Raw genomic sequence first — 57,671 nt, 5'->3', positions numbered from 1 at the left:
ATATGACAACATACATTTTATAGCTAATTTTGCTATATAGTTTGTGGAAATATGTACTACAAGAAGTAATAAGACCAATACTTGTACTCAAGCAAGCTAATAGAACGATGATAGCCAAAATAATTTGACCAGTTCCCCCAAAGAGGAAGTCCGCACTAGCTGTTAACACCGGTGCACCTGTATCAAACAAGCCAAATCGCTCTACGCTTGTAGCGCCGATGTTCGCAATGAATATATACACAATGCCGAGTAATGCTACCGCAATAGCACCAACCTCCATCACAGTTTTCGTAATAACATCGCGAGATGTGGCACCTGTAAGGCGTACAAAATCAATTACGAGAATAGCGAATACCACAGAAGCTAAAGCATCCATTGTATTATAGCCATCGAGGAAGCCTTGCAATACGGCTGTACCATTAGTCGCGTAAGCTGGTTGAGGCACCGCGTATGCCCCAATCGGTGTAACAAAAGATTTGATAATCAATAGCAAAATTACAAGTAATAATGCAGGTGTCAAAATATTGCCAATACGATTAACAAGCTTTTGAGGACTAATCGATAGCCACAAAGAAACGCCAAAGAATATAGCAAGGAACAGTGGTTGCATATCCAAAGTCATGCCTTGTAAAAATGGCTTGATCGCAATTTCATACGCAACGGTACCCGTTCTTGGTGTCGCAAACATAGGACCAATACTTAAATATAAGGCCACTGTATAAATAAGACCATATATAGGATGCGCACGACCTGCTAGTTCCTCAACGTCTTTACATCCGGAATAGCCCATGGCCATAACGCCAAGTAACGGTAATCCTACGCCAGTTAATACAAAACCAGCTAATGCCCATCCTACATTAGACCCTGCGTGTTGACCTAATGCGGCCGGGAAAATAAGATTTCCCGCACCAAAGAATAGGGCGAATAACATCATGCCTATGGCTAAATAGGCGCGCAGTGATAGATTTTCTTTTCCATCCATAAGGTTATCTCCCTTCGTACTACACTATCATATTAGATAACATTATATATGATATGGCACTCCGGTTCAACAGTAAAATCGAATTATATCGAACTTTCATTACACCTTACGAATATTAACTTGTACGTCATAGAATGTACTCCCCCACGCTTCATCAGTCGGTCTAGATGCAGTTACAGCATTGATTCCTACCTTAGCGTCACTGGACTGAGATTGCCACCATACACCAAGGGTCACAAGTGTACCTCGTTGTACCGTATCATCTAGATATACTTTAATACGAACAGCCCCTCGATTATTATAAATTTCCACAGCATCACTATTATTAATGTTATATAATGCAGCATCATCTGGATGCATTCGTAGCTTCATCAATTCAGAATCATCAAATTCTAGTTCGCAAAAACTAGAATCTAATATACGTATATCATTACCGATAATCAACCAGAATGGTTCATCATCACCATAAGGTTCTGTATAGGTAATCAACGGAATGGATTCTCGAGGATTTAAGATTTCGATTTTGCCTGACGGCGTTTTAAAATCCATCTTATAATTGTCTGGCAATGCTACTTCAACCAAGTCGCCACGTAAAATGGCATCTTGTTCGTCTTGTGAAAGTTTAGACGAATTGCGAACCATATGCTCAATTAGTTCTCGTTCTGTCATGGCAAAGAAAGAATCATCTAAACCCATACGCTGAGCAAGTTCAGAAATAACTTGCCAATTAGATTTCGATTCACCAACCGGAGGAATAGCTTGGTAACTGGCCGCAATTGTATAGTGTCCGTAAGAGTTAAAAATATCATCGGATTCAGCAGAACTCGTGGCTGGTAAGATAATATCTGCATATGCACATGTATCTGTAAAGAAGCGTTCATGCACAACAGTAAATAAATCATTTCTCATAAGACCTTGTCTAACGAGATTTTGATTTGGTGCTGTTATAGCTGGATTTGATGAAAAGATATATAGACTATGAACAGGCACCCCGCCACTAGTATCCTCTAATCCATGCTCTAGAAGCGCTTTTGGATTTGTCAACAAATCCCCTAATAATATCATCGGCATCATCCGTTTAGACGGCGTTGGTGTATTAGGTTGTTGCATGAATGATTTATTAAAATATTGGCTACTACTAGAACTAGATAATAAGCCGCCACCTAAATGTTGCCATGCACCTACCACGGCAGGGAGTGCATTGATACACCGGCAACTCATTGCTCCATTACCATAGCGGGATACACCACTACCGAGACGGATAAATGGAGCCTTTGCTTTTGCATAGGCATGAGCTAGTTCTTCTATGATTTCAACCGGTACACCACATATAGAGGAAACATATTCTGGAGTAAATGTAGGCAATACATCTCGTACTAGCTCATCATAACCTTGCACATATGCTTGAATAAATGTAGTATCCTCAAGACCATCCCGATGTATGATATGAATCATACCAAGTGCTAATGCACCATCAGAACCGGGTTTTACATACACATGATGTGTGCCTTGATCATAAGTATATGTTTTATGGGTATCTATAATCCATACAAAAGCGCCGTTTCGTTTTGCCACATTCACATCGTGTAATATATGTACATCTGTAGCCGTCGCATTAAGGCTCCATAATATAATCAAATCACTATGTTGTGCTTCTTGTGGTTTGATAGCTACTGTGTCTCCATAAACAGACTTAAATGCTGCTTGTTTCGCAGGAGAACAAATCCCTCTGTCTTGACTAGTAGCGCCAATACAACGGAAGAAATAGTCCGCTGCAGGACTATTTACAGCCCCCATGGTCCCCGCATAGGAATAACGAAGAATACTTTCACTACCATAGGTATTAATAGTATGGTTAAAATTTTCTACAATTCGCTCTAAGGCCTCATCCCATGAAATGGGTGTAAATTGATCTGGACCAATACCTTTTTTACCAATTCGGCGTAATGGTGTCATTAAACGTTTAGGCGAATGAATAACACGCTCATAATGAGCCATCTTAGGACATAATATGCCCCGTGTGAAAGCGTGCTCTTTATTACCGCGAACCTTTGTCACTTTATTGTCATCTACTGTAAGTATAAGTCCACAAGCATCAGGACAATCATAGGGACATACACTTTTATATTCTTTCATATAAGCACCTCGCTTATCATCGTATTTATAGCAGTAATTTTATATGTATATTTATAGTATCATACATACATCACTATATCTGTAACAAAATTAACGAATATCGATATTTTTCAAACTTCGTATCAATGAATACATTGTATATCAATGCATATAACAAAATCACTTATCAAAATAAGTGTGTGACATTATAACTTTTATTAATGTGTACCATGTAGATACACAATAAATATCGATACTTTTCAGTATTTATTTATAGTTTCTCCCCTACAATACAAACAGATAAGCAACGCATAAAAGTACCATTTTTTACGTTCAGGAATGTATCTATTACCAAAAGTCATAATTTATAATTTCAAGGTATTATCGATTATTTCAGTGCTTTTTGTTAACCTGTGTGATAAATTTTACGTAAGTTATGCAAATTATGTAATGCATTAAGTTATGTAAAACTATTCAATAACTCAACTTTGTGTGCTATACTGACATTGTCATTTGAGAGGATATAGAACTCACCGGACATCATATCACATTCATTGATATAACGGAGTGGAGTCAACTATATCAGGTACATATTTTCTGAAAAGAGGTTTTAACAATGGCAGACGCAAAAAACACTGTTCTTTTCCCTTATGAAACATTGAAAAAATTGAGCATGGATGCTTTCCAAAAATTCGGTTTCTCCGAAAAAGAAGCTGACATCATTCAAGACGTACTTTTGACTTCCGACTTGTTCGGTATTCAAAGCCATGGTATGCAACGTATGGTTCGTTACCACAAAGGTATCACTAATGGCTTGATCAAAATCGACGCAAAACCAGAAATCGTAAAAGAAACTCCAATCTCCGCAGTTATCGACGGTCATGATGGCATGGGCCAATTGTTGGGTCACAAAGCTATGGAAATGGCTATCGAAAAAGCTAAAAAATCCGGTGTTGGTATCGTATCCGTACGTAACTCCAACCACTATGGTATCGCTGGTTACTATGCTAAAATGGCATCCGACCAAGGCTTAATCGGTTTCTCTTGTACAAACTCCGAAGCAATCATGGTTCCTGTATATGCTCGTAAAGCTATGCTTGGTTCCAATCCTATCGCTTGGACTGTACCAGCTGATCCTGTTGACTTCTTCTTCGATTGCTCCACTACAGTAGTAACTCGTGGTAAACTTGAAATGTACAACAAAATGGGCAAAGCTACTCCAGATGGTTGGGCTGTTAACAAAGACGGCGTTCCTTCCACTGACGCAGCTGAAGTATTGGGCAACATTTCCCGTCATGAAGGCGGCGGTATCCTTCCTTTAGGTGGTGCTACAGAAGTTCTTGGCGGCCACAAAGGTTATGGTAACGGCATGATTGCTGAATTGTTCTCCTCCATCCTTTCCCAAGGTGGTACTTCCAATAAATGTATGGTTGGCGGCAAATCCAATATCTGCCACGGCTTCATGGCTATCAACCCTGAATTCTTCGGTGACCCAGCTGAAATCAAAAAACACTTCTCTCAATTCTTACAAGAATTACGTGAAGCTCCTAAAGCTCAAGGTCAAGACCGCATCTACACTCATGGCGAAAAAGAACATGAATCTGTTGCTAAAGTTAAAGCTGAAGGCATCCCTGTACTTAACGGTACAATGCTTGAAGTTCAAGATCTTTGCAATGAATTAGGTTTAGACTTCAAATCCTACTTCGGCGATTATGTACCAGAAGCTCCTGCTACAATGTTCAAAGGTAACTACTAATATCTAATTAGTGTTGGCCCTAACACGGACATGTAGTTAGTACAGAGGGGGACATAAACACTGTTTATGTCCCCTCTCTTATATTTTTTTAACCTCATAAGCTATGAGGTTAAAAAATTTTAAGAGATATATCACTTTTTCTGATAAGTATATCTGTTATTTTATTGTAATCTTTTATTATTACTGAACTTTTACAACTTAATCCAATAGCGAATTACTCATCAATTAAATTGATTATTGCTACATCGTCCTGTTAAGCATATATTTTTATTTTTCTTGAAAGGATGATTTTAGAAATGAGTGCTCTCACCGTTCTATTAGCGCTATCTCCAATCATTTGGTTGATCGTAGCGTTATCCATCTTGAAATTACCTGCATGGCAAGCAACAAGTGTTGCTGCAATCGGTTCTTTCATCATCGCTATTACAGCATTCCAATCCGACCCATTTATTATGGTCACTGGTGCCCTTGAAGGTGCCGCATTGGCAATTTGGCCTATCCTATTAGTTATTACAGCAGCTATCTTCGTTTACAACTTGGTAGTACATACGAAAGCTATGGAAACTATTAAAACCATGCTTTCCTCTGTAACATCTGATACTCGTGTACTTGCATTATTACTTGCATGGGGCTTCGGTGCTTTCATGGAAGGTATGGCTGGCTTCGGTACTGCCGTTGCAATTCCTGCAGCTATGATGGTTGCCGTAGGTTTTGACCCACTAAAATCTATCATCGCATGTCTCGTTGCAAACTCCGTACCAACAACATTCGGCTCCATTGGTATCCCAACAACTACATTGGCTTCCTTAACAAGCCTTGATCCAAGCCATTTAGGTACATTCATTTCCGTACAATTATTCTTGCTTAACCTTATCGCTCCTTTCTTCGTAGTTATGATTATCGGTGGCGGTATCAAAGCATTAAAAGGCGTATTCCTTGTAACATTACTTTCTGGTTTAGCATTAGCTATTCCTGAAACTGTAATCAATGCTGTAATGGGTCCTGAATTATCCGTAATTTCTGCATCCATCGTAATCATGGCAGTGATCATCGGTTGTGCAAAAATTATGCCTCCTAATGATCCTCAATACGCAGTTAAACAAACTGGCGAAGTTCCTAAAGTTTCTGGTGGCGAAGGCCTTGTGGCTGCAATGCCATTCATCTTAATCTTCGTATTATTATTATTAACCTCTAAATTGTTCCCAGCAATCAATGGTCCTCTTGCATCCATTAAAACATCTGTACCTATTTACCAAGGTGCTGGTGCAAAACCTTACACATTCGTATGGATTGCAACTCCTGGTATCATGATTTTCATCGCTGGTATCGTTGGTGGTTTCATCCAAAAAGCAAAAGCTGGTGAAATCTTCGGTACATTAGGTTCCACGGTTAAAAACTTGAAGTTCACATACCTTACAATCATCACAGTTGTTATGACTGCTAAATTGATGACATACTCCGGTATGACTGCAGATATTGCGAAAGCAATGGTTGCTGGTACAGGTTCCTTATACCCTCTATTCGCTCCTATCGTAGGTGCATTGGGTGCGTTCTTAACAGGTTCCGGTACAAACTCCAACGTATTGTTTGGACCACTTCAAATCGCTGCAGCTCAAGGTTTAAATCCTACAAACTTCGAAGATCTTGGCTTCTGGTTAGCAGCTGTTAACTCCGGTGCAGCTGGTATCGGCAAAATGTTGTCCCCACAATCCATTGCAATTTCTATTGGTGCCGTAGGTCCTGCTTTGAAAGCATACTTAGAAAACCACAAAGAAATCAATGCAGAAGAAGCTCACAACTTAGAACATGAAATCGAAGCAAGTGTTATCATGAACAGCGCGTTCAAATACTTCATCATCTTCATCATCATGCATGGTTGTATCTCCTTCTTCGGTCAACATTTCATCCATGAAATTCACCACATCTTCTTCTAAGAATTGGTAATATAAAAGAACAGCTCATTCGTGAGCTGTTCTTTTTATTTCAAATACTAATAAGCAATACCCTTGTTACTCATACATAAACCTATAGCTTTTTCTTATTAATCATGTTACAATACCCTTGTTAAATAGATAAAATTAAATGCAGTCTGCGAAGTGCGATTCGCAGACTTTTATTTTTCCCTTTTTTAATATAGGAGATTTTATGGAGTCTACAAAGAAAATATCTTTATTCATTGTCGTATTTCTAGGACTTCTTACGGCCATCACACCACTTGGTACTGATTTATATCTACCAGCATTACCAATCATGCCTCATGAACTTAATACAAATGCGTCCCTCATTCAGATGACAATTGGTATTATGACTTTTGGTATCGCTATCGGTCAATTGATTGGCGGTCCGCTTAGTGACTCATTGGGGCGAAAAAAACCACTCATCATTGGCAATATCCTCTGTGTAATCGCTAGTATACTCTGTGCTATTGCGCCCAATATTGAGATTTTACTAGTTGCACGATTTTTACAAGGTTTAACAGGTTCTATCGGAGTTGTTATTGCTAAGGCCATCTCCCGGGATTTTGCATCTGGTAAGGAATTAATGCGACTCATGTCTCTACTCATGCTCGTCAACGGATTAGCTCCTGTTATTGCACCGCTTATAGGTGGTCAGCTTTTATTATTTTCTACATGGCGCTTTATTTTTATTGTCCTCGCCGTTTTCTCTGCAGTGTTACTTATGGGCTCTTTCATTTTTACTGAAAGCCTACCATCAGAAAAGCGTATTTCCGGTGGTATAGCAACAGCGTTTAAAAACTACGGTGCTCTACTAAAAGATAATTCTTTCTTAGGCCAGACTCTAGTTCAGCTATTCGCCTTTGGTGGTTTCTTTGCCTATATTTCGGGTTCATCCTTTGTATATCAAAATATATTCAATTTATCTGCCCAAGAGTTTAGTTATATGTTCGGGATTAATAGTTGCGGTATTATCCTCGCTAGCGTAATCAGTGCCAAAGTAAGTAATGTTGTAAAAATAAAAACCATTTTACATACTAGTCTATTACAATTAACGATTGGTTCTATCCTATTCCTTTGTGCAATGTATTTTAATTGGTCCTTTATTATAACTAGTGTCATCCTGTTCTTTACAGTTTGTACCGTATCTGTATTTGGATCAACAGGGTTCTCTATGGCAATGGCGAAATATGGACACAAAGCAGGTAGCGCCTCTGCTATTTTAGGATTTGCAGGCATGTTTTCAGCCGGGTTCGTATCGCCATTAGTTGGCATTGGTGGAAGTCATACTGGTATCCCTATGGGGATTGTTATGGTTGTATGTGCTGTATTAGCATTAGTATGCTTCTATACAATGATTAAAGAAGATTCATCAATTTCATAAAAAAGCGTCCCTCATATGTCCCCTCTTTTCTGGTTGTTCAGTAAAGAGGGGCCATATCACTAGGGACGCTTTTTTTATATTCAGTAATTATATAATTGATTATTACATTATCATTCAAACATTGTTGCTAACAACAATTTCAATCGATTTGCTTGGTTTACCGCACTTGAACCTGGATCATAGTCGATGGCTGCAATGCGCACATCAGGATATGCTTCGGATAATGTTTTTACCATGCCTTTACCACTAACGTGGTTAGGTAAGCAGCCAAATGGTTGCAAGCAAACTACTTGTTTCGCACCTTTTTCGATAAGATCAATCATATCACCTGTAAGGAACCAACCTTCACCGCATTGATTACCAAGGTCAATATAATGAGCCGCTTCTTTTGCAACCTTCGTCATCCGTTGCAATGGATCAAAATGCTTAGATGCTGCAACAGCTTTTGCATATGGCAAGCGGTATAATTCTAATGCTTCGCGAGCCAAGGATCCAAAGAATCCGGAAAGCCATGTACCATCTAAGTGTTTAGCACGATATGTACTATCCATAGCACAGTACAAGAAAAAGTCTAGTAGACCAGAGGTTACAACCTCGCCACCTTCCTTCTCTATAAGTTCATTAATATGGTTGTTCGCACTTGGATGGAATTTAACGTAGATTTCACCTACCACGCCAACACGAGGTTTCGGCTTAGATTTATCGACTGGTAAATTGTCAAAGTCTTCAATGATGTTCTTAATATATTTACTATATTGGAATATATTAGCTTTTGTAATACGTTCCCGTAATTTTTTAACCCAATAATCGCACAATGCATCTGCAGATCCTGGATTAATTTCATAAGGGCGCGTAGCCAATACACATTGCATCAACGCATCGCCGTATACTACGGCTTGAATCATGCGATGTAAGAAGGATTTAGTCAATTTAAAGCCTGGTTGACGTTCCATATCACTCGCATTAAGTGACAAGATTGGAACTTGTTTCATACCTGCATCGATGAGGGCTTTACGCAAATAACCAATATAGTTGGTAGCACGACAACCGCCACCGGTTTGAGAGATAATAACAGCTGTCTTATTAACATCATATTTACCAGACAATAAGGCGCTCATCAATTGGCCTACAACGATGATAGCAGGATAACATGCATCATTATTGATATATTTTAGACCTATCTCTACATCTTCACGCGTAGGTGCTGGTAACATGTCAAAGTCATAACCTTCAGACTTAAGCACTGGCTCCAATAGTTGGAAATGAAGAGGTGACATTTGAGGCACCAAAATCTTATAGGTCTTACGCATTTCTTCAGTAAAGACAACACGTTCATAATCATATGCTGGTGTATCATCAATAACGGTCTCTATAGGAGCTTCTGGATTATGGTGTTTACGCATACTCCGTTCCATAACGGATTGCAAGGAACGTAAGCGAATAGTGACAGCGCCTAAGTTTGTACCTTCATCAATTTTAAGCAATGTATGAATCTTATGCTTTGCAGATAAGATATCCTTTACTTGGTCTGCCACAATGGAATCAAGACCACAACCGAAAGAGTTCAACTCAACAATTTGGAAGCCTTCCGTACGACTTACAAATTCGGCTGCATGATATAGACGACTATGGTATGACCATTGATCTACAACGCGAAGATGTTTAATATCCTTACCTAATGGTGCTACACCATCTTCGGTAAGAACCGCCATACCAAGAGAGGTAATGAGCTCAGGGATACCATGATTAATACCGGAGTCTAAGTGATATGGACGACCAGCCAATACGATGGTAGGCACTTGTTCTGCTACGAGACGAGATACAGTTTTCTTTGTCATCTCGCGATAGTCAGCCTTACATTTTTCTTGTTCGGCCCAAGCGGTCTCAACGGCATTAGAAATTTCAGATTTAGAGAATGGTAACTCTTTTAAGGCTTTCACCAAAGCAGGCACCAATGATTTCTTATCTGCTAGTGGTAAGAATGGCGCATAAAATGGCGTTTTTCCCATCACATCTTGCATATTGTTTCGAATCAATTCTGGGTAAGAAATAACCATAGGGCAATGATAATTATTGTCATGGCTAAATTCCTTTGGACCATGTTGAATACATGGGTACCAGATTAAATCAACTTGGGCTTGGGCAAGATCACGAATATGACCATGAACGGCCTTAGCAGGATAACACGCTGTATCAGATGGGATGGTATCAATCGCCTTATTATATTGATCCTTTGTCGTATAATCGGACAATACCACTTCGCAACCTAATTGATTGAAGAATGTAAACCAGAATGGGAAATCTTCGTACATATTGAGGACGCGAGGAATACCTATACGCAATTTACCTTCAAACTCAGGAATATTTTTCTTGAGGAAGTAATCAAAATAACGGCGTAATTTTACGTCTACCATATTGGGAACAGGCTTATGTTTCTCTTGAATCATATCACCGGCACCACGATCGCAACGATTACCCGTTACATAGGTACGGCCATCGGAGAATGCATTGATGGTAAGCATACAATTATTAGAGCACAATCCGCAATTACGCATGGATGTAGATACTTGCAAGGATTTCAAACCGTCACTATCAAGCAATGTGCTATGTTGATTTTGTAACTCTTCTGCCGCTTCAGAAGCGAGCAATGCCATACCATAAGCACCCATCAAGCCGGATACATCAGGGCGAATTACTTCGACGCCCATTAATTTTTCAAAGGCACGAAGCACCGCTTCATTATAGAATGTACCGCCTTGTACGACGATGTGGTCACCTAATTCCTTAGGATCTTTTACCTTAAGCACCTTATACAATGCATTCTTGATAACAGAATATGCAAGGCCAGCGGCGATATCTGGTACAGTAGCCCCTTCTTTTTGCGCCTGTTTTACCTTGGAATTCATAAATACGGTACAGCGAGACCCCAAGTCGATTGGCATAGGTGCCAATAAACCTTCCTTGGCAAATTGCTCAATCGGCAAACGCAAGGATGTAGCAAAGGTATCAATAAAGGAACCACAACCAGAGGAGCAGGCTTCATTCAATACGATGTCTTCAATGTATCCATCGCGCACCTTTGTACATTTCATATCTTGACCGCCAATATCCAAGATGAAGGATACATCAGGGCAGAAGAATTGAGCAGCACGATAATGGGCAATTGTTTCTACTTCCCCAATATCGATACCAAGAGCTCGTTTCAAGAAGGCTTCGCCATATCCAGTTACACCAGAATGAGCGATGTAAGCCCCTTTTGGCAATAAGCTATAGATTTTCTCTATTAGTTCTTGGGATTTTTCTAATGGTTTCCCATGATTTGGGCCATAGTGAGAGAAGATGATTTCATTCTTGCTATTGATCAAGACGACTTTCAACGTCGTAGAACCCGCATCGATACCGAGGTAACATGGACCTTCAGCATCTTTAATATCACCCTTCGGTGTTACCGCCTTAGCATGACGTGCACGGAATTCTTCTAGTTCCGCTTCATTTCTAAATAGCGGATCCACACGATCGGTTGCTTCCATTGGTACACCAATAAGCGCACCGATTTCCTTCGTCAATTCACCTACTTTAATATCACGACATTCATCATTCATGAGAGCTGCGCCTAGGGCAATAAACAACTCACCATTTTCAGGGATGATACGATGTGCTTCATCGAGTTCTAAGGTGTCACAGAAGCATTGACGTAATTCGGATAAGAATGTCAATGGACCACCGAGGAAGGCTACATTCCCTTCAATTTTATGACCACATGCAAGGCCTGCAATCGTTTGGTTAACGATGGCTTGAAATACGGACTTTGCAATATTTTCATGAGATGCGCCTTGATTTAGCAATGCTTGTACGTCTGTTTTCGCAAATACGCCACAACGAGCGGCAATTGGGTAAATAGTATCCGCATTCATCGCCAATTGATTAAGGCCGGATGCATCCGTTTGCAATAATGTTGCCATTTGATCTATGAAAGCACCTGTACCACCGGCACAAGAACCATTCATGCGATGTTCTGCAGTACGACCTAGATACGTAACCTTAGCATCTTCACCACCAAGTTCGATAATAACATCAGTTTGTGGGTACAACGCTTTTATCGCCTTTGTTTCGGCAATTACTTCTTGTACAAAAGGTATACGCACCTTATCAGCCATCGCCATACCGCCAGAACCTGTAATTGCTACATGTACTTTTGCTTCTTCATAGCCCACTTGAGCCTCTTGTAGCAATGTATGAACAGTATCCAAAATATTGGCGTAATGTCGGATATATTTTTTATACAAATAATTATCTTGTTCGTCCAACAAAACGACCTTGACCGTTGTAGAGCCAACATCGATCCCCATACGTAAGGATTTTTGCATATATACCTCTCTTGAAAAAAATGAAGAATTGGTACGCTCGCACCATTTTTCTTCATACATTTAAGTAAAAGTTAAATAATAAAGCTTTTAACTACACATCTAAAAAATTAAATATTAAATATATTATACAACAAACAGAGATTAATTCTAGGTTTTGCCATATTCCAATGTGGTATATAGAACATGACTATTCCTAATAAAATATATATAACTCTATATGTCGTGTATTTTTTATTATACCACTTTAAAGTGAAAAATATTGTACGTAAAGATACATTCTAAAATTAATATGGTTAGTTATTACTTATTTATATATCTAAATATATCGAATTGCCTTTTTATTTATAAATAATTTTAGTCTATAATGTTATAATAACTATTAATGAGTCATATATTTCATTAACTGTAATTGATTTATCCATTAGTATGGATCATGTAGGAGACCTATGGAACTGACAGACATTCAAATTCCTAGCGATTTGCGCGACTGTTCTCTCACAGAACTCGAGGTCATCGCACAACATATACGTAATTTAATTATCCATAGAACATCACACATTGGCGGTCACATTGGTTCATCTTTAGGAGCCACTGATATTATTGTTGCCTTGCATCATGTGTTCAGCCCTGATGATGCTCAATTTATATTTGATATTTCCCATCAAAGTTATGCTCATAAAATTTTAACAGGCCGTTACGAAGGCTTTAAAAATAAGGACAAATTTCACACCGTATCCGGTTATAGCAATCCTGATGAAAGCACCTACGACGCATTTCACTTAGGCCATGCTTCCACAAGCCTCAGTTTAGCTTGTGGCCTCATGATTGGCCGCGATTTACAGCATAGAACACACCCAATTATAGCTATGATTGGTGATGGTGCGTTATCCGGCGGAGAAGCTTATGAAGCATTGAATCACTTGTCCACAATGTCATCTCAATGTTTAATTATCATCAACGACAACGACCAATCTATTGCAGAAAATCACGGCGGTTTGTATAGCCATCTTCAACAATTACGCGAAACTAATGGTGAAAGCCCTAATAATATCTTTAAAGCTCTAGGATTTTCGTATCGTTATGTCGACGATGGCAATTCGTTGCCAACTGTAATTAAGGCTTTAAAAGAATGTAAAGCAGAGACAACACCGATAGTGCTCCACATCCATACGACAAAGGGCTATGGTTACAACAAGGCTATTACCAATCCTGAAAGCTTTCATAATCCATCCGGATTTGATATTGACACAGGGGAAACAAAAAAACGCTATACCAACAGCTATGAATCTATCGTTGCAAAACAACTCATTGATACACTGGAGCAAAACAAAGCTGCATGTATCGTTACGGCTGCTACGCCTGGCGGTTTCTGTTTAACCAAAGATATACGTGAAAAATTAGGTGCTCAATACATCGACGTAGGCATTGCAGAGGAACATGCTACAACATTACTTGCTGGCATTGCCCACAACGGTGGCACGCCGATTTTACCGATTTACAGTACATTTTTACAACGCGCCTATGATCAAATTATTAATGACCTATGTATTAATAATAGCAATGCACTGATCCTTGTATATCGCGCTTCCATTTATGGTAATAAGGATATGACTCACCTTGGATTCAACGATATTACTATGCTCAGCAACATGCCCAATCTCATGTACCTAGCACCTACAACAGTAGAGGAATTAGAATCTTCCATTCGTTATGGAGTAGAACATCATACTCATCCTATCGCCATCCGTATTCCTGTAGGATCACCGATTTACGAAACTAGTCAATCCAATACAACAGAATGTCCTGTAACGTCGTGTAACATAACCCAATCAGGTAATACGATTGCCATCATAGGTGTCGGTAATTTCTACCATAAGGCGGTCGAACTTAGCCACGCAATACATGATGCCATTCATATCTCTCCGACGCTTGTCAAACCACTTTGTATTTCTAGTTTAGACACTGATACATTGAATGAATTAACAAAAGACCACAATATCGTCATCACCTTAGAGGACGGCGAACTCGAAGGAGGCTATGGTCAAAAAATTGCTAGCTATTATGGAAAAACGTCCATGAACGTCTTAAACTATGGCATTTCCAAACAATTCTACGACCGATACAACCCAGAAGATGTATTACAACAAAATCACCTAGATTTTGAACACATTTTAGATGATATACAAAACATACAACATTAATTCAATACATATATGTCAAAAAGGGGCTGTAACAAAACAGCCCCTTTTCGTATCTATAGAATTTGTCATGAGAAGGTATTGTATCAGATACATATATTATTAACGATCAATTAGAACGCTGGGATGATAGCTCCCTTATAGAGTTGACGTTGTTTGCTCGATAGAAATAGTTACAGGCGCTGATAATTTAGCCTCTAACCAAGCTTTTATTCGTTCCAAATCTGCATCAGATATAGTGGATGTAGTATGGATTATCACCATATAGCGACTCGCTTTAGGCTGTTCTAGATTATCTATTAAAGGCATGCCTTCCACTTTGCTTACAAACGGGAATAACGCCTTTGCTTCAGCTTCTGTCGTTTTCATAGTATTTATAGTTTCACTTACTAATTGATAAGTCGGCTGGTATAGATTGCTCAAGTTTTTATATGTTTCAAGATTCTCTGAAGATTTATTCAAGTTCGTCTTATCCATAGTAGATTTTTTCTCATCTACGCTATTAACAAATCGTAATGTATAATTCTGCAAGTACTCATCCTTATGTAACTTGTCATCCAACTGGGCTTGCTCCTCTGAAGTCACAGGAGCTCCTATAACTACTATGTTTACTAGCTTATTCGTTTGATCCAATGAATAATCAATCACTTGTCGACGTCCCTCTTGATTAATATCATTCTTAATAAACTGCTCCATATGATTTGACTCAGAATACTTGATGGTCATATCATAGCCTGCATAAATACTTGGTATAGCCATAATAAGACCAATCACTAGAAATATTAGTTGGTTACGACGATTAACCTCTTCTGCTTGTTTATGGAATGGTAAACTATATACACCCTTTAAAACAATAAAAGATGCAAAGAAGATGAAAAATGCATTTATAAAGAATAAATAGCTAGCCCCAAAGAAATAGTTCCAATTTCCATTAGCCAGTCCATATCCTGCCGTACATAGTGGTGGCATAAGTGCAGTCGCAATCGCAACACCTGGTATAACATTATCTAAGGTCTTACGCGTTTGCCCAATAATCCCAGCTAACCCACCAAATATAGCAATGAACACATCAAAAATATTCGGTTCTGTACGCGCTAATAATTCAGATGTAGCCGTCTGAACGGGAGAAATATAAAAATATAAAGCAGATGCCAAAACAGCAATCGTAATCTGTAAGGACAATCTTAAAATACCACTCTTCACAACTGTAAAATTAAGCGTAGCGAAGCCAAAACCAATTGCTAAAATAGGTCCCATCAACGGCGATATAAGCATAGCACCAATAACAACTGCCGTACTATTCATATTCAACCCAATAGAGGCAATAAACATGGAAAGGATCAGGATAACCAAGGCAGGTCCCTTAATCTTAGCACCACCTATCAACCTTTTAGCGATAGTTGCATCATCAGCTCGCTCAAAATGTATATCAAAGTATTTATTTATTTTCATTCTTTCTCCTTATAATTTCATCAAATCTGCAAAGGTCCCAACGTTTACAAACATATGCTGTGTCGTTTTCAACATTTGAACCATTAAGATAGCTCCTGTCCCTTCCCCCATCGACATGTGGGCTTGAATAGGAACCATGTCTTGTGTAATATCTACCTCTGCTAAAGCTAACTCTGTGCCTTTTTCTCGAGAGTTATGAGATGGCAATGTATAATCCTTAACACAATCATTCATATGTACCGCACAAGCTGCTGATACAGCTGTAATAAAGCCATCAATGACGAAGGGCTTTTTAAACTCAACACAAGCGAGCATAGCCCCAAGAATAGCAGCAATATCAAAGCCCCCTACATGGGCTACGATTTTACGAACTCTTTCAACTTCACTGTCAGAAACGATACTAGCCTTATGCTTATCTAATACAGCGCGCACAAAATCAATTTTTCGTTTCATCAAATCTGGTTTATTCGGCCAAGAACCGGGGCCTACTGTTTCAGTAGGATCAGCCCCAGTTAAGGCAGACAACACACAGGCAGAGGTCGTCGTATTACCGAGTCCCATTTCACCAAAGGAAAAAAGATTTATCCCTTGCTTTACATAATGTTCAACTCGTCCATAGCCAGCTTGAAAGGCACTATTAAATTCATCCTCACTCATAGCAGGATGGTTTAATATATTCTTTGTCCCCTTTGCGACCTTGCGATCCACTCCGATGCCATCATCTGAGGCAATTCCTACATCCACAACTTCATAAGGAATATTGTTAAAGTTACAAAACTGTGTAGCCGACGAACGACCTAAGAGCATATTACGCGACTGCTTTTGCGTTACCTCATAGTTATAGCCTACATAACCTTCCATATTGCACCCATTATCGGCGGAAAATATGATGTGCTGAGGTCTAATTTCACTATCGATACGGCCCCAAGCCGTACAAATTTTACGAAAATAGGTTTCCCATAAACCAAGGCCACCAGGTATTAGGCACTTAGGTTGGAGGAATTTATTCAATTCTTTATCAAATGAAGTTATTTCGTTATCTTTCATTTTATATAGTATTACCTTGTCGATATAAATCTAAGAAATTTTTGAGGACTCGACCTGTTAATCCCCATATCATATATTGCTTATAGGGATAAAAATAAACAGAATAGTTCTGCCGAATTTTCCAATCTATTTGATACCCTTCTAATAAATGGAACGGAAAATCTCGTAATGGTTTAGTTCCGATATCTAAGTGCCCTATCGTTGGTTCCATATTCAATAAATACGAAAGTGGTACCGTAAAAATTTCACCGACCTCATCAATATTAGGGCGAAATTCATCCGTATGTAAACGTACCGCCACTGCATGTAATTTAACACCAATGGCAGATACTAAACAATCTAATGCACCTAACAATTCAATTTGCTCTGTATCTATTCCTAATTCTTCCGAGCATTCTCGAATAGCCGCAGCAGCTCCAGTTTTATCGGTGCTTTCACAATGTCCACCAGGAAAGCTAATTTCACCAGGCTGTCTACGTAAGGTCTGACTACGCACCGTAAATAGGACGTGATCCTCACCATCAATTTCAAGCAATGGCACTGCTACCGCTGCCGTTATAACATCAATATCTGTAGTCACTTGCGGTTCTCGCCCATTTAAATATACGCTTAATTGTCTATCCATAGCCATCCCCCTTTTCTTAATTATACCAATAATTGTTTTCCAGAAAATAGTAAACGTGGCACATTATTATATTTTCTATTTGAAAGCAAAATAGGTTGCCTCACATATAAGAGGCAACCTATTTATATATGCTTTTATAACGTACAATCTACGCACCTTGGAATTGAGGCATGTCATCATGAGAGTCAGGATCGTCTAATGTACCTTTCAAATCATTATCAACCATAGCACATACAGATGCATCGGACCAAACGTTTTCGGCCGTTTCAATCATGTCGATAATTGTATAGATTGGTAAGATAATACCAAGTAAACCGATTGGCGCGCCAATGGAGCTCATCAAGGATAATGTTAAGAAATAGCAACCCATTGGAACCCCTGCATTACCGATGGCTGCAAGAACAGCGATGAAGAGCCAAGCCACCATAGTACCAGCTGTTAGTTCAATACCTGCATTTTGCATTACAAATAAGGATGTTACAAGGATAAAAGCTGCGCAACCATTCATATTAATAGTTGTACAAATTGGTAACACGAAACGCGCTACAGAAGGGTGGGCTTTCAAATTGTCTTCTGCAGATGCCAATGTAACAGGCAATGTAGCAGCAGAAGATTTCGTGAACAATGCAACAGCTACGGCTGGAGACATTTTGCGGAATACATCGATAGGGTTTAAACCACGGAATAACAAGAACAATGGAATTACAATAAAGAATTGAATCAAGTTGCCGCCGATTACAACAGCTGTATATTTACCTAATGCACCAACGATGACCCCTGCTTCGATTTGTGCAGATAATTGACCTGCAAAAGCAAGGATACCGATTGGTAAAACGTAAAGTAAACCTCTAATCAATGTGAATAGTAATTCTTGTAAACCAAATAACACCTTCAATACTGCTTCACGACCTTCTGTACGAGGCATGAAAGCAAAAGCTAAACCAACAGAAGCAGAAATGAACATAACGGACAATACGTTACCTTCTAAATACGGTTTCAAGATATTGTTAGGAATAACGGATAAGAAATGATCATAATATGTTACGTGACCTAATTTTTCAGGTACTTGCGCTGCACCGGCACCGATTACATCAAGTGGTAAGTTACCTGGCGCAATCCAAAGGAATAAACCAAGACCAACAGCGGCTGCACAAATTGTTGTTAACAATGTATAGGTGACAGCATGACCAAAGATACGGCCTGTATCCTTCTTAGCACCCAACATGGACAATGTGGTAATAACCGCTAGTGATACAGTAGGTATTGCAATAAATTGGAATAAATGTGTAAATACTGCAGCAATGAAATTAAATAAATCATTAAGAACTGGAATATGTTGCCATCCTAAGATAGCGCCAATGATGAGCGCACCCATCCATAATATAAATTGACGTAATTTACCTTGACCACGACTTTTCAAGGTAATCTCTTGCGCTAAGGCATCAACATTTTTGTTATTTTGATCTGCCATAAAAACACCTCTCAACTAATAAAACTACTAGAGACTAATAAAGAAATCCCAGCCCTTGGGGCTGGGATAATTGTCACATCCGAGTCTCTTTATAAAACCCATTGTAAAGATATGTTTTAAAATTGTCAAACCAAATAATTTGATATACAGATTAATATATTCAATTAATGCGTCACTATAAAATCATAGAAGACAACACGAGTACGATCAGGGCTAAACAAAAAATAAATCACATACGAATCAAGTCCACTCTCTCGGTGCATAACATAAACCGTATAGCCATAGGTAGGAACTTGTTCAAGTTGATAATATCCACCTGCTAATTGACGACCATATAGAAGCCACACAAATAAGTTCCACTTTGTATAATCTTCAATTAAAAGGTCATAAGTGCTTTGTATATCCCCTTTTGAAAAAATAGAGTCTGCCACAGACTTATATGTGCCCTCCTTAAATAACTCCGATGTAATAACTACGCCAGGTGCTGAGGATTCGGCAACAGTTTTCTCAAATTCTTTTACAACTTCTCGGTTACCTTCAAAAACAATAGTGGTTGTGAAATCATAAAAACTTTCTATTGTTCCCCTTGAAGATATAGGATGCAATCCTTTCGGCACTATATCAGGGTCTCTAAAATGATCTGGTAATACTGTTGCATTTACTGGCCATCTTTGTTTCCATCGTGATACATCATTAACTTCACTTCCAAAAAGAATCTCATATATAAACATAGACATTAATAATAAAGGTACTGCTACAACCAATGTACACCAAGCATATAAAATGTGTTTCTTCGGTAATGTTAAATGATAAAAGTAGTAATAAAACTGTATTCTTATTGATAGTACTAAGATTACACCTACAATTACAAACCATAGTCCTGGCAATTGAACATGTGCATTTCCCCAAGAAAAAAAGGCAAAGAATACGATTGATAGAATAATATGTTTACCACAAGGAGGGCCTATTAGCATTTGTAAAAGTTTAATAAACCGATTCACAATATATAATCCTTACTTAGACTGATAAAACACAGCTCGTGTCCCATCATTACTAATCAAAAGTTCCACAAAATGAGGTCTTTTAGTATTCCCATCGTCTACAAAGACATATAGTCTATGATTTTTAGTAGAATTATAGGTGTCGTTCACCACTCTTTTCGTTTCTTTTCGAGGTGCAAACCGTAACCACTCTATAAAACTCCGTTTTGGTAAATTTAGAGGTTCCTCCTCAACGCTCTCTATAATGCGATAGCTATTAGGGTGAGATATAAAACGCTTTTTCTCCCCAGTGTCTAAATCACGCAATACACCATCCGCATCAATTTGCGCTTGATACACAGTGTGTTCCTTAGCAATCTCCTCATACTGTGCAATAACTGTAGGATTTCCTTCTAATACAGTATATCTTGTAGGATATGCATTTGCCCACGCTAAGCTATCGCCAGATGCAGAGGCCTTTGAAATACCTTCAGGAAGGTTCTTAGGACGCTTTAGACCTTCCGGCAATCCGTCATCATTTGGCCAACCTCGTTGCCAGTCCATAGTACTAAACTCAAATCCATCGGTTTGTTCAAGAGTCGTTTGAGTATCGTACTTAAGCCAATCCGCAACAAGTCCAGCTAAACATAAATTAAATATAATAAATACGCAGCAAATCAATTTAATATGTGTTTTTTCAGATAAAGCATGTTTCTTATACCAGTCATATTGTAGTACTAAAAGCAATACTATTGCTACGCCAAATACCATATATGTTATAGGTGCTATATTAAATAGCATTGCCACAATAAATAGCATAATTATATATGCAGTTAATAGGCCATAAAATATGCGAACCAAAACTCTCTCCCTATATTTCTATGACTACAACATTTTCTTATATAGCACTTCTATATCGTTACGACTTACTTCAGCCACTGTATTAGCAATATTTCCTGTAGCCACTACGTATACATTATCGACAAGCCACGGAATATCCTTTTTAGTAAATCCTAATTCTGTAAGGTTTGTAGTAAGGTCTAGGTCATGTACGATTAGGCGTAATGCTTCGCCTAACTCAGAACCATCACCATGGTTGAATATACGTGCCAATGAGTTGAATTTTTCAGGGTTAGCACTCCATGTGTATTCCACTACAACAGGTTCAATAACTGCAAGACCAACACCATGGGTAATATCTTTAAGGCCACTAGCAGGGTGTTCCATACCATGACCAAGTGTGACGCCTGCTGTATTGATAACCATACCGCCAATAGTGCTAGCCAATGTAACGGACTCCCATGCTTTTGTTAATTGTTTTTTGTTAAGTACAGCTTCTTGACCATTCACAATCGCTTTCACATGTTTATATAGAGGTACAAGATATTGTGCTAGTAATATTACTGCATAATGAGCTAGTGCATCGGTGAAAGGTTGCGCAGTTTTAGATGTGTACGCCTCGATGTTATGGCACAATGCATCGAAACCAACAGATGCCAACACATGAGGAGGCATAGTCCCCATTACAGCAGGGTCCACGATAGATACCTTAGGCACGATGGCATTACAGCGTAAAGATTTCTTATCCCCTGTTTCAGGGTTCGTGAGGACACCAAAGCCATTTCCTTCAGAACCTGTGCCACAAGTGGTTGGAATCACAATAAGCGGTAACGCATTATCACTCGTTTTACGGTTAAAGATATAATCATTAATGTCGCCGTCATTCACAGCCATAAAAGCAATGCCCTTTGCACTATCCATAATGGACCCACCGCCGATGGCAATAACCATATCGCAGCTTTCAGATTTAGCTAAATTAGCACCATCTAAGGCAGTCGTAGTCAACGGATTGGCATCCACTTGATCAAACAATACATGACCGATATGAGCTGCATCAAGCTTTGCTACCACTCGGTCATATAAACCAGATTTTTTAGCACTAGTACGACCAGTTACAATAAGTGCTTTCTTACCATACGGTGCAATAAAACCAGCAACATTATCTACTTTATTCCAACCGAATTGGATGTTTACAGGTAAAAAATAAGAGAATTCCATGTGATAACCTCTTTTCTTTGAAAACTAGTTCTTAGTGTTATTGTAAAGGATATTTAAAAGCATGTAAAACCTCATAGGGCTTTCACCAGAAAACAGGTATACTAATAATAAGAGGGGGTATTTATATTTATAGAGGGAGAGAACATCTATGAAATTTGCCATTAAACATGTATGGTCTTCGCTGCGGGACCTAGCAACGCAGTCGCCTATATTACTGGCATTAATTGCCATATTTTCATGTACACCGTTGTATATTGAACAAGATTGGTTTGCCGAAATCGACATTAAGCTATACTCACTGTATTTCTTTATCGTTATATTACAAAGCTATATAACAAGGACTCGAAAGTTTTCCATTTTATACACCTTAGTAAGTATCGGAATCAGTATTGGCCTTTATATGATTCACGAAAGCTACGGCTATGTGCGGGGTATTGAACTGGCTACGGAAAATATATCGTACCTATGGCTGTACTCCATGATTGCCTTGTATTTCACATCGCCTGGCGAACACTACATCGGTGAAATCATTAACCGCATCAAACGGATTGGCATCACCCTTGTTACGTCTACTCTGTATAACATTGTTATCATCATGAGTTTATGGTTCTTCTTCATCATCGTGGACCAACCATTCAACTTTGAAGAAACCATTTTTAAGGTACTCGCATCCATTAATATATTCATTTGTCTATCTATGGTATGTTCTTACAAAGAGGATCCCGCAGGTCCTCCAGCACCAAACTCATTTTTTACTGTTGTATTCGGCATCATCTTGCCTAAGGCGTCCATTATTACAGGCATTCTAGCTAATATCTATTTGGTCTTGATCCTGTTAGGGCTTCGAGAGGATACGCGTTTCTTCTACACCTATTATCCGTATGTAGCCATTTTCTACCTATTCTACTTGGCTAGCTTTAGATCTAGTGAAAGTAGCAGAACACAGCAAATCCTATGCTTCTTGTTCATTACACTAACTACACTGTGCTTAGTTCTTATCGGTAAACGTGTGATTAATGAACCAGTTCTCTGGCTCAATACGATTTACGTGAGTGCATTCAATTTAATCTTCTTAGTACATAATGTATATTCTCTTTTGAAGGGTTTAAAACCATCTGTACACACAACCGTTATGGCTCTTGCCTTAGGTACTGTTCTCTTGACGCCATTCATAGGCTATACAACGTATCGTGAATTTGTGACCTATACTAAAGTTGATGGCGAATGGCATGCAAGCCTACCAATAGCTGCTACCTTTGACACTAACTTCACGGACTATGGCACACCATATGTCCCTGTAGATGATTTAAAACTGCCAGAAACCAACCCAACAAACGGCAGACGCATCGAGTATATTAATTTTGATGCTATAACTGCACCAAAGGTTATTTCAATTGCAGGATACGATAAATACATTGAAAACATCGAGTTAATTGTATACGAACAAGATCTTAAAGAATACCAAGTAGAATCTGCCAACTTCGACTCCATCTCCTTCAAGTTCCTCAACAACGGCCTTGATTTAGAGGTGTCTCTACCAAATGGAGTAACAGAGGTGCATCATATTTATGATAAGTTCCTTACAGTCGACAAAACAGCTGTCGATCCCGTCATTATAGAAGGCAATGGATATAAGCTATTGATTACGTCGTACTTCATAAACCAATTCGATACGCGTAAACTTAAATTTAATGTACTTTATAATTAAGCATATAATACAATATAGTAATAATTACAACATCATATATAATATGACAAAAGCAGTACCCCACAGGGGTACTGCTTTTATTCATCGCTCTAACTTGGCTAGAATATCTTGGGCAAAATCTTGGGCCGCTTTAAAATCGTCTTCATTTGGGTGTACTGCAGCTTGTTTGTGACGTGCATCGCGATCAGCAGATTGACCGTGGCTATGCCCTTTCGGGAACATCTTATACATCATTTCAATGACCTTAGGGTCTACCTTGCCTTGGCAGATAAAGGTTCCTACAGGCTCTACGCCATCGGGTAAACAATTTGCTGCATTGATTAAACTTTCCTTTGCATGTGCCATTTGCGGTGGTACGCCAGCTGTAGCAAACAGAGCAATATGAGGGTTATGTAATGTGCCTAGTACATCACGGGCCTCCTTATTAGCTGTCCCCTTATCAACCCAAAATCCTGCAAACACCAGATCATAGGATGCCATATCTGAGGGTAGTTCCGACATAGATACACATGGTGTGTCCGCTGGCAATACTCTGGCAATGGTCTCTGCCACTTGTTTTGTATTTCCCGTAAGGGACGAATATATAACGATAGATTTCATAGCTAACCTCCTATTGTAAAGCTATATTTATTATAAATCATATAGTATCTATCTATAATAAAATTAATCACAAACTACATCGATAAATTTAATCTAACCACATTGATAAATTTAAAAAAGTCAATATTGAATATATAGATTTTTTTCGCTATAATCATTACATAATGTATTTAATAAATAAGAAAACTACCATATATTGTAGTTTTCTTATTTTTCTGATTAGAACTAGTTTAAAAGAGTACATCTGATTTACGCTAGCTCTATAGATGATTTTACATAGATTTACAATGTAAGGGGAACCATAATGGAGATTATGATCAAGAAACGGGATGGCCATTTTGAACCGCTATCCGTTGAAAAAACGAAACGCATGATTGCCTTCGCATGTTTGGGGTTAGATTCTTGTGATCCACTAGAATTGGAAATGGATGCGAAGTTACAATTCGTTGATGGCATGACAACTAAAGAAATTCAAAAAACTTTAGTACAAACAGCTATCGAAAAGGTTATCTCTAAAAAAGACGACGGTTTCGGCAACCAAGTTAATAAAATGAACCAAGATTGGCAGTTTGTAGCAGCTCGCCTCTTCTTGTTCGATCTCTATAAAGAAGCAGCTATCACTCGTCGTTATAAAGCATTCGGTTATGGCAACTTCCCAAATCTTGTACATATGCTTGTAGAAGAGAAAAAATACGCGGACTTCTTCGTTACAGAATATACACCTGATGAATTGCAAGAGTTAGGCGATTACATCAAACCTAAGCGCGACTATCTCTTCAACTATGAAGGTCTTAAATTATTGGCTGACCGTTACTTGGTAAAAGGCTTCAACAAAGAAATCTACGAATTGCCACAAGAACGCTTCATGGCGATCGCCATGCACTTGGCATTAGTAGAAGGCAAAAACAAAGTAGAATACGCTAAAAAGTTCTACGACTTGATGAGCCAATTAAAAATGACAACAGCTACACCTACATTGGCAAATGCAGGTACACCATTCCATCAGTTGTCCTCTTGCTTTATCTCTGGTGTAGATGATAACTTATGGTCCATTTACGACGTAAACAGCAAGTTCTCCCGCGTATCTAAACACGGTGGTGCTCTTGGTATCTACCTTGGTAAAGTTCGTGCATTGAACTCCGATATCCGCGGTTTCAAAAACTCCTCTGGTGGCGTTATTCCTTGGATTCGTTTGTACAACGATACAGCTGTTGCAGTGGACCAATTGGGTAAACGCAAAGGCGGCGCCACAGTAACACTTGATATTTGGCACAAAGACTTCTACGAATTCGTAGAGCTTCGTACTAACAATGGTGACGACCGTCGTAAAGCACATGATATCTTCCCTGCTATCTCTGTTCCAAACATCTTTATGGAACGCATGATTGCCCGTGAAAACTTTACTTTATTCGACCCTCATGAAATCTTGGCTGTAAAAGGCTATGCTCTAGAGGACTTCTACGACACAGACGATAACAAAGAGTTCACAAAACGTTACCTTGAATGTGAACAAGATCCGAACTTACACGGCATCGAAGTACCAGCACTAGACATGATGAAAAAAATCATGCGCTCTGCTGTTGAAACTGGTACACCATTCATCTTCTTCCGCGACACTGTAAACGCTGCCAACCCTAACAAACATGCCGGTATGATTTACGCGTCCAACTTGTGCCACGAAATCGCACAAAACGTTGGCTTCACAAACCTTGCTGAAGAAATCATCAACGAAGACGGCACCATCACTACGAAAACAAATACAGGCGATATGGTTACATGTAACTTGAACTCCATTAGCCTTGGCCGTATTACTGACGAAGAGTTAGAAGAAAACATTGCTCTTCAAATTCGTATGCTAGACAATGTTATCTCTATCAATCAAGCACCAGTACCAGAATCTCGCATGACTTCTGATAAATACCGTGCTATTGGTCTTGGTACTTCTGGTTACCACCACTACCTTGTAAACCACGATATCCAATGGGAGTCTGATGAACATATCGAAGTAGCGGATAAGTTGTTCGAAAACATCGCGTACTATTCCATCAAAGCTTCCATGGAATTGGCGAAAGAAAAAGGTGCATACCCTGCATTCAAAGGTTCCGAATGGGAAACTGGTGAATACTTCACACGTCGTGGCTACACATCCGATTGTTGGAAACAATTGGCTTCAGACGTTGCAAAATACGGCATCCGCAATGGTTATTTGATGGCCGTAGCTCCTACAGGTTCTACTTCCAACATTGCGAACACAACGGCTGGTATCGACCCTATCTTCAAAAAATTCTTCATCGAAGAGAAGAAAGGTTCTTTCACACCAAAAACTGCACCAGATTTGAACGATAAAACTTTCTGGCTCTACAAAGAGGCGCATACAATCGACCAACAATGGTCCATCAAAGCTTGTGGCGTACGTCAACGTCATATTGACCAAGCACAATCTTTCAACTTGTATATCACACCTCAAATGAAAGCAAAAGAAATTCTAGACCTTTACGTTGAGGCATACAAACAAGGGATTAAAACAATCTACTACATCCGTAACCAATCCCTTGAAATGGATGAGTGCACTAGCTGCTCTTCATAGAAACAGAGTGATCTTCACAGATAATATAAAGGAGTCCACTATGGATAAAAAACTGATTTTCAACGAACATGGTGAACGTGGCACGCAATCTATGATTGGCGGCAACACCACAAACCTTCGCGAATGGAACCGTATCAAGTACGACTGGGCGAACCAAATGTACCGTACAATGCTCAACAACTTCTGGATTCCTGAAGAGATTTCCTTGAATGAAGACGTTAAGCAATTCCCATACTTAACAGATTACGAACGCCGTGCATTCGACAAAATCATTGCATTCTTGAACTTCCTTGATTCTATTCAATCTGAAAACTTGCCTAACTTGAGCCGTTATATTACAGCATCTGAAGTGGCATCTTTATTGAATATACAAGCATTCCAAGAAGAAATTCACGCTCAAAGTTATTCCTACATTTTGGACACTGTAACAAATCCTATTACACGTGACAAAATTTATGACGAATGGCGTACAGATAAAACATTACTTGAACGTAATCGATTCATCGCCGATGCATACCAACGTTTCAGTGATGATCCTAGCGAAGCAAACCTCATTCACACAATCATCGCCAACTATATCTTAGAAGGTATTTACTTCTACTCTGGCTTTAGCTTCTTCTACACATTGGCACGCCAAGGTAAAATGACAGCTACATCCACTATTTTCAAATACATCAACCGAGACGAAGTAACTCATCTTGTATTGTTCCAAAACATCATCCGCGAATTACGTCGTGAACGCCCTGACTTGTTCACGCCTGAACTGGAAGCGAAAATCACTGACATGATTCGCCAAGGTGCAGAAAATGAAATCGCTTGGGGTCAATACATCACTGATGATAAAATCCTCGGCCTTAACAACGTTCTTATCGAACGCTACATCAAATACCTTGCCAATATCCGCTTAGAAGCAATCGGCTTGCCTCATCTATACCCTGAAATCAAGGACAATCCAATGGAATGGATCGAAAGCTTCTCCAACTTAAATAGCACAAAAACTGACTTCTTCGAAGCAAAAGTTACAAACTATACAAAAGCAGCAGCATTTGATTTTGATGATTTAGAATAGATAAAACTTAAATATAAATAAAAGGAGTGCTTTCACAACAAATCTGTGAAAACACTCCTTTTTATAGTCCCCAACGCCACCCTCATCAAAATAGTTGACACATGGTAATACATTATAAAAAATAACCATACATTTATACGCAATAAGGGCCTACACGATACATATCATCAACGCCCCGTACATGTAATGGAATATCATCTTTTTACGAATTAAGCAATCGTGGCTTTGTATCCACCCTATCTTGATTACCAACTTATACTTAATACTCTATTAAATCAACCGTCCAATTGGTTGACTGTAGTAAATTATCTAATGTACGAATCTCCTTAGATATTGTATCTGCTGTTTTTTGTAATTCACTAACATTTACAGTTGCTATCATTTTGATTTCCGATCCACGAGCACGATAATTAATCGCACTCGCACTATCTGCTAAGGCACGATATGCAGAAAGTCGCATAATAGCTCCTTCTTTCTCTGCTATAATTTGCGTTAAAGAGCGCCCTTCAACAATAGTTGCACAGTTAGTAAGATTAATATCTTTAATGAGTTGTTGAAGTCTAGCAATTGCCGCTTCTAGTTCTTGCATCAATACGTTAGGGTCTTCATTAGGTATTTCCCCTTCTTGTACTAAACTATTTTGATTTAAACGACCTTGCAAATCACTAATTTTCTTATTCAAATCAGCACGTTCTTGTAATGCTTCTGCTAGTTTCATAAACTCTCACCTCATATTTTAAAATATATAGATATTAATATACTGACCGAGCTAATACAAACTATTATATTTAGTATCTAGTTTCTTATAATACTTTCCGCATCATCACATGTGGACAGCCTTCATCTAGATATTCTTCACCTTCAGCCACATATCCAAGAGATTCGTAGAATGGTTTTGCCTGTACTTGCGCTGATAGAGAACATGTTTTAAATCCATCGCGACGGATTCCATTTTCAGCAGCGAGCATAATTTTTGAGCCTAAGTTTTGACCTCGATATAATTTGCGTACTGCCATACGACCAATATGAGCATCCCCTTCTATATCGCTGGGGAAAAATCTACAAGTACCAACAGCTTTTCCATCTATAGATAAAAGCACGAATTTTGCGATTTCATCAATTTCATCAAATTCATTCTCGAAACCTTGTTCTTTCATAAACACATCTGTACGAATTTGTTTAATATCATCGTTAATTGTATTTAAAATTTGAATAATCATAACTCTCCTTACCAATTATGTTCTATAACGTTTATATTGCTAGCATTTTCTACCTTTAATTTTACCATGTGGATAAAGGCAAAGGAATATTAAAACAACTTTTTTCTATAGAATTTTGTAGCTTTTTGAAAAAAGTACTTGCATAAAATTCTCAAATGGGTTTATACTGTACACATCAAATTTAGAAAGGAGCAACAATAAGATGACTAACCAAATTAGCACAGTAGCAAAACAATACTTTTATTGGTTCTTTATCCAACGTACGGGTAAGGAACTATTTGAGCTACGCTAATTTAGAAATCATCAATCGTTGCTTAGAATAGTAAAAGGGTTACCCGTATTAGAATACGGGTAGCCCTTTTTTATTTGCTATCCCGTATGGTTGGCCCCACTATTCGCATTGTTATTTGAGGAGGACTTATTATGATTATCACGTTAAAAACAACAGCTACAGAAGCAGAGGTAACAAAATTACGCAATGAATTAGAAGCGAAAGGTCTTGTTATCCATCCAGTAGAAGGGGCCCACTATAATATCTTAGGTCTTATCGGCGATACAGCATCCCTCGATTCCCGTCAAATCGAATCTCTTGATTTCGTAGATAAAGTAACTCGTATTCAAGAACCATACAAAAAAGCAAACCGTAAATTCCATCCAGATGATTCTGTAATCAACGTAGGTGGTGCACTTATCGGTGGTGGTCACTTCGCAGTAATGGCTGGTCCTTGCTCCGTTGAAACACCTGAACAAGTATTAGAAACAGCAAAAGCTTGTAAAGAAGCTGGTGCCACAATCCTTCGCGGCGGAGCTTTCAAACCACGTACTTCTCCATACTCCTTCCAAGGTATGGGTCCAGAAGGTTTGGAACTGTTAGAGCTAGCTAAAAAAGAAACTGGTCTTCCTATCGTTTCCGAAGTTATGGATATTTCCCAATTACAATACTTCGATAATGTAGATATGCTTCAAATCGGCGCTCGTAACATGCAAAACTTCACACTTTTAAAAGAAGTAGGTAAATTAAACAAACCAGTTCTCTTAAAACGTGGTTTGTCTGCTACATACGAAGAATGGTTGATGGCTGCTGAATACATCATGTCAGAAGGCAATGAACAAGTTGTATTATGCGAACGTGGTATTCGCACATTCGAAACTAAAACTCGTAATACATTAGACGTGACAGCAATTCCTATGATGCACGAATTATCTCACTTACCAATCATCATGGACCCTAGCCACGCTGCAGGTATGAGTCGCATGGTTCGTCCACTTTCCCTTGCATCCGTAGGTGGCGGTGCAGACGGCCTTATGATCGAAGTTCACAACGATCCATCCAAAGCATTGTGCGACGGCCCTCAAGCATTACGTCCAGACCAATTCACTAGCCTTATGAAAGAAATTATCGCATTGCGCCAAGCACTGGTAGAATGCACTAAATAATCTTAAATAGCACACAAATAAGCTAGTATCCGTTATAATAGGTACTAGCTTATTCTTTTATGAAAGGAACTGTTATGACTCGCATTCATATTAACGCGTCCACACCGTATGACGTTGTCATCGAAAACGGTGCTTTACAACGCATCAGCGATTATATAAAACCATTAAAACCAAATTGTCGTGTTATCATCGTCAGCGACAGCAATGTAGCACCGCACTATTTGAGTTCTGTGAAAGCTAATATGGAGCATGCGGGTTATACTGTTTGTGATTATGTATTCCCTGCTGGTGAAAGCTCCAAAAATGCCCACCAACTCATCGATTTAGTGGACTATATGGCAGCTCAATCGTTAACACGCAAGGACCTTCTCATCGCGCTTGGCGGTGGTGTTGTAGGTGATATGGCAGGCTTTGCAGCGGCTACCTATTTGCGTGGCATTGACTATGTACAGGTACCTACCTCCCTATTAGCGGCGGTAGACTCCTCTGTAGGCGGTAAAACAGCTGTCAATCTTGAAGCAGGTAAAAACCTGTGGGGTGCTTTCAAACAACCCATTCTTGTCCTCTGTGATTCGGAAACGCTTAATACATTGCCAGACATGGAATGGAAAAATGGATGTGGCGAAATCATCAAATATGGTTTCCTCGATGTACCAGGTTTATTAACTCAGCTAGAAAATAAGCCCTTGATAACACACCGCGATAGCGTTAGTGCTGTCATTGCGCGATGCGTACAAGCAAAGGCGGATATCGTAGAACAAGACGAACGCGAATCTGGCGTCCGCGCCCTCTTAAACCTAGGCCATACCTTTGGTCACGGCATTGAAAAAGCGAGTCACTTTGAGGTTCATCATGGCTATGCGGTTGCTATTGGCATGGTACTCATGGCACAGGGTGCGGTAAAACATGGAGAACTAGATATTGAAGCTCTAGATAAGTTAAAATCCCTCATCGAAGCCCATCATTTACCAACTACAACGACTGTAACAAAGGAAGAAATCCTAGCAGCTGCTAAGCACGATAAGAAAAGCGAAGGCGCTACTATTAAAATTGTAGTACCAACAAGCTATGGCCACAGCGAACTTAAGGTTGTTACCCACGAAGAACTTGCCACCTATTTAGACTAAGACGTAAAAGGAGATTTCTATGCATTCCGTAACGAACGCCATTCCTACAGGAACGATTGCGTCCATCCCAGCAAAGGCACATGCACACCGCGCATTAATTTGTGCAGCCCTTGCTAACTCTCCATCTACTATACTACTAAGCCGTACCTCTAAAGATATCGATGCTACTATGGAATCCTTGCGAGGCTTAGGTGCTCACGTAGTATATGAAAATAAAGTTGTCACTATTACACCAGGTCCTGTCCCAACAAAGGGCAATGTAGTACCTCACGAATCAGGCACTACATTACGTCTCTTATTACCTGTAGCTACATCCATCTGTAACGATGTAGACGTAGATGCCAAAGGTCGTTTACCAGATCGCCCTCTCGAACCTATGCTCAGTGAAATGAAAGCGCATGGCGTAACATTCTCCCAAGATAAACCGCCATTTACTATGACAGGTCGTCTCCAAGGCGGTAATTTCTCCATGGTAGGTGATGTAAGCAGCCAATTCTTCTCTGGATTATTGTTGGCAGCCCCTCAAATCGGCCTATCTACTATCACGGCTACTACGCCACTACAATCTAGTGATTATGTAACATTAACGACGGAAACCATGCGTGATTTTGGTGTCGAAGTTAAACATACCTTACCAAGCACAAACATCAACGAGGCTTTCACAGTCCCATTTGGTGCGTCCTTTATCGGCCGTGATAATTACCAAATCGAAGGTGACTGGTCTAATGCAGCAATCTGGATGGTAGCAGCTGGTATGACGGGCAAACCAATTACGATTACAGGCATGAACAAAAACTCTGTACAAGCTGACCGCCGCATCATACAAGTTATGATTGATGCTGGTTGTGATGTTGTATGGGATGGTATGAATATAACGGTCACAGGTCGTGCTTCCAAGCCAATCCATGTAGACCTTGAGCAAATGCCGGATATGTTGCCTGTTATGGCAGCTCTTGCTTGCTCTATTTCTGGAGAAAGCTCCTTTATTAAGGGTGCTCGCCTACGCTTAAAAGAATCCGATCGTCTCATAGCTGTTGCTAATCTCGTAAGAGACTTAGGCGGTACAGTGCGTGAAGAAGGCGATGACCTATACATCATCGGTAGTGGTATACTTAAAGGTGGACATGGTGATTGCGTAAATGACCATCGCCTCGTTATGGCCGGCACATTGATGGCCCTCATCAGTGAAAACCCTGTTACGTTAAAAGATAGCGAAGCTATCACAAAATCCTATCCAGACTTCTTTGAGGACTGGAACTTATTAGGAGGTGATGCTCATGGCATCTAATTTCGGTAAAACTATACAAGTATCTACCTTTGGCGCCTCTCATGGATACGCTATCGGCGGTATTGTTGAAGGTCTTCCTTGTGGACATACCATCGATATCGATGAGTTAAAAACCTTTTTAAAGCGCCGTGCACCAGGGCAAAATCAATTAACAACACAGCGTAAGGAAGCCGATACACCTGAATTTTTAGCAGGTTTGGTGGACGGCATGCTCAGTGGTTCTCCATTGGCATTTATGATTCGTAACACATCTCAACACTCTAGCGATTATAACAACTTACGCGATATCCCTCGCCCATCTCATGCGGACTTTACAGCTCGTATACGCTACGGTGATAAGGTAGATATGCGCGGTGGCGGCCATTTTTCAGCGCGCCTTACAGCTCCGCTTTGTGTAGCTGGTGGCATCGCTCTACAACTATTACGTGAAAAAGGCATTGAAATCCACGGCCATTTAAAACAAGTGGGAACGATTCAAGATGCTCCTATCAACATGGTCCACCCAGATATGAAAGCATTAGCTAGCATCGCTACAGAAGCAATTGCTATGGTTAATCCACAAAAACGTAACGAAGTAGAAACCCTTGTTATGGACCTCAAAAAAGATGGGGACTCTACAGGTGGTATCGTTGAAGTCATTGCTACAGGTCTACCAATTGGCCTTGGCAACCCAAACTTTGACGGTATCGAAAACCGCTTAGCTCGCGTAATCTTTGGGGTACCCGCCATTAAAGGCGTATCCTTTGGCGGTGGCTTCGATATGTGTGCACAACTTGGTTCCGAAGTGAATGATGCTTTCACCATGGACGGCGACAAGATTACAACCACAACTAATAATAGCGGTGGTATTCAAGGTGGTATAACTAACGGCTTGCCCCTCGTTATGCAAGTGGGCATCAAACCAACACCATCCATTTATAAAGAACAACATTCTGTGTCACTTTCACAAAAAGAGGACACATTGCTCACAATCCAAGGTCGTCACGACCCATGTGTAGCGCTTCGTGCAGTACCTGTAATCGAAGCTGTTACGGCCCTTGTTATTCTTGATTTCTTAGGAGATATTGACCATGAACTTAGATGAAGTACGCGTTAAAATTAACGATATAAACGACCAAATGCTCGCCCTCTTCAAAGAGCGCATGGAACTCTCCAAGGATGTCGCGGCAGCCAAAAAAGAAATGAACAAGGCTATTTACGATGCCAAACGGGAACGAGATATCCTCGATAAAGTAACTCGAGATGCAGGCCCAGACCTCGACCTATACGCACGCCGTTTCTTTGAAGCCTTATTCAGCTTGAGCCGGACCTATCAGTCTGAACAATTGTTCCAAGATAATGAGTTCACTGTTAAAATGAAAAAGGCTATTGAGCAGTCCCCTACATTACCTCCACAACGTGGTAGCGTAGCTTGTGCTGGCGTCTTCGGTAGTAATGCGCAAGTGGCGTGCGATAAATTATTACCACTCAGCCAAATTCACTATGTAACAGGATTCCGTGCTGTATTTGATGCGGTAGAATCCGGTGAATGTCAATTTGGCGTATTACCTATCGAAAATAGCTCCAATGGCTCTGTAAAAGAAGTATACGACCTATTAGAAGAGCGTAAATGCTATATCGTGCGCGGTACGCGCCTTTGGATTTCTCACGATTTACTCGTGAAAAAAGGCACAAAACTAGAAGATATTCACACTATCATCTCCCACCCTCAAGCGTTGGGCCAATGCAGTCACTTCCTAGATACACTAGAAGGCGTAGAGTTACGTTCCTTCGATAACACGGCTCGTGCAGCACAAATGGTGGCAGCCAGTGATGATCCAGGCGTAGCTGCTATTGCAGCACCGCAATGTGCAGACTTATATAATTTATCTCCATTGATGCGCAATATCCAAAATAGCGATAACAACTATACGCGCTTTATCTGTATCAGCAAGGACTTCCATGTATACCCAGGGGCTAATAAAATCTCCGTGGTAACTACAGCAAGCCATGCTCCAGGTGGTCTTGGTACATTACTTACCAAGTTTGCAAACATCGGCGTAAATCTTACAAAACTTGAGTCTCGCCCGATTGTAGGTCATAACTTTGAGTTCTTATTCTACCTCGACTTAGAAGCATCCCTAGCAGATCCTAAGGTATTGTCTGTTCTAGCAGAGCTACACACATCACAAGATAAATTCCGCTTACTAGGCAATTACCCTGAAAACTAATATACTTATATGTACTAGTCCCTATAAGAACATATATAGTACAATACATATAGTTATAAAACTTCAATGGCTAATAGGTACCAGCCTATTAGCCATTCTATGTATATTGACCTAGGAGGTCCTATGAAATTTGGTTTACTTGGCCGTACGTTAGGCCATAGCTTCTCCCCTCGCATTCACAGTGCACTAGGGAATACAAATTACGAATTATTTGAGCGCGAACCGAGCCAACTACAAGAGTTCTTCGCTGATCCAGAATTACAAGGTATCAATATCACTATTCCTTACAAGGTAAATGCCCTTGAAGCTTGTGATGTTGTAGATCCACGGGCAGAACGCATTGGCTGTGTAAATACGATGGTTCGCAAGGATGGCAAATGGCACGGTTATAATACAGACTATGATGGTTTCGTATTTACCCTACAACATGCAGGCATCGATGTAGCTGGCAAGGAATGTATCATTCTTGGCGATGGCGCATCCTCCGCTACCGTTCACGTAGCTCTTGAAGACTTAGGAGCTAAGAACATAGTTCATCTCTCTCGTAAGACGGCACCATTCTATGGTGATACTCCTAATTACTATGAAACAGCACAGATTATTATTAACTGCACACCTATCGGGATGTATCCTCATAATCCAGCTAATCTCATCGATATTACACAATTTTCCAAATTGGAAGGCGTTGTAGACCTCATCTATAATCCACGCCGTACAATTTTGCTGTTACAAGCAGAAATGATGGAAATTCCTCATTGTGATGGCTTGCCATTCCTTGTGGCTCAAGGTGTTGAGGCGGCTAATCATTTCCACGGTGAAAGCTTTGGTACAAAGGAAATTGAACAAATCTTGCGCGATATGCGCCGTGAAAAGGAAAACATTATCCTCATCGGCATGCCTGGTGTAGGAAAAACTACAGTCGGTAAAGCGCTCGGTGAAGAAATGGGCCGTACCTGCATTGACGTGGATCATGAGTTAGAAAAAGAAATTGGAGACATTTCCACATACATTACAGAACAAGGGGAACCAGCATTCCGTGAAAAAGAAGCGGAAATGATTGCGAAACTGGGCACTCAAACAGGTCTTGTTATCTCCACTGGTGGCGGCTGTGTAACAGTGCCTAAAAACTACGCACACTTACGCCAAAATGGTCGTATCTACCAATTAACCCAACCTATAGAAAATTTATCTACATCCGGTCGGGTTCTCTCTAGTGGTGGTATCGAACGCTTACGCGAACTCGAAGAAATTCGTACACCAATGTATGAAAGCTTTGCACAATCCATCGTGGAACATAACCGTAATGCACCAGAAACAGTGTCTACTATCCTAGAAGATTTTGAAGCAAACTTATTGTAAGAAGATTTACATCTGTATTTCTAGATAAAACTAAAACTCATATCTTAACTTCATAGATATAGTACTAAAAGCAGTATTTATCCCTAAGATAAATACTGCTTTTTTATATTCTCTATGTTTTATATGTATTTGTAAAAATCCATATTTGCAATTACAATGTAATTACAACTAGAATTCAAGAAGCTTAAACACCTTTTTCTATAAGAGCAATAAAATAACCAAAGTATTACAGTCACAACTTAAAGAATCATAGGAGAGATATTATGAAAACCGTAAACCTACAAGTCCGCATCAACGAAGATCTAAAACAAGAGGTATCTAGCATATTAAAAGCACAAGGCCTATCCTACACCTCCATGCTTGACGCACTATTTCGTCAAATTATCAAAGAACGTCGCATTCCTTTCGCCATTGCATTACCAACAACATCTACAGATGAAACACCAACGCCAAGTACACTCAACAATGACGGCACCTACGAACAACCCCGAATCACATTAAAGGCATCAGATACTACTAGCTCGTACGGAACATCAACCACAAACGAGGTTGAAATATCCTTTGATAAAATTGATAAAACAGGCATACTCAATATCCGTATTAATCCTAAAGTTAAGACACTAACAACAGCTATCTTAAAAGAGATGGGATTAACTATATCACAAACTGTTACACTTGTATCAAAACAAATACAATTCACTAACGATATTCCTTCCACTATCCATCGCCCAGAATGGATTGATGCTATAAATGATGATTTATGGACTAAAGAAGATTTAAGCACAAGAATAGAGATAGGACTTAATCAAGCAAAAAAGGGAATTGGCGAACCTGCTGAAAAAGTCTTTAATGAGCTCCTTAAGGATTTATAAGTTCGGAGGTTAAAATGAGATATACAATAATTTTGACCCCTACTGCTAAATCTGACATAGTAAATCTCAAACTTTCATTAAAGCAACGCTTTATAGACACTGCGTTTATCCAAAAAGAATTATCACAAATTTACCAAAAAATATGTTCATTATCCATTTTTCCTGAGCGCTATCCTATTGTAGATAGCAAGGAAAAATACAGAAAATTGTCATACAAAAAGTATCTTATTCTATATAAAGTTATAGGTAATTACATCTATATTTTCTATATTCGACCATCTCGTATGAATATATTACAAGAACTACAAGACAAATAAAAAAATCGGCTCTCACCGACTTTTTTAATGCACTTTTACGCGTTTATGTTGTTGTTCATCAAATACACCATCTACATCAAGAGTATCTAAGATACGTTTTAGTTCATGTACATCAATTTGACCTGGTGCTGATGCTTTGCCCGCTGAAGCAAAGGTCATAGCATTGCCAAATAAAGATCCTGAAGCACGTGTAATAGCCCCCAATGGCCCCATGGCCATCGTAATGATTGGGTCTGATGGATATAAGGATTTTACCTCAGCCGTCGCTTCAAGAAGTGTTAATACATCACCTGTTGTATGAGGCATAACGGCTATCTTTGGCACATCCGCTAAAAATCCTTTCATTTGAATGAGTCGATTTACAATAACATCTCTACTTGGTGTACCATTAAAATCATGATTGCTCATGACGATTGTTACACCATGAACCTTGGCGAATTCTATGGTTTTGACCATTCTATCTTGATCAAAGAATAACTCAATATCAATAGCATCTACCAAGCCCGTTGGGATAAGGCGCTCTAACATTGTAAAGTAATCTTGTGAGAAGATAGATTTCTCGCCCCCCTCACCCTTCGTGCGCCATGTAAAGAGCAATGCACGACCTTTTAATTGAGGTTTCATGAGCATCAATAGTTCAATAATAGCATCAATGGAATGAGCTCGTTCGTAATAGTCAATGCGTAGCTCCACCACATCACAAGGTGTATTGCATGCCACCGCAGTAGCATCTAGAATTTCTTTTACCGTTGTGCCCACAATAGGCACGCATATCTTTGTACCCTTTTCTCCAAGTACAGTTTGGCCGATACGGATCATAACAACTCCTTTGCATCTCATACGAAACAAATGATTCCCTTAATACTATCTATGACTCATCATAGTGTTATTCATGTTTTTTAGATAATTTTCTAGACTGAAAGCCCATATATAACAATAACAATCCAGTAATACTAAATACGTAGGATATGCCCACATAGGTCGATACAATACTAGCAAATACAGGACCTACCATAGAACCAAATTGTTGAGCTGTCGTCGTCATACCAAACATACGACCTCTAAAACTTGGATCTGTATTAAGGGTTACTGCTGCACTCAAGGATGGGTTAATCCCTACAATGCATGAACCAATTAGAACCTGTAAAACACCAAACCACCATATACCCACTGGTAAGCTTTGCAGCAATAGAACGATACCACTACCCATCATACAGTAGGAAATGGTCTTAAAATAACCACGACGTTCACCAAGGCGAACCCATAGATTAGTCGTTAAGGAGCCTGCTAAGCCTCCGATACTGAGGATTGTACCAGAGATTATAGCCGCCCCTTCCATGGTGCCTTGCATATCCCCTACATAAAGGGCCAAGATAGGCTGTAGCATCATGATGACACATTGCATAAAGAAGAAAATCCCAAGCAACCGTACTAGTACAGGTTGTTGTTGAACGGCCTTAAAGTCTTCACGTAAAGATGTAGATTTAGTAGGTTGAGTAGCTTGCGCTGTTCCATCAGTGCCTACAGCATGTAATTTTGGCTCTTTTACAAAGAACAATACAGCCAATGTCGCAATCAGTACAGCGACACCAGATACATAAAATACAGGACGCATCCCTACTACACTTTCAACAGCACCACCTAAAAATGGACCGATGACATTCCCCAAGATAAGCCCTGTCTGGAAGATACCTAAAGCTCGACCAACCTGTTTCTCATCGACACTGAGGGATACCATAGTCATTGCCGCAGGATAAAACCCATTGGCAAATCCAACGAGGGCCCGCCCCATGAGTAGTTGATATTGGTCTGTAACTAAACCAATTAATACATAACAGACAGCAATGCCAAAGCCAGCGCGCAAGGCCATCCGTTTTTTCCCTTTATTATCGGCGATTTTTCCCCAAATTGGAGCCATAATGCCCGCAATGAGGAATGTAATCCCAAAGACAAGGCCCGACCAAAGGGCTACATCGGCTTTTGGGACACCTAATTCCAAGAGATATATAGGCAAAAAAGGAATAATCATGGTGTAACATATAGCTAATACAGTCATGGCAGCCGTAATAATCCATACATTTCGCATGCCACCACGAGTATCATCTGCAATTGTACTCATCTTTCGCCTTCTTTCCACATATAAAAGTGTATAAAAATATGCTTTTACAAAATTATATAAAGAAGAGTCGCATATAAAACGCGACTCTCTCAATTATTCCACTGGAAACTTGTGATCCATTACATCTTGCAAGGAAACGCGCTCCATTACATGGCGAAACTCATCTTGTAAATACTGCCATAGAGGAGCAGTCAAACAATCATTAAACATAGGACATGGCTCTACATCATCCTCTAAACAGGACACAAGAGCAATAGAGTCCTCTGCAGCATATAAGATTTCATATACATTATATTCAGCAGGATCTTTAACCAAGCGATATCCACCGTATTTACCACGGCCACTTTTAACGAGGCCCGCAGAGGACAAGCGAGATACAATTCCTTCTAAGTATTTATCTGAAAACCCTTGGCGTTCTGCGATTTCACGGATAGGCACATTTTTTTCCGTCCCGTGTTCTGCAATATCCGCTAGGATTCGCAAGGCATACCGCCCTTTTGTAGATATTTTCATAAGTTAACCTCTAAGTCATTCACAATATATGTATAGTATAACATAAATTCATACAAAAAATGGTGGGAAATATGATACACTATAGGTATATCGAAATATTTTTATTTGATATGATTTATAATTTCATACAGGGAGGATTTATCTAATGTTAGATAAACTATTTAAACTCAATGAACGAGGTACCTCCGTTAAAACCGAGATTTTAGCGGGTATTACCACGTTTATCACGATGGCGTACATCCTATTTTTGGCGCCAAACATCTTGAGTCTTGCTGGCATGGACAAGGATGCCGTCCTCATCGCTACAGCTTTAGGTGGTGGCCTCGTAACGATTGCTATGGGTTTATTTGTTAACTATCCAATCGCACTGGCTCCAGGGGTTGGCCTCTTAGCCTTTTATTCCTTTACCGTAGTTCTCGGTATGGGTGTATCATGGCAAACGGCACTAGGTGCGGTGTTCATTTCCGGTCTCGTATTCCTCGTCCTAACGCTGACATCGATACGACAAATGATTGTTGTTGGTATACCGGCTTCTATGAAAGTCGCTATTACCGTTGGTATTGGGCTATTTATCTCCATCATCGGTTTAAAACTATCCGGTTTGATGGCGATTTCCATCAGTTTATCTCCTAACACCTTAGGCCAAGTTATACAAACACATGGCAATCTAGTACCTCCAGCATCTGAAGCATTGTTAACACTAGGTAACTTGCACAGTGGCGAAACATTGTTAGCCCTATTCAGCCTCATCTTTACCGCTCTATTGATGGCTCGTAAGATTCAAGGTTCACTCTTGATTGGTGTGTTGGTAACAACAATTGTGTCCTATGTAACGGGACTATCTACAATGCCTGAGAACTTCACAGTATTGGCAGTGCCTGACTTCTCAAAAGCCGCATTTCTTCAATTAGATATTCCTAGTGCGATCCACATGGGCTTGATTACGATTATCTTCTCCTTCACATTCGTAGAATTGTTCGACTCTATGGGTACGTTAATCGGTACTGCTACAGAGGCGAAAATTGCGGATCCAAAATCTGGTAAATTCCCAGGTCTTGGTAAAGCGATGACTGTTGACGCTATCGGCGTTAGTGCTGGCGCATTACTCGGTACATCTACGATTACTGCTTTTGTTGAAAGTGCAGCAGGTGTAGGTGCTGGTGGCCGTACAGGCTTAACAGCTGTCACAACAGGCGTATTATTCCTAATCTGCTTATTCTTGGCTCCATTGGTATCCTTGGTACCAAATGCAGCCACATCTCCTGTTCTTATCATCGTTGGTGCCCTCATGTTAGGTGCTATCCGCAATATCGACTTCGATGATTGGACAGAAGGATTTCCTGCATTCCTCGTTATCGTTTTGATGCCGTTCACGTACAGCATCGCTAACGGTATCTCTGCAGGTCTTATTGCATACCCTCTACTCAAAATCATTGCAGGTCGTGCAAAAGAAGTTAACTGGATTATGTACGTATTAGCGGTACTCGTTATCATCCGTTACGTATTTTTCTAATTAATACATAAAGAACCTATCTCCAAAGATATTAGTAATATATCTAGGAGATAGGTTCGTTTTTATTAACGAATTGTTTTTACACCAATTAAGTCTGTACGACTTGGATCGATATCTTTTAACAGCACTACATGATTTCTATAAAACTCTGCTTCAGAGGCTTTCACAGGCACTTGGAAGAACAAGAAATACGCCATATTATCCTTGTACCACGTAACACTGCGTACTAAGCCCTTATCTACATCCCCTGTATAGTGAACATCACCTATTGGTGTAGAGTCAGTCCACTGTACGTCATGGTACTCCATTGGAATATATTCTTCAGGCCATACGGTATCCATAGAGTAGCTCATGCGGAAGACCATAGTATGAGTTACCCAACGACCGCTGCGCTCTTGATACTCTTTACCTTGCTTCCAATATACAGTTTCTAATACATCATTGTCATAAAAATGTGTAGCATAGTATGTATAGCCAAGCGGTAAATAACTTGGTACAGATACGTCATAAGACATCTTATGAGATGCATCGATTACACCGCTAGGTAAACCGATGGTTTTGCTGGTAAGTATAGGCCACACAGAATTCGTATGTGTACGCAATGGCAACCCAATCGTTTCATAAGGAGGCCAATCCGGCTCATCATTTTGTTTAACCATTTTCGCATCGTTTTCTTCAATATTTTGATTATCATTGCGGTCACCACGTAGTCGATTATCATCAACGGCTACGTTACTCACAGGACCTACAGAGTCTACAATTTTGCTTACAAAGTTTTGATTTCTTAAAGAAGCAAAGTAGAGCATATAAACTTTATTATCTTTTTTCCAGTAAGCAATTTGAATAGCGCCTTTACTATAACCTAACGTATGTACAGCGATCCCATTAGGGGTAGTAAAGCTAACTGCATCCTTAGCGTTGTAATTTGTCTTTTCTAAAATAGGCGTTACCACTGTATCGATAGCCCATCCCATACGATATACAATATCTGTATTAGAGAAGGTTAATTTCGGACCAAATTCTCCATCACGGCCCGTTTCTGTATAAACGATTTCTAATACGTCATGGTCCTTGGCCTTTACATCGCGTACTGCATAGTCTTTAGGCATATAAGACGGAACTTGTATAGGATAGCCAAATTCCTGCGCGGCACTCTCAATATTAGTTTTAACTAAATCATAATCATCAACTTGATCATACCAACGATAACGATCAGCGAGTTTTTTATTATCATCGATGAGCTTTTTATTATCTACATCTCGTTCAACAGGAACGGTATTACCATTTTTATCTATTAACGGGTATGTAGCACTAACTGGCTGTACGCCAAAGGTACTTACTGCAGTAGCCATCGCGGCACATAAAACAGCAGATGTCATTATTTTCTTCATATTCTCTCCTATTACAAAAATTTATAATATACTCCACACATATAATGATATATTTTCTTATTTATATCAAAATCAAGCTACCGTTTCTGTAGCTCTAGCTACTTCATAAAACTTTTATCTTTCCTTTTGTGAAAGTATCGACACAACCAAATAATGTATCTAATGCTTAGGTTCGATATAAAAAAATCCTACTGAACGCTATATCATAATAGAGTTCAATAGGATTGTTGTGTCATTATTTAGTTAATGGCGGCATAATAGCATCTTGTTCAAGTTGTCTTCGTCTTTTGGCCGTATAGTCGACAATTTTAATTTGAACTACGCCCACAGAGTTTACCATGGCTTCCGTAAAAGTAAACTCACGACCTGTCTGATGTTTCATCAATACTTGTAAGCCATGAGACTTTTCATCAATAGCCTCTAAATAGGTAGCCTCTCCACGGCCCATCACACTGGAATAAACTGAACTATATGCACAAGGAATATCACCACCTGAAACAAGGGCTTCATCACTGCCATCAATTTCGATAAATACATGAGGATTTGCTTTAATCAAGTCAAACTTCTTTCCCTCATAATGGCCATGCACATAGATATAAAGCACCTCATCTATAAATTCAAAACCAAAATGTAAGGGCACCACGTAAGGGTAGTCACCATCCATCATGCCTAGGTGAATGATGCGAGTGCTATTTAAAATGCCCTTAATTTCTTCTATATCTGTAACTCTTCTGTCTTGTCGTCTCATAATAACCTCCACGACTTTACGTAAAAGATAATCTATCAATTATTATAGCAAATTATGAAAACCTTTTAACGCATAGTATGCTTTTAAAAGTATGAATACGCTTTCTTTTATTCGTATGTTAATAATACTATTCACAGGATGTGTCTACTGTAAAAATACATTTGACTTTTTATAATAGATACTGTATTATAAGAAAATAGTTTTATATATTCTATAGATTATGAAAGTTATGGTCATCCATGGCTTTTTGTATTTATAGGTAGTTTGTAGAAAAGAGGTCTTTACTATGTCTGATACGAATCAGTTAGAGCGGGGCCTTAAGAATCGCCACGTACAATTGCTCGCCATCGGCGGTGCCATTGGTACAGGCTTATTCTTAGGTTCCGGTCGGGCCATCCATTTGGCAGGTCCATCCATTCTTTTTGCTTATCTCATTACTGGTCTTATATGTTTCTTTGTAATGAGAGCGTTAGGGGAATTATTATTATCTAATCTTAATCATCATTCCTTTATCGATTTTGTAGAGGATTATCTAGGTGATCGCGCTGCGTTCATCACAGGGTGGACATATTGGTTCTGTTGGCTATCACTAGCCATGGCCGATTTAACGGCCGTCGGACTGTATATGCAATACTGGATACCATGGCTACCGCAATGGGTCCCAGCCCTCGTCGTCTTAATAGCTCTATTACTCATGAACTTAACAGCCGTAAAGCACTTTGGTGAAATGGAATTCTGGTTTGCCATGATCAAGGTTATTGCCATTGTGTCCCTTATCATCATCGGCTTAATCATGATTTTCTCTGGATTTAGTACCGATGCTGGTGTAGCTGCCGCCTTTAGTAATTTATGGAATTACGGCGGATGGTTCCCAAATGGAACGATGGGCTTTATCTTATCCTTCCAAATGGTTGTATTTGCATTCACCGGCATTGAACTTGTAGGTTTGACAGCAGGTGAAACTGAAAACCCTGAAAAGGTTATTCCAATGGCCATCAATAATATTCCTTTGCGTATTATTTTGTTCTATATTGGTTCCTTGGCCATCATCATGAGTATTTACCCATGGACAGCCGTTAACCCTGCAGCCAGCCCATTTGTGGCCGTATTTACAGCAGTTGGTATTACCGCAGCAGCAGGTATCGTCAACTTTGTTGTGCTTACCTCTGCCGCATCAGCTACAAACTCTGGTATTTTTAGTACAGGTCGTATGATCTATGCCCTTGCAAAACGCGGTCACGCACCTAAATCAATGCGTCGCTTAACACATAGTAGCGTGCCATATCAAGCGACTATTTTCTCTGCTGCCGTACTACTTATTACAGTTGTACTTAACTATGTCATGCCAGAAGCAGTCTTCGTTATGATTACATCTATCTCTACATTCTGCTTCATTTTCATCTGGGCTATCATGGTTATTTGCCATTTAAAATATCGCAAAAAAAATTCTGAATTGGCGGCAAAATCTAAATTTAAAATGCCTCTATATCCAGTGATGAACTATTTAATTCTTGCGTTCTTCGCGTTCATCCTCATTATCTTGGCCTTGAATGATGACACAAGAGTTGCCTTATTCTTCACACCAGTTTGGTTCATTATCTTGTGGGCCTTCTACTCCATGCTCAATACAGGCGACGAAGATACACTTGAAGAAGAACTATTAGACCTAGCAGGTGCTAAAAAGCAAGCTAAAAAACAAACAACAGATGATCACGATGATTATGTAATTTAACACAAAGCCCCTACCTCACCGAGGTAGGGGCTTTCACTATATCCAAACTATTTCAAATTTGGGAAATTAATTTGTTCATAATTTTGTTGATAGATTGAACTATCTCCTATATTTTCATCGTAATTCATGATGGTTCGAATCCGACGACCTTGACTGGTAACGATAATATCTATAGAAGAAGGAATTTCCTGATTCGTTTGTTGTAGATACATATACAAATCCTGCAACGCCTGAGCCTGACGTAATGCTTCTGTTATATATTTTCCCTTAGATAAACCAGTATTTTTAATAGTTTGACCACTATATACTTGGCCCATCGTATCCGTATAGTAGAAATAAACTGTATTGTCAGATGGTATCGCCTTAATATAGATAGTTTTCCAATTCTTTTTAATCATCGATTTAGTAGATACGGCTACATTATTCACTAATGTTTGTGTTTGTTTATTGATTTCTTGTGTAGTACCATTTCCTACCGAGATTTCATCATTCGTCGGCATTTGAAGCATAGTCATGGTTGGGTCTGGTTTAACTTGTTTAGCATCTACAGGTTGCATGCCACAGATACTAACTGCAGTCATAACTGCTAATGTGGATAATACCAATTTATTCATAGTTCTCTCCATACTATATATAATATATGACTAACTATATTTTATACAATTTATTATAGGCATAAATAATGTATTTATCAAGTGACGATCCAGCCCCATAAAAATAACCGATATGTTCCTCATACAAGGATACATATCGGTTATTCTTTATATAAAACTAATTACTAAAATCCGTATCCACAATAGCAAATTGTGTATAATCTGGATAACGATTATGAAGTTCCGCCTTAATCTTTTCTAATGTACCATGTGGATCTTCTTCGTCAAAGTTAAAGATAATATCATAATAGATAATCTTTTTATCTTCTCGTACGTAGAAAGCATGGAGTTGGACTACATTAGTATACAAACTGATAACTTGATCAAGCGCTTTTTTGATTTCAAGAACTTCTACGCTTGGTTGATTTTCTGCGTATACGCCGACAGTCATATTAATGCCAAACTTTTTATAAAGATGAACTGCGATTCCTTTAGTTAACGGATGGACCTCACCCACCGTCATCGTATCTGGCAACGAAATATGAACAGAACCAATCACTTCACCTGGTCCATAGCTATTTAGCACTAGGTCATATACACCGCCTACATTTGGATGTTGCGCGATAGTTTCTTTGATGTTTCGAATAAGATCATCATCGGCGCGAACACCAAGCAAATGATTATACATATCCCGTAAGATCTCATAGGCTGCTTTCAAAATTAATAGCGAAATTAAAGCCCCTACATAGCCTTGAATATCTACATTGAAGAAATATACGAGGCCTGCAGACACCAATGTAGCAAAGGTAATCACCGCATCAAAAAGAGCATCAATACCAGACGCTACGAGGGCATCAGATTTATATTTCTCACCTTGAGACTTAATGTATCGCCCCATCACAACCTTTACAACGATAGCAACAGCGATGATAGCAAGGCTTGGAATATCAAATGTGGATACCTCTGGATGAAGAATTTTATCTATCGACTCCTTAAGGGACCCAATGCCTGCACCGAGAATGATGAAAGCAATAGCCATGGTAGTCATATATTCTATACGGCCATGTCCAAATGGATGTTCCTTATCGGCCCCTTTTGCAGCCAGTTTTGTACCGACAATCGTCAACACCGACGAAAGAACGTCTGTTAAGTTATTTACTGCATCAAGGATTATGGCGATGGAATTCGATGCCAATCCTATTATCATCTTAAAAATGACAAGCACCACATTGCCTATAATGCCCTTGATACTGGCGAGCGTAATACCCCGATTACGTTCAGCACTATTATCTTGTAAAATCATACTATTACACCTCTTACATACTATATGTACAATATTAAATAATTTATATGTGTACGTTTATTTGTATTATAGCTTATGGATTATCATTTGTCACTATAATTTTCAATATATTTTCACGAAATCCATTGATTTTACTGAACTTATCAGTCATTCTCATTTCTCAATTAGAAACTTTTATGTATTTAAGAACTCATTCTACTACTGAATGCCCATTCTAATTAAGCTTGAACGGTTATACGGTCTCCAGAACGCATATGTGTAAAAACAACCTTCATTGCACGTAGTGCAAATGGTTCTCCCGTAGATTTCGCCCCATACAATGTATCCCCTAACAAAGGATGACCTATATGACTGAAGGCCACTCGAATTTGATGTGTTTTACCTGTATATAAGCGAACTGCCACTGCTGTACAAGGCTGATTTTCTAAGTTATGCACAGAATTATCCACAATTCCACCCTGTTTATCCACAGTATTCACTGTGCTGTCCACATTTTCATGGGATATATCCACAATATTTTGTAGGTTATGCACAGAGTTATCCACAGCCCCATCCGGATATCGGTGTAAAACGGTAAAATCAGTCCGTGTTTCTTTCCCCTTAGAATTTACTTCGTAATGAATGCCATCAATACTTCTATCCATAGGAAGCACCAACGAATCCGAATCTGATTCGACAAGGCCTTCAACAATAGCCATGTACCACTTTTCAAATGTGTTATCATCCATTTGTTGTTGATATAAGCTTTGGGCTAGACCGCTTTTAGCAATTACAATACAGCCTGTTGTATCGCGGTCAAGACGGTTCAAAAAACGTACTTTTCGCTTAATACCATGTTCCATAAAATAATGGGCAATGCCATTAGCAAGGGATACTTGATCTTTTGAGTTTACCGTAACACCGGCAGGCTTATCCACAATGAGCAAATCGTCATCTTCATAGAGAATATGTAAATCCATTGCAATTGGCTCATGATCAATCTTCTCTTTGGCCATAGCTATCCAAATTTCATCATCTACGGCAACCTCTGTATGAGGTGTTGCTTTGTGACCATTTACATGGATTAATTTCTCATCAAATAACTTTACCATCGCTTTTCTTGGATATTTAGTATCTAACAGTTGCCCTAATGTTATAGCATCTGTAGTTGCATGTTGTATGGATTCTATATCCTGGGTAGTAACTGACCAAAAAATATCATCTGGTCTATGCGTTTTTCGTGCCATTACATACTCCTTTCTACGAGTTTTACATCCCTTGGCATATAATCAAGAAATGCACTTGGCGCTGTGCCTTGGCCCCGTTGTGATTCATTGGTATAGGTAATAACCAGCTCCTGTTTTGGTCGCGTAATGGCCACATAGAACAAGCGTTTTTCTTCATCCTCATTGCCCTCGCGTAAGGACATAAAACTAGGAAAGGTCCCTTGATTCATACCTGCCAAAAATACATGGTCAAACTCACTACCCTTTGCTTGATGAACCGTAATAATCGGTATCTTAGATTGTTTACTCATCTGTTGTGGCTCACCAGCCGTCAAGGCAGCTAATTGCAAAATATGATTGAGACGAGCTAATCCCGTTGTACCTTCATATTCCTTATCTAATGATTCCATAATACGATACAAATCTCGTATATGTTCAACCTTGGCCATTTCGCCATGACTCTTATAATAGTCTAGTACGCCCATTTGATTCATAATATAGGCCAATAATTCCGTAGGATTATCGGTATGCATCTTTCTGCGCAAGGTTGCCATTTGAGACGCAATCGTTGTGAAAGCCGCCTTATATTGATTAATGGCTACCATGCGATCCGTCGTTGTGGGCATAATATTTTCACGGACTGCGTAGATTAATAATTGGCCCGTAGCGATAATATCATCCATCGCATTATGGGTAGGCGTATGATTGATAGGAAAATATTTTGACAAAAATCCTAACTTATGATTTTCCAGTGTTGGATAGAACCGTCTAAAGATATCTAGTGTATCATATACGGCCTTAAATTGAGGCTCGCCTAAATTATGGCGCGCTAATTCGTGGCTCAAAATACTAATATCATAATTTACATTATGGCCTACAATGATACGATTGTTAGAAAATTCTTTGAAAGCCTCCAGTACGACCTTTGGACTTTCACCATGCTCTGCTAAATATGCATCCGTAAAGCCATGAACGAGTTGAGAGGTACCTACCGATTTACCAGGATTGATAAACCGTTCAAACCGTTCTATTTCATTGCCATCTTTATCAATGCGCATTGCCGCAATTTGTATAATTCTATCTTGTGTCGTATCAGTACCGGTGCTTTCTACATCGTACACCACCACTTCCCCCACCTCAAGACCAGCTACCAATTTGGCATATGGCTCAGCTTCAAAGATAGGCATATCCATAAAATCCGTCAATTTTAGCCCTACACTGCGATTTTTTGGACTTTCAATATCGCGAATACGCGCGTCGCCAATGCCCGATACATAGCGTTTAATAATGCGTTTCGCACTAACCGCATCATTAGGATTCATCAAGAGCTTAAAGTACGCCATGATATCCTTGATTTCCTGACGGCGGAAGAATTTATATTCATCAATAATCATAAACGGACGACGTTCAGATTCTGGCTTGTCTTGATTATATCGTTCAAACTGTTCACTTAAACGCTGTGCCTTGCGATTATCGCGAACCAACACACCGATAGATGCATTCTTTGGAAGCGCGCAAATACGGTCATAAATAAATTTTGATTCCGTATATTCATTACGACAATCTTTCACAAGGACAGGTGCCCCATCACTAGCACTGTTAGCCTCTGGCATTTCATCGTACACAGTTCCAACGAGTTGAGGAAACATGTTCTGCAATGTTTTAAAAGCCATTGTAAACAAAGTGCGATTAGAGCGATAGTTTTTATAGAATATGATTTTTAGAGGATTAAAATCACGGGTAAATGCCTCTAATAAACAGAACGGATCTGAGCCGCGCCATTCGTAGATAGTTTGGAAATAGTCGCCACATAAAAGAACGTGATTGCCTTCCCATAGCATTTCCATAACCTTATATTCTAATGAGCCCGTATCTTGCATTTCATCAACGGAAATATATTGATAGCGACTACGCCACCGTTCTCGAATATCTGGATTTTGAAATAGTCGATGCACACCACAGATTAAATCAGTAAAATCAACGCCGTGAACAGATTGTAAACTTTCATCATAACGAGCAATCCATTCATGACCATGAGCCCAAAAGTCCGACAAGTCCTCAGTAGCAAGAGTATTGTAATTGTAAAATAATTTCTCTATTTGCTTAGATTGCTCCCGCTCTAAACGTTGTATCGTTCGTTTGTAATCATCTATCAACGATTCAGAATAAAATTCATACACAGAACGATATTCCTTTACCATGCTTATAAGGCTAGCAAAGTTCATATCCCGCATGTTTCTCGGTTTATATGGCAAATATAGTTCTTTACAATCCTCTTCATCAAATATGGTCACATCTGTATAGAGCGACTCATCTCGCTTGCCCTCTTGTTGAAGAACGTAAAAACAAAAGCTGTGGAACGTACTAATCTCCACAGCCTTTGCAGGTTGGCCAACGAGGGATTCGATGCGCGACTTCATCTCTTGTGCCGCCTTATTGGTAAAGGTCATGCACAAAATCTGATGAGCCTCGCAGCGGCCACTTTCAATAATGTGAGCCACTCGATAAGCCAGTGTATTCGTTTTTCCCGTCCCAGCGGACGCCAACAAGAGGATATTTCTATCTAGTTCATCGATGACGCGTTGTTGTTCGCTATTGATAACCATGATATCCTCTCCTTATTTTATAAGCCGTAGTATAGAGCGGCCAGTACCATCGGAATAGGTCCAAATAGTACGGTCAAAGCCCACACACCAAAGCCAATATCCATTGGTATATGTAACACATAGATACATACCATGTATGTCACAATGCCTAGTGCAACATTGATGGCTACCTTTTTAATGGTGAAAAAAGCCAATTTCAATGCAATAACTATGACAAATACAGATATAACCGCCTCAGTCATAGGCGCTGCCAATAATGGCGCGAGTAATACGTTCATATTATCCTTTCATCTCCTGGCGATTTACAACGGCACCGCCCAAGGTCAATTCATCGGCATATTCGATATCTCCACCTACAGGAACACCGCGGGCAATACGCGTTACCTTGATGCCAGTCGGCGCTAGTAGACGTGCCAAATATAAGGCCGTCGCCTCCCCTTCTACATCAGGGTCCGTTGCGAGAATAACCTCTTGTACGACACCATCACGCAAACGAGCAATCAGCTCTTTAACGCGAATGTCTTCAGCACCGATGCCCTCTAAAGGTGACAACGCCCCCTCTAAGACATGGTAGAGCCCCTTGTAATCACCACTGCGTTCTATGGCAATCACATCGCGAGATGTTTCAACCACCATAATCGTGGTTTGATCCCGATTATGATTAGAGCAAAATTCACAAGGGTCCTGCGCAGATAGATTAAAACAGATAGAACAATGGCGGGTTGCCCCTTTAGCTTCAACAATGGTATTGACCAATCGGTCCACCTCTTCTTGCGGCATTTCCACAAGATGGTATGCCAAGCGACGGGCAGATTTTGATCCAATGCCTGGCAATCTGCGCAACTGTTCTACGAGCCGTTCTAATGCGTTTGTCATTTAGAATAAACCTGTTGGCAAGTTAAGACCACCTGTTACCTTGCCCATTTCTTGAGACAATAGGTCATCTACTTTTTTGCTTGCTTCATTAACAGCAGCCATTACCAAGTCTTCAAGCATTTCCACATCTTCAGGATCAACTGCGGACGGATTCAACTTCAAAGATTCAATCATCTTTTCGCCATTCATAACAACGGTAACAGCGCCGCCACCTACGGATGCTTCTACCGTACGAGTTTTTAACTCTTCTTGCATTTTTTTCATGTCAGCTTGCATTTTTTGAACTTTTTTCATCATGCCTGCCATATTGCCCATACCTTTACCGAACATTGTATTTCCTCCTTATAGGACTGTGAAAGTCCTTGCAAAATAAATTAACTATATACTGAAAATTGCAATTTACTCTTCTATGACCTCTACATAAATGTCATGATCTTCTGAAAGTTTCTCTAATGTTTTAGCCAACAGTGGGTTTTGTTGTTCTTCAACGCCCATGTGTTCAGGGTCCCACTGGTATTCACGCTTTGGGACGGCTTCTACCTCCACGGTGGCACCGCTATCCATAGGCCGATTGATAACTTCACCATCATCGGTCATTACCTGTGTTCCGTCTAAACTCATAACGGGTATACCACCGTCATCATGAGCTGTCTTTTTCTTAGCAGATGAATCCTCATCTCCCTTACTGCTCGGTGGTTTTATACCTCTTGCTTTAAGAGCAGCTAACGCAGCCTCTCTAGCATTATTGCGAGCTTCGGAGCTTATAGGCTCTGGCGGTTTTACACCACCAGATACATCTTGGGTTTCAGATTGTATAGTAGCTCCAGACTTCTCTTCAGTATCCTGATTCGCTATAGGCGTAGAGGATACTGTTTCACCATTATCAAGTAAGTCTGTTTCTACCGGTGGTGGCGGGGCCTCAACAACCGGTGTAGGCTGTGACCTCTTAGGCTGTACAGCTCGATTAGACCGCGCTCCGCTAGCCATCATATATTCTTTATAGACATCTGTCTCTATATCGACAATCTCTAAAGACACGGAATAGCCCAACGCATATTGGAACGCTAATGCAATTTCCTTGCGATTTGCTTCATTAGTAGCCAAGGTAAGGGATATTCCCTTTTTAAAAGCTACTACTGCTTTTTCACGATCTACATAAATAACTTGGCCTTGACCAATAATATTATATGCTAATCCCTTATCGCTGTCCTTTAGATATTTTATCACAGTAGTCTGAATGGTTCTATATTCCCCAGAGTCCACCATGGTTTCACCGATAACAGCGACTTGGCTAATGCCTGTATTCTTTTGACGTCTCGTATGTCTCGTCGTTCGAGACGTGCTAGTCTTAGGTGGTACTGCACCAGAATTCTTCATCGGTGGTGGAGTCATACCAACACCATGCATAGGTGGCGGCGTCAAACCTATAGTAGCCGTTTGATTACTACCGCTAGGTTTCGATTCCGCTACAATAGGTGAAGGCTTATGATTTGTTGGCACCTCATGAATCGTAACAGATTCGTATTCCTCCATAGGTGGTGGAATAAAATCATCATCTACCACATTTGATCTTGATGCATTAGGTGTAGCCACAAAATTAATAGATGGCGCCGACATCGGTGGACCTTGTTGTTCCAACTTAGCTAATCGATTAAGAAGCCCTTCGCGAGATTCTCGCTCTGAATGTTCCAAGACTGATAAGCGTTCTTCCACATCGTCATGAGCCTTGGATACGCCTGCACATAAAACCAATAGGCCCATTTCAATAACCGTGCGTGGATTATCTACCTGTTTCGCATCGCTCATGATGGATTGTAACTGTTTAATATATTGATTGATGGTACCAAACTCAATGTCTTGTGCTTGTTCTAAGAATTCAGTGCGGAACGAATCATATACCTTTAATTCCTCCGCATCAGGAGCGACCTTAGCAATCAATAGAGCTCGTAAGTGTTGCGTAAGAGCCTCCATGATTTGGGCCCCATCACGCCCTTCACTGAGTGCATTTTGAATATATTTCAATACAGCTGGGCCATCTCCATCGTGCAAGGCAGCTAGGAATTTGATAATCCAGTCCTTGCTAACGAGACCAATGAGTTCCTCTACAACAGAAGGTGTAATCTCGCCGCTAGCCATGCCCACACATTGATCGAGAATACTTAACGCATCGCGCAAGCCCCCATCCGCATGAACCGCGATAAGACGTGCTGCATTATCCTCTAAGGCAAAGCCTTCTTTATCTGCAACATATTGTAACCGCTGAGCAATATCATCAGATGTGATACGTCTGAATGTATATCGTTGACAACGAGATACGATGGTAACAGGCAATTTTTCAATCTCAGTGGTCGCAAAGATGAACATGACGTGGTCGGGTGGTTCCTCTATCGTCTTTAATAGGGCATTCCACGCTTCATTGGTAAGCATATGGGCTTCGTCGATGATGAATACCTTTTTACGCCCCTCTACAGGCATAAACTTTACGCTTTCACGAAGAGCACGAATCTCATCGATACCACGATTTGATGCCGCATCAATTTCGAGGACGTCCATAGATTGACCACTCAAAATCGATTTACATACGCTACATTCATTACAGGGATGGTCTGTAGGACCATGTTCACAGTTAATGGCACGAGCAAAAATCTTGGCCATACTCGTCTTACCTGTCCCGCGCGGGCCGGCAAATAGATACGCATGAGCCACCTTATCCTCGCGAATAGCGCGCATCAACGTATCTGATACCTGATGTTGCCCAACCACATCGGTAAACGTCTGCGGACGATACTTACGATATAGAGCCATATATGCCATAGGAACACCCCCTTTTCCCTGTAAACAGTCCGTAATTAGCAATACTTTATTATACCATATTACACAAAAAAGAGGGCGTCCTTTCACGTCCTCTTTGCATGTAACTAATACCCGTTTTAGCTTCAATAATAGAATAAAAAAAGCGGCCCCCCAGGCCGCCTTGCAATATTCGATCACGACAGCCCCCGGGTTCCCCGTGGCACATGAAGGTTACCGCTTAGTGCTGCTACCTCTCAGTCCTGACACGATTCACAGGCCCCCATTGCACGGGCCCGAGAACTGCCATGATCCAATATTGCAATACAAATATTATACATGAAAATGCCTCTATAGTCAAAACTATAGAGGCATTCTACATTACATTCTCTCTAAGTTATATTAGATTAGAACTTATTTTGCATATTTTTCTTTAAATGCAGCCAATTGAGCTTCTTCTAAGGACAAGCCTTGTTCTTTGAATCGTTCAATAGCAGCATGCATTTCTTCGTATGCTACAGGAACAACCTTAGTAAATCTATTGGCAAAGTTATTCCAGTTTTCAAGGATATGACGGCCTTTTGTGGAATTAGTATGCAATACATGTTGTTCGACTAATTCTTTGATTCGTTTAAGGTCATCATTATTAGCAGGACGTAATTCTACAAGACCAGTATTTACATAACGTTCATCGCAATCGAGGATGTACGCATAGCCACCGGACATACCGGCTGCGAAGTTACGACCAATTTTACCGAGTACAAGAACCTCGCCACCTGTCATGTATTCACAACCATGGTCGCCTACACCTTCCACAACAGCTGTAATACCACTGTTACGAACAGCGAAACGTTCACCAGCTACACCATTGATATAGGATTTACCAGATGTAGCACCATAGAAGGCAACGTTGCCGATAAGAATGTTTTCATCAGCTTCAAAAATAGATTTCTTAGGAGGGTAAACAACGATGGTACCGCCGGATAAACCTTTACCGAGGTAGTCATTCGCATCCCCTTCGAGTTCTAATGTCATGCCTTTTGGAATGAAAGCACCAAAGGATTGACCTGCAGAACCTTCAAAGTTCAACTTAATTGTGTTATCTGGAAGTCCGCTTTCACCATAACGACGTGTTACCTCAGAACCAACTAATGTACCTACTACACGGTTAATGTTGTTGATAGCCAATTTAGCGCGAATAGGTTTTTGATCTTCGATAGCAGGACGGCACATACGCAAGAGTTTGGACATATCCAATGTGCGTTCTAATTCATGATCTTGATCGATGGTATGCATATGACCAACAGACACATCGATGTATGGATGGAACAAGATACGTTTCAAATCGACACGAGACAATTTGAAGTTATCGTCTTGAGATTTTTGACGAACCAGATCGATACGGCCAACGAGTTCAGCTACGGAACGGATGCCTAAGCGAGCCATGATTTCACGCAATTCACGTGCAATGAAGATCATCAAGTTTTCTACATATTCAGGTTTGCCGTTGAAACGAGCACGTAATTTTTCATCTTGTGTAGCCACGCCATAAGGGCATGTATTGAGGTTACATACACGAGCCATTTTACAGCCTACAGCTACAAGTGGTAATGTACCGAAACCAAACAACTCAGCACCAAGCATAGCCGCAACAGCTACGTCGAAACCAGTCATCAATTTAGAGTCTACCTCTAATTGAACGCGGTCACGCAAACGGTTGAGCATCAATGTTTGATGAGTTTCAGATAAACCAAGTTCCCAAGGCACACCAGCATGTTTTACAGATGTACGACCAGCCGCACCTGTACCGCCGTCATAACCGGAAATCAAGATATTATCTGCTTTTGCTTTCGCCACACCAGCTGCGATTGTACCAACGCCAGCTTCGGAAGTCAATTTAACGGAAATGCGAGCATCTTTATTGACGCATTTCAAATCGTAAATTAATTCCGCCAAGTCTTCGATGGAGTAAATATCATGATGTGGTGGAGGAGAAACAAGTTCTACACCTGGTGTGGAGTGACGAGCCTTACCGATTTCAGGATATACCTTTTTACCTGGTAATTGACCACCTTCACCTGGTTTAGCACCTTGTGCA

The 57,671-nt window shown here is 39.9% G+C and carries 44 protein-coding genes and 1 other RNA gene (2 of these 45 cut by a window edge); 17 read left to right on the top strand and 28 right to left on the bottom strand.

The features are described 5' to 3' along the window. On the bottom strand, positions 1-982 hold the 5' portion of the coding sequence (brnQ, locus tag HMPREF1477_RS07555; RefSeq protein ID WP_016476441.1) for a branched-chain amino acid transport system II carrier protein. 353 nt of this gene lie to the left of the window's left edge; the window shows 982 of its 1,335 coding nt (coding positions 1-982); its start codon is at positions 980-982; the stop codon falls past the left edge of the window. 99 nt (positions 983-1,081) lie between these two features. Further along, positions 1,082-3,118 (bottom strand): molybdopterin-dependent oxidoreductase, encoded by a 2,037-nt coding sequence (locus tag HMPREF1477_RS07550; RefSeq protein WP_016476440.1) that lies wholly within the window; start codon positions 3,116-3,118, stop codon positions 1,082-1,084. A gap of 595 nt (positions 3,119-3,713) precedes the next feature. On the opposite strand from HMPREF1477_RS07550, the gene HMPREF1477_RS07545 reads away from it, so the two are divergent. The 3 genes from HMPREF1477_RS07545 to HMPREF1477_RS07535 all read left to right on the top strand — a co-directional run bounded on the left by HMPREF1477_RS07545 (position 3,714) and on the right by HMPREF1477_RS07535 (position 8,192). Continuing rightward, positions 3,714-4,853, top strand: coding sequence for an Ldh family oxidoreductase (locus HMPREF1477_RS07545; RefSeq protein ID WP_005379755.1), 1,140 nt, complete (start codon positions 3,714-3,716; stop codon positions 4,851-4,853). A 296-nt stretch (positions 4,854-5,149) separates the two neighbouring features. Next, positions 5,150-6,787, top strand: a complete 1,638-nt coding sequence (locus HMPREF1477_RS07540) for an L-lactate permease (protein WP_005375607.1) — start codon at positions 5,150-5,152, stop codon at positions 6,785-6,787. 211 nt (positions 6,788-6,998) lie between these two features. After that, complete coding sequence (locus tag HMPREF1477_RS07535; RefSeq protein ID WP_016476439.1) at positions 6,999-8,192, top strand: multidrug effflux MFS transporter; 1,194 nt, start codon at positions 6,999-7,001, stop codon at positions 8,190-8,192. Positions 8,193-8,302: 110 nt separating this feature from the next. Here the strand turns inward: HMPREF1477_RS07535 and HMPREF1477_RS07530 are convergent, their stop codons facing one another. Next, positions 8,303-12,559, bottom strand: a complete 4,257-nt coding sequence (locus HMPREF1477_RS07530) for a 2-hydroxyacyl-CoA dehydratase (RefSeq protein ID WP_016476438.1) — start codon at positions 12,557-12,559, stop codon at positions 8,303-8,305. 446 nt (positions 12,560-13,005) lie between these two features. Here HMPREF1477_RS07530 and HMPREF1477_RS07525 point away from each other — a divergent pair, with 446 nt between their 5' ends. Continuing rightward, complete coding sequence (locus tag HMPREF1477_RS07525; RefSeq protein ID WP_016476437.1) at positions 13,006-14,760, top strand: 1-deoxy-D-xylulose-5-phosphate synthase; 1,755 nt, start codon at positions 13,006-13,008, stop codon at positions 14,758-14,760. Between the two features lie 135 nt (positions 14,761-14,895). Here the strand turns inward: HMPREF1477_RS07525 and HMPREF1477_RS07520 are convergent, their stop codons facing one another. The 7 genes from HMPREF1477_RS07520 to HMPREF1477_RS07490 all read right to left on the bottom strand — a co-directional run bounded on the left by HMPREF1477_RS07520 (position 14,896) and on the right by HMPREF1477_RS07490 (position 22,390). Then, positions 14,896-16,209, bottom strand: a complete 1,314-nt coding sequence (locus HMPREF1477_RS07520) for a DUF389 domain-containing protein (RefSeq protein WP_005375582.1) — start codon at positions 16,207-16,209, stop codon at positions 14,896-14,898. Positions 16,210-16,218: 9 nt separating this feature from the next. Continuing rightward, positions 16,219-17,256, bottom strand: coding sequence for a nicotinate-nucleotide--dimethylbenzimidazole phosphoribosyltransferase (locus HMPREF1477_RS07515; RefSeq protein WP_016476436.1), 1,038 nt, complete (start codon positions 17,254-17,256; stop codon positions 16,219-16,221). Between the two features lies 1 nt (position 17,257). Continuing rightward, the gene (locus tag HMPREF1477_RS07510) at positions 17,258-17,881 is read right to left on the bottom strand and encodes a CoA pyrophosphatase (RefSeq protein ID WP_016476435.1); all 624 of its coding nucleotides are present in this window, start codon (positions 17,879-17,881) and stop codon (positions 17,258-17,260) included. A 148-nt stretch (positions 17,882-18,029) separates the two neighbouring features. Beyond that, positions 18,030-19,352: a dicarboxylate/amino acid:cation symporter gene (locus HMPREF1477_RS07505; RefSeq protein WP_016476434.1), complete on the bottom strand. Its 1,323-nt coding sequence runs from the start codon at positions 19,350-19,352 to the stop codon at positions 18,030-18,032. Positions 19,353-19,516: 164 nt separating this feature from the next. Next, the gene (locus tag HMPREF1477_RS07500) at positions 19,517-20,353 is read right to left on the bottom strand and encodes a hypothetical protein (protein ID WP_016476433.1); all 837 of its coding nucleotides are present in this window, start codon (positions 20,351-20,353) and stop codon (positions 19,517-19,519) included. A 12-nt stretch (positions 20,354-20,365) separates the two neighbouring features. Continuing rightward, positions 20,366-21,193, bottom strand: a complete 828-nt coding sequence (locus HMPREF1477_RS07495) for a hypothetical protein (protein ID WP_016476432.1) — start codon at positions 21,191-21,193, stop codon at positions 20,366-20,368. 24 nt (positions 21,194-21,217) lie between these two features. After that, positions 21,218-22,390 carry an iron-containing alcohol dehydrogenase gene (locus tag HMPREF1477_RS07490; protein ID WP_016476431.1) on the bottom strand — a complete coding sequence of 391 codons (1,173 nt, stop codon included), beginning with the start codon at positions 22,388-22,390 and terminating at the stop codon, positions 21,218-21,220. Between the two features lie 148 nt (positions 22,391-22,538). Here HMPREF1477_RS07490 and HMPREF1477_RS07485 point away from each other — a divergent pair, with 148 nt between their 5' ends. Next, on the top strand, positions 22,539-24,098 hold the full coding sequence (locus tag HMPREF1477_RS07485) for a hypothetical protein (RefSeq protein ID WP_016476430.1): 1,560 nt from the start codon (positions 22,539-22,541) through the stop codon (positions 24,096-24,098). An 81-nt stretch (positions 24,099-24,179) separates the two neighbouring features. Here the strand turns inward: HMPREF1477_RS07485 and HMPREF1477_RS07480 are convergent, their stop codons facing one another. Continuing rightward, positions 24,180-24,698 carry a flavodoxin family protein gene (locus HMPREF1477_RS07480; protein WP_016476429.1) on the bottom strand — a complete coding sequence of 173 codons (519 nt, stop codon included), beginning with the start codon at positions 24,696-24,698 and terminating at the stop codon, positions 24,180-24,182. Positions 24,699-25,002: 304 nt separating this feature from the next. Here HMPREF1477_RS07480 and HMPREF1477_RS07475 point away from each other — a divergent pair, with 304 nt between their 5' ends. Next, positions 25,003-27,285: a ribonucleoside-diphosphate reductase subunit alpha gene (locus HMPREF1477_RS07475; RefSeq protein WP_016476428.1), complete on the top strand. Its 2,283-nt coding sequence runs from the start codon at positions 25,003-25,005 to the stop codon at positions 27,283-27,285. A 40-nt stretch (positions 27,286-27,325) separates the two neighbouring features. After that, positions 27,326-28,354 carry a ribonucleotide-diphosphate reductase subunit beta gene (locus tag HMPREF1477_RS07470; protein ID WP_005375612.1) on the top strand — a complete coding sequence of 343 codons (1,029 nt, stop codon included), beginning with the start codon at positions 27,326-27,328 and terminating at the stop codon, positions 28,352-28,354. 259 nt (positions 28,355-28,613) lie between these two features. Here HMPREF1477_RS07470 and HMPREF1477_RS07465 read toward each other — a convergent pair whose 3' ends face one another. Next, entirely contained in the window at positions 28,614-29,072 is a 459-nt protein-coding gene (locus HMPREF1477_RS07465) for a DIP1984 family protein (RefSeq protein WP_016476427.1), read from the bottom strand. An 85-nt stretch (positions 29,073-29,157) separates the two neighbouring features. Beyond that, positions 29,158-29,574 (bottom strand): GNAT family N-acetyltransferase, encoded by a 417-nt coding sequence (locus HMPREF1477_RS07460; protein WP_016476426.1) that lies wholly within the window; start codon positions 29,572-29,574, stop codon positions 29,158-29,160. A gap of 423 nt (positions 29,575-29,997) precedes the next feature. Here HMPREF1477_RS07460 and aroF point away from each other — a divergent pair, with 423 nt between their 5' ends. The 8 genes from aroF (at position 29,998) to HMPREF1477_RS07420 (ending at position 38,184) form a co-directional block, all read left to right on the top strand. Beyond that, a complete protein-coding gene (gene aroF, locus HMPREF1477_RS07455) occupies positions 29,998-31,011 on the top strand; it encodes a 3-deoxy-7-phosphoheptulonate synthase (protein WP_016476424.1) in 1,014 nt (337 codons plus the stop codon). A gap of 74 nt (positions 31,012-31,085) precedes the next feature. Further along, entirely contained in the window at positions 31,086-32,138 is a 1,053-nt protein-coding gene (gene aroB, locus HMPREF1477_RS07450) for a 3-dehydroquinate synthase (protein WP_016476423.1), read from the top strand. A gap of 19 nt (positions 32,139-32,157) precedes the next feature. Further along, positions 32,158-33,426 carry a 3-phosphoshikimate 1-carboxyvinyltransferase gene (gene aroA / locus HMPREF1477_RS07445; protein ID WP_016476422.1) on the top strand — a complete coding sequence of 423 codons (1,269 nt, stop codon included), beginning with the start codon at positions 32,158-32,160 and terminating at the stop codon, positions 33,424-33,426. Then, positions 33,416-34,510 (top strand): chorismate synthase, encoded by a 1,095-nt coding sequence (aroC, locus tag HMPREF1477_RS07440; RefSeq protein ID WP_016476421.1) that lies wholly within the window; start codon positions 33,416-33,418, stop codon positions 34,508-34,510. Before aroA ends, aroC begins: the two co-directional genes overlap by 11 nt. Further along, complete coding sequence (locus tag HMPREF1477_RS07435) at positions 34,497-35,636, top strand: bifunctional chorismate mutase/prephenate dehydratase (protein WP_016476420.1); 1,140 nt, start codon at positions 34,497-34,499, stop codon at positions 35,634-35,636. Before aroC ends, HMPREF1477_RS07435 begins: the two co-directional genes overlap by 14 nt. 123 nt (positions 35,637-35,759) lie before the next feature. Further along, positions 35,760-36,995: a shikimate kinase gene (locus HMPREF1477_RS07430; protein WP_016476419.1), complete on the top strand. Its 1,236-nt coding sequence runs from the start codon at positions 35,760-35,762 to the stop codon at positions 36,993-36,995. A 263-nt stretch (positions 36,996-37,258) separates the two neighbouring features. Beyond that, a complete protein-coding gene (locus HMPREF1477_RS07425) occupies positions 37,259-37,867 on the top strand; it encodes a type II toxin-antitoxin system RelB/DinJ family antitoxin (protein ID WP_016476418.1) in 609 nt (202 codons plus the stop codon). Positions 37,868-37,881: 14 nt separating this feature from the next. After that, the gene (locus HMPREF1477_RS07420; RefSeq protein ID WP_005377462.1) at positions 37,882-38,184 is read left to right on the top strand and encodes a type II toxin-antitoxin system RelE/ParE family toxin; all 303 of its coding nucleotides are present in this window, start codon (positions 37,882-37,884) and stop codon (positions 38,182-38,184) included. Between the two features lie 24 nt (positions 38,185-38,208). Here the strand turns inward: HMPREF1477_RS07420 and aroD are convergent, their stop codons facing one another. From aroD to HMPREF1477_RS07405, 3 genes are all read right to left on the bottom strand, one after another. Further along, complete coding sequence (gene aroD, locus HMPREF1477_RS07415; protein WP_016476417.1) at positions 38,209-39,003, bottom strand: type I 3-dehydroquinate dehydratase; 795 nt, start codon at positions 39,001-39,003, stop codon at positions 38,209-38,211. Between the two features lie 67 nt (positions 39,004-39,070). Then, complete coding sequence (locus HMPREF1477_RS07410; protein WP_005379614.1) at positions 39,071-40,303, bottom strand: MFS transporter; 1,233 nt, start codon at positions 40,301-40,303, stop codon at positions 39,071-39,073. Positions 40,304-40,396: 93 nt separating this feature from the next. Then, the gene (locus HMPREF1477_RS07405) at positions 40,397-40,816 is read right to left on the bottom strand and encodes an Rrf2 family transcriptional regulator (protein WP_005377450.1); all 420 of its coding nucleotides are present in this window, start codon (positions 40,814-40,816) and stop codon (positions 40,397-40,399) included. 145 nt (positions 40,817-40,961) lie between these two features. On the opposite strand from HMPREF1477_RS07405, the gene HMPREF1477_RS07400 reads away from it, so the two are divergent. After that, on the top strand, positions 40,962-42,329 hold the full coding sequence (locus HMPREF1477_RS07400; RefSeq protein ID WP_005379645.1) for an NCS2 family permease: 1,368 nt from the start codon (positions 40,962-40,964) through the stop codon (positions 42,327-42,329). A gap of 65 nt (positions 42,330-42,394) precedes the next feature. On the opposite strand, the gene HMPREF1477_RS07395 is transcribed toward HMPREF1477_RS07400, so the two are convergent. After that, entirely contained in the window at positions 42,395-43,720 is a 1,326-nt protein-coding gene (locus HMPREF1477_RS07395) for a hypothetical protein (protein WP_016476416.1), read from the bottom strand. A gap of 235 nt (positions 43,721-43,955) precedes the next feature. Continuing rightward, complete coding sequence (locus HMPREF1477_RS07390) at positions 43,956-44,468, bottom strand: pyridoxamine 5'-phosphate oxidase family protein (RefSeq protein ID WP_016476415.1); 513 nt, start codon at positions 44,466-44,468, stop codon at positions 43,956-43,958. A 286-nt stretch (positions 44,469-44,754) separates the two neighbouring features. Here HMPREF1477_RS07390 and HMPREF1477_RS07385 point away from each other — a divergent pair, with 286 nt between their 5' ends. Continuing rightward, positions 44,755-46,200, top strand: a complete 1,446-nt coding sequence (locus tag HMPREF1477_RS07385; protein WP_005377297.1) for an amino acid permease — start codon at positions 44,755-44,757, stop codon at positions 46,198-46,200. A 47-nt stretch (positions 46,201-46,247) separates the two neighbouring features. Here HMPREF1477_RS07385 and HMPREF1477_RS07380 read toward each other — a convergent pair whose 3' ends face one another. From HMPREF1477_RS07380 to gltB, 10 genes are all read right to left on the bottom strand, one after another. Next, the gene (locus HMPREF1477_RS07380) at positions 46,248-46,814 is read right to left on the bottom strand and encodes an immunity protein YezG family protein (RefSeq protein WP_016476414.1); all 567 of its coding nucleotides are present in this window, start codon (positions 46,812-46,814) and stop codon (positions 46,248-46,250) included. A gap of 157 nt (positions 46,815-46,971) precedes the next feature. Next, positions 46,972-48,096 (bottom strand): cation diffusion facilitator family transporter, encoded by a 1,125-nt coding sequence (locus HMPREF1477_RS07375; RefSeq protein WP_005379649.1) that lies wholly within the window; start codon positions 48,094-48,096, stop codon positions 46,972-46,974. Between the two features lie 218 nt (positions 48,097-48,314). Continuing rightward, on the bottom strand, positions 48,315-49,322 hold the full coding sequence (locus HMPREF1477_RS07370; protein ID WP_005379585.1) for an RluA family pseudouridine synthase: 1,008 nt from the start codon (positions 49,320-49,322) through the stop codon (positions 48,315-48,317). Beyond that, positions 49,322-51,907 carry a 3'-5' exonuclease gene (locus HMPREF1477_RS07365; protein WP_016476413.1) on the bottom strand — a complete coding sequence of 862 codons (2,586 nt, stop codon included), beginning with the start codon at positions 51,905-51,907 and terminating at the stop codon, positions 49,322-49,324. Before HMPREF1477_RS07365 ends, HMPREF1477_RS07370 begins: the two co-directional genes overlap by 1 nt. Before the next feature lie 17 nt (positions 51,908-51,924). Beyond that, positions 51,925-52,185 (bottom strand): hypothetical protein, encoded by a 261-nt coding sequence (locus tag HMPREF1477_RS07360; RefSeq protein WP_005377310.1) that lies wholly within the window; start codon positions 52,183-52,185, stop codon positions 51,925-51,927. Between the two features lies 1 nt (position 52,186). After that, positions 52,187-52,783 (bottom strand): recombination mediator RecR, encoded by a 597-nt coding sequence (recR, locus tag HMPREF1477_RS07355; RefSeq protein WP_005379616.1) that lies wholly within the window; start codon positions 52,781-52,783, stop codon positions 52,187-52,189. Next, positions 52,784-53,113, bottom strand: a complete 330-nt coding sequence (locus tag HMPREF1477_RS07350; RefSeq protein WP_005377304.1) for a YbaB/EbfC family nucleoid-associated protein — start codon at positions 53,111-53,113, stop codon at positions 52,784-52,786. It lies immediately after the preceding gene. 69 nt (positions 53,114-53,182) lie between these two features. Then, positions 53,183-55,597, bottom strand: a complete 2,415-nt coding sequence (gene dnaX / locus HMPREF1477_RS07345; RefSeq protein WP_016476412.1) for a DNA polymerase III subunit gamma/tau — start codon at positions 55,595-55,597, stop codon at positions 53,183-53,185. 179 nt (positions 55,598-55,776) lie between these two features. Next, an RNA gene (gene ffs, locus HMPREF1477_RS09625) (signal recognition particle sRNA small type) lies at positions 55,777-55,876 on the bottom strand. A 111-nt stretch (positions 55,877-55,987) separates the two neighbouring features. Beyond that, a protein-coding gene (gene gltB, locus HMPREF1477_RS07340; protein WP_016476411.1) for a glutamate synthase large subunit crosses the window boundary here: on the bottom strand, positions 55,988-57,671 show its 3' end. Its footprint extends 2,900 nt past the window's final position; the window shows 1,684 of its 4,584 coding nt (coding positions 2,901-4,584); the start codon falls outside the window, past its right edge; its stop codon occupies positions 55,988-55,990.

It is taken from the genome of Veillonella sp. HPA0037, assembly GCF_000411535.1.
Classification (GTDB): Bacteria; Bacillota; Negativicutes; order Veillonellales; family Veillonellaceae; genus Veillonella; species Veillonella atypica.
Note: the sequence above shows the minus strand (reverse complement) of the source record. Positions and strands in the feature narration are given on the sequence as shown.

Excerpts from the sequence above, each read along its gene's own strand:
- HMPREF1477_RS07550 (WP_016476440.1), bottom strand. The coding sequence starts at position 3,118 with ATGAAAGAATATAAAAGTGTATGTCCCTATGATTGTCCTGATGCTTGT.
- HMPREF1477_RS07545 (WP_005379755.1), top strand. The coding sequence starts at position 3,714 with ATGGCAGACGCAAAAAACACTGTTCTTTTCCCTTATGAAACATTGAAA.
- HMPREF1477_RS07540 (WP_005375607.1), top strand. The coding sequence starts at position 5,150 with ATGAGTGCTCTCACCGTTCTATTAGCGCTATCTCCAATCATTTGGTTG.
- HMPREF1477_RS07535 (WP_016476439.1), top strand. The coding sequence starts at position 6,999 with ATGGAGTCTACAAAGAAAATATCTTTATTCATTGTCGTATTTCTAGGA.
- HMPREF1477_RS07530 (WP_016476438.1), bottom strand. The coding sequence starts at position 12,559 with ATGCAAAAATCCTTACGTATGGGGATCGATGTTGGCTCTACAACGGTC.
- HMPREF1477_RS07525 (WP_016476437.1), top strand. The coding sequence starts at position 13,006 with ATGGAACTGACAGACATTCAAATTCCTAGCGATTTGCGCGACTGTTCT.
- HMPREF1477_RS07520 (WP_005375582.1), bottom strand. The coding sequence starts at position 16,209 with ATGAAAATAAATAAATACTTTGATATACATTTTGAGCGAGCTGATGAT.
- HMPREF1477_RS07515 (WP_016476436.1), bottom strand. The coding sequence starts at position 17,256 with ATGAAAGATAACGAAATAACTTCATTTGATAAAGAATTGAATAAATTC.
- HMPREF1477_RS07510 (WP_016476435.1), bottom strand. The coding sequence starts at position 17,881 with ATGGATAGACAATTAAGCGTATATTTAAATGGGCGAGAACCGCAAGTG.
- HMPREF1477_RS07505 (WP_016476434.1), bottom strand. The coding sequence starts at position 19,352 with ATGGCAGATCAAAATAACAAAAATGTTGATGCCTTAGCGCAAGAGATT.
- HMPREF1477_RS07490 (WP_016476431.1), bottom strand. The coding sequence starts at position 22,390 with ATGGAATTCTCTTATTTTTTACCTGTAAACATCCAATTCGGTTGGAAT.
- HMPREF1477_RS07485 (WP_016476430.1), top strand. The coding sequence starts at position 22,539 with ATGAAATTTGCCATTAAACATGTATGGTCTTCGCTGCGGGACCTAGCA.
- HMPREF1477_RS07480 (WP_016476429.1), bottom strand. The coding sequence starts at position 24,698 with ATGAAATCTATCGTTATATATTCGTCCCTTACGGGAAATACAAAACAA.
- HMPREF1477_RS07475 (WP_016476428.1), top strand. The coding sequence starts at position 25,003 with ATGGAGATTATGATCAAGAAACGGGATGGCCATTTTGAACCGCTATCC.
- HMPREF1477_RS07470 (WP_005375612.1), top strand. The coding sequence starts at position 27,326 with ATGGATAAAAAACTGATTTTCAACGAACATGGTGAACGTGGCACGCAA.
- HMPREF1477_RS07465 (WP_016476427.1), bottom strand. The coding sequence starts at position 29,072 with ATGAAACTAGCAGAAGCATTACAAGAACGTGCTGATTTGAATAAGAAA.
- HMPREF1477_RS07460 (WP_016476426.1), bottom strand. The coding sequence starts at position 29,574 with ATGATTATTCAAATTTTAAATACAATTAACGATGATATTAAACAAATT.
- aroF (WP_016476424.1), top strand. The coding sequence starts at position 29,998 with ATGATTATCACGTTAAAAACAACAGCTACAGAAGCAGAGGTAACAAAA.
- aroB (WP_016476423.1), top strand. The coding sequence starts at position 31,086 with ATGACTCGCATTCATATTAACGCGTCCACACCGTATGACGTTGTCATC.
- aroA (WP_016476422.1), top strand. The coding sequence starts at position 32,158 with ATGCATTCCGTAACGAACGCCATTCCTACAGGAACGATTGCGTCCATC.
- aroC (WP_016476421.1), top strand. The coding sequence starts at position 33,416 with ATGGCATCTAATTTCGGTAAAACTATACAAGTATCTACCTTTGGCGCC.
- HMPREF1477_RS07435 (WP_016476420.1), top strand. The coding sequence starts at position 34,497 with ATGAACTTAGATGAAGTACGCGTTAAAATTAACGATATAAACGACCAA.
- HMPREF1477_RS07430 (WP_016476419.1), top strand. The coding sequence starts at position 35,760 with ATGAAATTTGGTTTACTTGGCCGTACGTTAGGCCATAGCTTCTCCCCT.
- HMPREF1477_RS07425 (WP_016476418.1), top strand. The coding sequence starts at position 37,259 with ATGAAAACCGTAAACCTACAAGTCCGCATCAACGAAGATCTAAAACAA.
- HMPREF1477_RS07420 (WP_005377462.1), top strand. The coding sequence starts at position 37,882 with ATGAGATATACAATAATTTTGACCCCTACTGCTAAATCTGACATAGTA.
- aroD (WP_016476417.1), bottom strand. The coding sequence starts at position 39,003 with ATGATCCGTATCGGCCAAACTGTACTTGGAGAAAAGGGTACAAAGATA.
- HMPREF1477_RS07410 (WP_005379614.1), bottom strand. The coding sequence starts at position 40,303 with ATGAGTACAATTGCAGATGATACTCGTGGTGGCATGCGAAATGTATGG.
- HMPREF1477_RS07405 (WP_005377450.1), bottom strand. The coding sequence starts at position 40,816 with ATGAAAATATCTACAAAAGGGCGGTATGCCTTGCGAATCCTAGCGGAT.
- HMPREF1477_RS07400 (WP_005379645.1), top strand. The coding sequence starts at position 40,962 with ATGTTAGATAAACTATTTAAACTCAATGAACGAGGTACCTCCGTTAAA.
- HMPREF1477_RS07395 (WP_016476416.1), bottom strand. The coding sequence starts at position 43,720 with ATGAAGAAAATAATGACATCTGCTGTTTTATGTGCCGCGATGGCTACT.
- HMPREF1477_RS07390 (WP_016476415.1), bottom strand. The coding sequence starts at position 44,468 with ATGAGACGACAAGACAGAAGAGTTACAGATATAGAAGAAATTAAGGGC.
- HMPREF1477_RS07385 (WP_005377297.1), top strand. The coding sequence starts at position 44,755 with ATGTCTGATACGAATCAGTTAGAGCGGGGCCTTAAGAATCGCCACGTA.
- HMPREF1477_RS07380 (WP_016476414.1), bottom strand. The coding sequence starts at position 46,814 with ATGAATAAATTGGTATTATCCACATTAGCAGTTATGACTGCAGTTAGT.
- HMPREF1477_RS07375 (WP_005379649.1), bottom strand. The coding sequence starts at position 48,096 with ATGATTTTACAAGATAATAGTGCTGAACGTAATCGGGGTATTACGCTC.
- HMPREF1477_RS07370 (WP_005379585.1), bottom strand. The coding sequence starts at position 49,322 with ATGGCACGAAAAACGCATAGACCAGATGATATTTTTTGGTCAGTTACT.
- HMPREF1477_RS07365 (WP_016476413.1), bottom strand. The coding sequence starts at position 51,907 with ATGGTTATCAATAGCGAACAACAACGCGTCATCGATGAACTAGATAGA.
- HMPREF1477_RS07360 (WP_005377310.1), bottom strand. The coding sequence starts at position 52,185 with ATGAACGTATTACTCGCGCCATTATTGGCAGCGCCTATGACTGAGGCG.
- recR (WP_005379616.1), bottom strand. The coding sequence starts at position 52,783 with ATGACAAACGCATTAGAACGGCTCGTAGAACAGTTGCGCAGATTGCCA.
- HMPREF1477_RS07350 (WP_005377304.1), bottom strand. The coding sequence starts at position 53,113 with ATGTTCGGTAAAGGTATGGGCAATATGGCAGGCATGATGAAAAAAGTT.
- dnaX (WP_016476412.1), bottom strand. The coding sequence starts at position 55,597 with ATGGCATATATGGCTCTATATCGTAAGTATCGTCCGCAGACGTTTACC.